We start from the raw sequence: 57671 nt of genomic DNA on the forward strand, positions 1-57671 counted from the left end.
GGCCGCGAGGAACGCGCTCCGCAAGGCCGCGGCCTGGGCCGGATCGGTCAGCGGCCCCTTCTTGGCCAGCTCCAGCACCTCGTTCCCGGCGATCGTCTGCAAGAGGACCTCGGCCACGATCGGGGCGAGCAGGGCCCCGACGTTGATCCCCATGTAGAAGATGTTGTAGGCCGAGTCCTTCAACCGGCTCCCCGCCGGGTAGAGGTTGCCGACCATGGTCGAGATGTTCGGCTTGAAGAAGCCGTTGCCCGCGAAGATCAGCGCCAGCGCGGGATAATAGGTCTCGATGGCCCCTCGGCCCAGGAGCGCGTAACCCAGCACGAAGAAGACGCCACCGATCAGGACGCTGCGGCGATATCCGAGGTATCGGTCCGCCAGCCAGCCTCCCACGAGCGGGGTCAGGTAGACGAACATCAGGTAGTACGACCAGAGGTTGGTGGCGTGCTCTCGCGTCCAGCCGAAGCCTCCGCGCTGGAGATAGAGCGTCATGATCGCGGCGGCCGTGTAGAAACCGAAGCGTTCCCACATCTCGGTCGCGAAGAGGGCATAGAGGCCCCAGGGGTGCCGTTCCTTGCCGGAAGCCGTACCAACTTCCCCGTCCGCGACGCTCGCCGGTTGCGACATGTCTAGTCCTCTGGTTGCCGTTCCTCGCTGGGTGGCACCAGATTACTCAATCGTCGACACAAACCCAAGCCCATCGCGAGCCTCGGAGTTCGAGGCTGGACGGCGTCCGGTCCGGTTCAGGGGCGGGGCTTCATGTCCGCCTCAAGCCAGCGGAGGACGTGCGGCATGCACGGCACCGGGCCGTCGTCGGCGAAGAGGACCGGCGCCCGGATCAGCTCCGCGTGGTTGGCCCGGACGACGACGTGGTCGTCCACCCCGTTAAGCCGGGTCCGCTCGATGGCCACGCAACCATCGCCCGTGTCGTCCGAAATCTCATCGAGCACGGCCGACAGGTCGCGCGAGGCCACCCGGCTGACGACGCCGAAGATCCCGGCGTCGCGGGCCATGGCGTCCAGTCGGTCCCTGGCCTGGCCGTGCACCGTCGCGGAGACGAGCCCGGCGCTGCCGGCGACGATGTGGTAGCGGACCGCGGGATTCCGCTCCGCCGCGTTGATCTTCCTCAGGAACGCGCTCCCCGGCAGCATGTCGTCGGCCGCCTGGCCGATGCCGTCGGAGAGCTGGGAAAGCGCCCGGCTCGTCTGCCCGCCGTTGATCGCGAACAGGCTCGAGATCGTCTGGAAGAGCGGCTGCACCCGCGCGACGTGCGCCCCCTGGTTCACCGGCGCGACCAGGATCAACGACGAGACATCCCCCTTGTCGCGCCCCGGACCCTCCACGTAGGACCGCGCCACGAGTGCCCCCATCGAATGGGCCAGCACGGCCCAGGGCTGCTTCTCGCCGGCCTTGTCCCGGAACGCCTGCAAGTCGCGGCTGAACTGGGCGCAGGAGTCGTCGAGCGGCTGGTTGAACGGGTAGTCGTGGACGACAACCCCGTAGCCCTGGCTCTCCAGGTGGGGAATCAGGTGGACATACCCGCCCGATGACGAATTCAGGCCGTGGACGAGGCAGACCGTCGGATGCGCCGGATCGTTGGGACGATAGGACGGGCGGGCGGACATCCCGTAATACTGCTTCCGGCGGCTGGCCTGGATGCTCCGCGAGGAGAGGTCCTCGAGGCGAGTCCTCCACTCGGCCCGATGGGCCTCGCCCAGGGCTTGCTCGTCCACCCTGAGATCGACGGCGCCGGATCGGAACGCGATCGCGACGTCGGCGCCCAGGCATTCGGTAAGGAGGGTTCTCGTGAGCGAGCCGCCGATCCCCTGGGTTGGCAGGGCCAGGTCCACCGCCGGGCGATCGATCTCCACGCCCGCGGCCTCGCCGAGCGCGGAGACGATCTCGGCGATCGGCAACCGACCCTTCGGGTCCAGCGGCACGCGGATCGTCCTCTCGGCGCCGGATGCGGGGGCAAGGCTCATGAGCAGGGTCGCCAGGATCGGCGCCGTCCGGAACAGGGCAGGGGGGTTCATCGTTGTTCAACCGGGGCCGCGGCGAACGCTCGGCGCGGGCACGTCCCGCCCCTCTCGCTACATGGTAGGTGATTCCGACGCCCCGACAAGGGAGCATGCGAAACCCGCTATCGGCAGAACGGGCACGACTCCGCCGCCGTCGTCTCCGGATGATGGAGGAACACCACGCCCCGGGAGACGGAGATGATCCCCGTCAGCAGGACGCAGACGGCCGAGATCCGCAGGAGGTGACGCCGGGACGCGTGCGAGAGGAGCGAGCCCCCCGCCCCCGTCAGGATCATGATCGGCGCCGTGCCGAGCCCGAAGGCGGCCATCGTGAGGAGCCCGTGGAGCACGCTGCCGGTGCTGCTCGAAAGGGCGAGGAACCCATACACAAGCCCGCAGGGGAGGAAGCCGGTCAGGATGCCGGCCAGGAAGACATTCGCCAACCCCGGGGCGCTCAGGAACGGGCCGACGAAGGAGCCGGCCAGACAGGCCGTCCCGCCCCCGCCGATCGATCTCGGCACCAGGGGGAAGAGCCCGAGCACCATCAACCCCTGGCACGCGAGGAAGAGGCCGGCCGCGATCGACAGGCAGGCCTGGACGTTCACGAGGGCCCCGGCCCGGTGCCCGAGCCAGAGCCCCGCGAAGCCGGCGGCCACGCCCAGGAACCCGTAGGTCGCCACCCGGCCGGCCGTGTAGACGAGCTGTCGCCGCAGGTTGCTCCGGACGTCGCGAGCGCCGACCCCGATGCTCAGAGCGAAGCCGCCGCACATGCCGACGCAATGTGCCGAGCCGAGCAGGCCCGCCGCGAAGACCAGAGGCAGCTCCATCATCACGGGACGCCCCCCGCCGCCAACTCCGGCTCGACGTCGGCCGGATGCTCGCGGCGTCCCGCCGGATCGGTGCCCCGGATCTCGGCACCGACTTCGCCTGGTGTCGACTCGACCGCGATCGGACGACGCAACTGGAGCGAGTTCCCGATCACCACCGCGCTGCTGGCGACCATGAGCAGGGCGGCGATCGCCGGGTTGAGCCAGCCGAGGGCGGCCGCGAGCACGCCCAGGATATTGTATCCGAAGGCCCAGAAGAGATTCCGCCTGATGACCACGACCGTCCGTCGGGCCAGCTCCAGGCTCCACGGGATCCGCGCCAGGTCGTTGCCGAGCAGGCAGATCGAGGCCGAGTCGCGCGAGACGTCGGTCCCGCAGCCCAGGGCGATCCCCACGTCGCTGGCCGCCAGCGCCGGGGCGTCGTTCACGCCGTCGCCCACCATGGCCACGGCGCCGTGCTCCCGCCGCGCCAGGCGGACGGCCTCGACCTTCTGCTCGGGGAGGAGCCCGGCCTGGACGTCCACCCCAAGCTCCTTCGCGATCGACCGGCCCCGGGCGACGCTGTCGCCGGTGAGGATCCCGAGGTTCACCCCGGCCCGGCCCAGGCTCGCCAGGACGGTCCGGGCGTCCTGCCGCCATTCCTCGGAGAAGACGAAGAGGCCGCGGACCTGACCGTCCCAGCCCACGAACGTGACGGGCAGCCCGCGCCGGTCAGCGGCGGCGAGGCGATCGGAGAGCACGGGACCGAGGTGAAGGCCGCGCTCCGCCATGAGCGCGGGGTTGCCCAGCGCCACGGCCGCCGGAGAGACCTCCTCGGCCTGGTACAGGCCCACGACGCCGCGGCCGGGGATGACGCGGACCGAGGCGACGGCTCCGCGGCCTGGTAACGGGGACGGCGAGGAGCCCGCGGCCGCGAACGTGACGATGGCCGCGCTCAGGGCGTGCGACGACGACGAGGCCAGGGCGGCAGCCCGTTCGATGGCGGGCCCTCGATCCTCGTCGCGCTCGACCTCGATCGCCTCGAGCCTCGCCGTCCCGGTCGTCAAGGTGCCGGTCTTGTCGAATCGCACCGCGCGGACGTCCGCCAGCCGCTCCAGGGCTTCACCGCTCCGGAAGAGGACCTGACGCGACGCCGCCTGGCCGATCGCACTCCAGACGGCCAGCGGGGTGGCCAGCCCGAGCGCGCACGGGCAGGCGATCAGGCTCACCGCCAGCCCGGCCATGAGCCCCTGCTCGAACGACCCGCGCCAACTGTGAAAGGCGAAGGCGATCACGGCGATCGCCGCGACGGCCGGGAAGAACCAGGCCGAGATCCGATCGACGAGCCGCTGGTACCTGCCCTTCGCCAGCCGGGCCTGCTTCACCAGCTCCACCACCCGGGCGAGCGTCCCGTCCCGGCCCGTCGCCGTCACCTCGATGACGAGGTCGCCGTCGAGGTTAAGGGTGCCGCCCAGGACCATCGAGCCCCGCTCCTTCAGCACCGGGCGGCTCTCTCCGGTCAGGACCTGCTCGTCCACCAGGGCGGCGTTCTCGGCGACCCGGCCGTCGGCCGGGAACCGCTCGCCGGGGAGGATCCGCAGCAGGTCGCCCGCCGCGATCTGATCGAGGGGCGTGGGCTCCTCCACGCCGTCTCGTAGCCGCCGCACCGTCGGCGGCAGCAGCTTCGCGAGCGCATCGAGCGCCGAGCCCGCCTTGAGCCGGCCCGCGGCCTCGAGCCACCGGCCCAGCGCGGTCATGACCAGGATGACGCAGCCCACCTCGAGGTAGATCGGCCCCGCGCCCCGGAGCACGGAGACGAACGACGTGGCGAAGGCCGCGATGACCCCGAGCGAGAGGAGGGCGTCCGTGGAGGCGACACCCCGTCGCAACGATTGCCACGCGTTGGAGATCAGCGGAAGCCCGAGGAGGTAGAGGACCGGCAGCGAGAAGAGCAGGACCACGTAGCGGAAGAGGTCGTGGAAGGCGGGCAGGAGGGGGCTCGCCTGGCCGGGGCCCTCGTAGACGTCGGTCGTCCAGAGGGCCATGGTGAACGCCATGACGTTCATCGAGAAGAAGATGGAGAGGCCCAGCCGCGTCAACAGCGACCGCGCCGCGCCGGCCTCGCCGTGCTCCTGGATGATCTCGGCGGCGAGCTTGCAGCCGAGGCAGCAGAAGACCGATTCCGACTCGGCGGGCGCCGGATCCGAGGCCCTCCACCAGCCTCGGGGGAGGGGTGACTGGCAGTAATCGCAGGGCCTGGGCTCCGCCCGGTCGGGGCTCATGGGGGCGAGAGCAGCTCCGACTGGAGCGCGGGCAGGAGGTAGACGACGAAGTAGGTGATGGCGAAGCACCAGAACGCGATCCAGATCCCCCGGATGATCCAGGGGATCGCGTTGCCGGTGTAGGTGTGGAAGACGTTCTCCTGCTCCGGGCTCGTCTTGTCGAACGGCACGGCGCCGCCGACGGCCAGGAGGTCGTCGGCCATCGCGTTCGGGTTGGCGACCGTGGAGGATCCGCCCTGGGGCGGGACGGCGGCTGAGCTGTGCGACATGCTGGTCCTCTCCTCGAGCTGGCTCACTCGTCTTCGTCGAGCATCTTCTCGTGCTCGAGCATCGCGTACTTGGGGGCCTCGATGTCCCGGAACATGCCGTGGTAGATCGCCCAGAAGAAGAGGCAGAAGAACCCGAGGCTGGCGAGCAGGTAGTTCACGATCGGCGTGATCGCGAAGACGCCGTCGACGTCGCCGCGGTACAGGAGGATGAACTCCCGGAACTTGTTGGCGAAGCCGATCATGCTCGGGACCAGGATCACCAGCGCGAAGGCGACCGTCGTGATCATCTGGGCTCGGGATGTGGACCGGCTGGTCGTCGCGGTGCTCATGGGTTCGCTCCCTTCGCGGGCTCGTCGCCGGGCAGCGGGGCCGCCTTGTAGTCCTCGTAGTAGGGGTAGCTCTCGAGCCACGAGCCCAGCCACTGAACGTAGGTCATCAGGGCCAGGCCCTTGGCGTTCGGCTTGTCCGGGCTGCCGTCGAAGAGCCAGGGATACTCCGGCATCGGCGAGCCGGGCGAGAGCGTCGACGGCTTGAAGAAGTGGACGGCGTGCCAGTCGTTCGACCGCCGCCCCCCCTCGCGGCAGAGGTCCGGGCCGACCCGGCGCGTCCCGAACAGGACCGGGCGCTGGAGCTCGTTCTGGTATTCCTCGGTCTTCGAGACCGGGCCGAACCGGCGGTCCTCGTTGGAGACCGGCCGGACGAACTGGCTGTGGCAGTGCCAGCAGGCCTCGCCGACGTACACCTTGTGGCCGGCCCGGAGGGCCTCCTGGGTCTTCTCGTCGAGCCACTTCTCGCGCTCGCCGACCCCCTCCGGCGGCTTGCCATAGGCCTTCGTGAAGCTGTCGGGGAACCGCCGGGCCAGGTCCTCGAACTGGAACCTCAGGTTGCCGTTGTTCCGGACGAGCTGCTCCACGGTCAGCTCGGGCAGGTCGCGGTACATCAGGGCCGGCACCAGCGCATTGGACAGGAACGCGAGGGCGAAGAAGCCGATGCCCGCGACGAACAGGACTCCCGCTTTCGACTCCAACATGGCTTGCGAATCCTCGTATCTAGGCCTGCCGACGTAGAGCTCGGGGGCGGGGTCAGGCCGCGGCGACCGCGGCTTCCTGGTGCGACGGGCGCGAGGCCAGGTACGTCATGACGATGTTGTACATGAACGCCAGGTAGCCGAAGATCATGAGCACCCCCGCGACCGCCCGGATCGCCCAGAAGGGGATCGAGATGTCGACCGAGTGCTCCCAGGGCATCAGCGACGACCACGAGAGGCCCTGGAAGACCCCCAGGGTGATCAGGTCCGCCGCCATCACGAAGATGCCGATGAACGACGACCAGAAGTGGAACTCCAGCAGCCGCTGGCTGTACCACGGGGTCTTGAGCAGGCGGGGGATGAGGTAGGTCATCATCCCGAGCTGCCACATCGCGAAGACGCCGAACATCACCATGTGGGCGTGGCCCACCACCCAGTCGCTGAAGTGGATGAGCTGCTGGAACGTCAGCGTCGTCTGGAAGGCGCACTGGAGGCACGTCAGGAAGTAGAAGAACATCCCGGTGTAGAACCACCGGATCGGCAGGTTCGTCGTCAGGGCGCCCGTCGTCCCCCGCAGCGTGGCGTGGAAGTTGAAGATCACGGTCGCCACCACCAGCTCGACGGCGATCGTCGAGATCACCGCCCCGTACTGGAGGAACATCGGGATCGGCGTGTAGAGGAAGTGGTGGATTCCCTGCAGCGGATAGAAGAACGCGATCCCCCAGAACCCGACCAGCGAGAGCCCGTGGCTCCAGATCGGCTTCTTGAGCAGGATGGGCACGAAATAGTACATCAGGCCCCAGCCCAGCGGCGTGACGAAGAGCCCGACCAGGTCGTGGATGAAGAGCCCGCCGACGGCCCCGGCCGCCGTGCCGGTCACGAAATACTGGGGCATGAAGTTGCCCATGGCGTACGTCAGGAAGGTCCACACGAACGCGGAGAGGAAGTACCAGAGGCTGACATACAGCGGGCCCTCCACCTTGGCGATCGGCGGGATGTAGTTGATCGCCACCAGGAGCAGGCCGAGCTGGGCCACCGGGTCGATCCAGACCGGGGTCTCGCCCCACTCGAGCGCCTGGGCCTGGCCCAGCAGGATGCCGACCGCCGTCGCGCCCACCACGAGCTGCCAGGCCCAGAAGATGGCCCACGACAGGTTCAGGTTCAGGCCGGGTAACCTGGGGTTGTAGCAGGGCCGGAGCGTCAGCCGGGGGACGACCCACTGGAGGACGCCCAGGAACGCGTTGGCGATGAACCCGTAGGCGATCGCGTTGGTGTGGATCATCCGCCAGCGGCCCGGCGAGAGCAGCTCGATCCCGTTGAGCGGGTTGATCCGCAGGAGCTGGAGGGACATGAGCAGCCCCCCCAGCATCGAGGCCCCCATGAAGATCAGGGCGGCCATGAAATGCCAGTAGACCAGCTTCTCATCCACCAGGTCCGCGTGGCGAGGGTGTTCCTTTTCCAAGGTCGTTTCCTCACTCTTTGCCGTTCAACGGAGTGAATCGATCGGGTCGTCTTGGGCGGTCCGCGCGGGGATCCGCGACGGGGCCATTCCGGGCTATTCCCTCGCCGCCGGCTCCGCGAGCCGATGGTAGGGGTGGTATTCACCGAGCGGATAGAGCAGGGCGATCGTCCAGCCGAACACCAGGTGCGTGGCCGCGGCGACCCACCAGGGGAGGAATTTCTGGTTCGTGATCCAGTTGCCGGGGTCCCCCTCGACCAGGACCGGCTGGACCCACGACAGGAGGCCGTAGAACATGCCCCCCCAGATGATCAGGGAGGCGATCGACGCCACGATCAGGCGCCTGGCCAGCCCCCCCTTGCCGGCGAACTTCGCGATCGCCAGGGTGACGGGGATGCCCAGCAGCATCCCCGTGGCGATGTAGAGGCAGACGCCGAACGCCACGATCACGCGATCGTTGACCGCATAGGCGTTCTGGCCCTGGGTGAGCTCGAGCGCCTTCTGGCCGAGCGGGAATGTCAGGTACACCCGGATCAGCTCGAGCGGGCTCTTGCCCGCGAGCGGAGCCCCGATCACGTTGAAGAGCAGGCTGACGATCGCGGCCAGGCTGCCCAGCAGGAACCCGGCCGTGGCGTAATAGGCCCCGTAGAACGACGTTGCCCGCCAGCTCGGCCCGAGCTGGACGGCCTGGATGTCGTTCTCCAGGCGCTCGACCTGCGCCTTCAGCGCCTCGAGTTCCTTCAGCTTCGCTTCCAGTTCCGAGGTCATCGATCGCCCCCTGATAAGCCGGAGGTGCGTTTCATCGACGGGAGAGTGAACTGCCGGAGCTTGCCTCTATCGGGATGCGACGTCGGGATCGTCGCCGGTCCGAGGTCCGGTCGGCGACGCGGCCGCCGCGGCCGGGGCCGGCGCGGGCGCCGCCGGGGCGCCCCCGGCCTTGACGCCGGGGAGTGGCTTCAGGTATCCGTCCTCGAGGACGCCGGAGTCGGGGATCGCGCCGTCGCGGCGGATCTCGGCGACGTGGAAGACGTAGGAGACCAGGTTCCAGACCGTCTCCGGCTGGGCCTTGAGCGTATCGCGGAACGACGGCATCGGCGTCCCGTTGATGCCCGAGTCGATGTGCCGGTAGACGTCCAGCGGCTCCGTGCCGCCTCGGAGCATGCCCGAGGTCAGGTCGGCGGCCTTGGTCGGGAATCCCCAGGCGTCGGTGCCGACATTGGACGCCAGCATTCCGCGGCCGTCCTCGCCGTGGCACTTGGAGCATCCGACCGACTCGAACGCCTTCTTGCCGGCCTCGACGTTCGCCTTCTTGAAGGTCGGCATCGGCGTCGCGGGATAGACGACGTGGGCCTTCGCGTCTTCCCAGCGGTTGGCGATCTCGGCCATGACCTCCGGCACCTTGGCCTCGTCGATCTGCTCGTCGAACTCGGCCTGCTCCGCGAGCTTGGACTCGAGCTCCCCGCGATGCGTCAGCGCCAGCACGTAGTCGACGACCGCCTCGAGGTCCCTCGGGGCCAGCAGCGGGAAGGCCGGCATCGACGTCCCGCGGATCCCCCTCTTGACGGTGCGGAGGAGGTCGTCGCGGAGCGGCTTCGAGCCGTACGTGGTGGACGTGAACTTGAAGATGCCGAGCTGATAGTTCCTGGGGCGGGGGACCAGGTAGGTCGCGGCCACGCCGTTGCCGTCGCCGTTGACGCCGTGACACTGGACGCAGTAGCGAGCATAGACCTCGGCACCCCGGGCCAGGTACGCGGGTGCCGCATTCGGAGTGCCGATCAGCTTGGGCGCCAGGGGGCGGCCGGCCCGCTCGGACAGGAGCTTGGTGATCGTCTGCTGGAATTCCGGCTTCAGCTTCTGCGACGCGGCGCTCAACGTGAAGCGCGGCTCCGGTTGGCGAGCACAACCGCCGACGACGAGGGGAAACAGCCCGAGTGCCAACCCGATCGCAATTCGTTGCCTCACGGTTGCCCTCACTCGTTGAGATTTTCAAGGCGGCCGGGTCGCCAGCGTCGGCGGGAATCCGGAACCGAGTGCGTCCGGTCGATTGATGGTCGCGTCAGACATTAACGTTCTTTCAGAAGCATTGCAAGAGGCTGGAGACATGCGCCCGAAAAGCCGAAATTTCTCGCCCCAGGAGAACTCGGATGGGGTGCGGTGTATGATCGGTGCCCATGGGAATATCCAATCAATCCGCGCCGGCCGCCAATCGAGCGACGAGTGACCGAGAGCCTCCCAGGAAGAAGAAGCTCTCGATGTCGGTGATCAACTTCTGGCTCGACTTCGCCCTGCTGGTCGTCTTCATGCTGATGGGATGGGAGGCGGCCAGCCTCCAGTTCCTGCTGCCCCCCCCGACGCTCTCCGCGGGCTGGACGCTCTTCGGCCTGACCTACGACCAGTGGCGCGACATCCAGTTCGGGACGCTCTGCCTGTTCGCCTTCGGCGTCGTCTTCCACGTCATGCTGCACTGGAACTGGGTCTGCTCGGTCGTCACCGCCCAGATCCTCCGCACCAAGGAGCGTCCCGACGAGGGCAAGCAGACGATCATCGGCGTGGCCACGCTCATCGTCCTGCTCCACGTCATCGGAGCCGGCGTGATCCTCTCCCTCTTCTTCGTCCACGCCGCGCCGCCGCCGCCCTGAGCCGCGGCATGACGGGCGGGAATTCCCGAGATCGATGTCCTGGCCGAGGGCCGGGTCGCCTCCGAGGCGGCCCTTCGGGCGGTGCCCGATGACGCGCACAGGTTCAGCAACGACCATCTCGGCTCGGCCCCCGGCATCGTCTTGCGGGCCATTACGCAGTACGTGATGATATCTCGAACCCCGGGTCCTTCACGGGCCAAGCTGAGATGGATTCATGAAAAACGAGCAGCCAGGATCGCCACGTTTCGTCGTATCGATCGCCGAGATACTCATGGGAGTTGCGATCCTCTCGAGCTACTTCGCGTTCCTTCTTCCCGCTGTGAACGACGCGCGCGAGGCGCGGCAGCTACCACCGTTCCTACCGCAATTCCAGCCTTTCCGGACGGCCAACCCTTGGCTGTTCCTCATTACCACGCCGATCATCGTCACCGCGATCGTCGCCACGATACTTGGTCTTCTTCGTCTTTGCCTGCCCAAGCCTATTCGCAGACATTTCTCTTGGAGGACGACCCCAGGTAGGGGGCCTCGAAGGAGGACCTCGAAGGGAACATAGATGATGCGCATCGCGATGGGGGCCTGCATCATGCTGACAGCGTTGGGGTGCGGCCATGGCGCCGGCGGCGTCGACCTCTGGCAGGAGGTCCCAGAGACCCGCTCCCCCCCTGGGTGATCCGTATGTACGTTGAATACGCCGCGATTCGGGCCACGTCGGCCTTCGTCGGGATCACCTCCGTGACCTGGGCCGACGCGGCTGGCGCCGGCGTGATCAGACTCCTTCGGAGCGTGAAGAAGCGGAATTCGTCGTGGCGGGCACTCACGGGCCTCCTCGCTGTCGTCGCGGCACTGGGTCTGCTGAAGGTCCTTCACGAGGTCGGGCCGGACGAGCCAACCAATCTATACATGGTCGCGTCGTTCCTCTGTCCCCTTGCCGCGGGTCTCGTGGGCCTGATGGCCACGCCCTCCGCCCGGGTTTGTGCGGTCCTGCTCGGGGTGATCTCGGTCGGAATCTGGACGTTCCTCACTCTGCAGCACTTCGTGCGTTTCCACGCGAGCCTTGTATTCTTCGACTGGTCGTTCATCTTGTACGGCTGGTTGATTTGCGCCCTCTCCATTGCAGCTGCGATCTCCTTGTTGGAGGACGGGTGGCCTCCGGAAGACACGGATGCGTGATTGCATTATGGCGTCAACACTGACTTTGCCAAGGGCGTCTTAACCTAGATCTTCGGAGTTCGATGGCCATGGTGCAGGACGTCGACGACTTGATCCAGCGATTCAAAACGTTGCCTTTTACCGCAGTCAGCGGCGGGCCAAACTCGACGCCCCAGTTCAAGGCCAGGGCAGCAGAAGTCACGACCTTGTTCCTTGACCGGTTTCCATTCCTCGCAGAATACCCGGACTACATGTATTTCTTGGCGCGCTACGGCGGCGCTTCCGGAGGCGAAGCCGTGCCTGTTGACGTCGGAGGTCCAACCGAGACAGACTATTACATCTCGATACATGGATATACTGAGGCGAATTCAGCATATACAGAAATGCCATTCGCTTCTTGCGTGGACTCGAATGGGCTGTTTGGGTTCTGCGAAGTCTGGCATCGATACCGCCCTTGGTCTCAAGGAAATGAGTGGAGGGATGGGCTTGTCTACACATGGATCTCGCTGGAGGCGGCGGGAAAGCGCCGAAGAGGCGTCTACGCCCAATGGATGATCGATGATGAGAAGGGGGAGTACTCGGACAAGCCCGGGGAATTCGTCGCTGGCACGTTCAGCGAATGGCTCGCCCGTTTCATCGACGACGGGGGCAGGATGTGGTTGCCAGCCGAATAACGGAGGAGATCCGAGGCCGCTCCAGACTCTTGAGCCCGTCCCCTGATCCTGAGAATATCGATCGGGTGTAGGCTCGAATGGACCGTGTTCGGGGATGCGTCAGTAACCGTTGAGGGCGCGCTCACGGCACGGTGCGGCGAGGGAGCCGGATCGCTCATGGCGGAGACGTACGGCGGCTTCGAGAAGATCGACCTGGGGGAGGGGAGCCACTTCTTCGTGGGCACTCTTCCGGAGGAACTCCGCCCGGATGCGGCGGGCTTCGAGGGGCTCTGGGCCCTCCACCCGGACGACCATCACACGGTCCAGATGTTCGGACGCCCGGTCCTGACGCCCCGATGGCAGCAGGCCTATGGGGTCGACTACCGATACTCCGGCCGCACCAATTCCGCGCTGGCCGTGCCTCAGATCCTCAAGCCGATCCGGGATTGGGCCCGTCGGACGATCGACGGGCGGCTCAACGGGCTGCTCCTGAACTGGTACGACGGACGGCTCGGCCATTACATCGGGCCCCATCACGACAGCGTCCGCGACATGGTCGCCGGGGCCCCGATCGTCACCATCTCACTCGGCGAGGAACGGGTCTTCCGCCTCAGCCGGCCCAAGGCCGACGGCTCACGGGACTTTCCGGCTCCCGACGGCACCGTGTTCATCATGCCGTACGAGACGAACCTCGCCTGGAAGCATGCCGTCCCCAGGTCCGCCCGATATCGAGGCCGGAGGATTTCCTTCACGCTTCGCGCGTTCGAGTCGCCCGATCCGACGGACGAGCGCGGATCGGCCAGGCCTGGCAACTCGCGTAGAGATGGTCAAGGATGATGCGGGTCGTGCGGGAGCCCTCCTCGCATCGGCCAGAACGGCATCGTCCCTGATGCTTCGGTTGGCACGCAGGGAAAGTCCTCGTCGGCATCGAAGCGGGCCATCTGGGGGATAGCCAAGGCCCACCCGGTCGCCGGACGGAGCCGGCTCCCACGGGGCTCGCTCGTCGCATCGGCCTGGGGTGGCCACGGCTGGCGCGGTCGCTCCTTACTCCTAGGGCAGAGCATCAAAGACATCGAAGGAAAGCCTCGCTGGAATCGGCGCCCCAGCCGGGGACGGGGGAACGAGTCCCTGACCGAGTCCAAGTTCGGGCGTCCGATTCCGATGGGGGGCCGGGATCCCTCCCCCCGGCTGCGTCTGATAATGGGCCTTATGTTCGACTCGGGCCGCCGGAGACGTCCCCGGGGGTCCCGGGCCTCTCCAACCCTCAGGGACGGCCCGGCCGGCTTGGCTCTCCCAGACGTCACTGGCCCTGTCCCGGCCCGGCCGGCGACAATTCCGCTCTCCGATCCCAGAATCCCGAACTCCCGGGGGCCGTCCCATGACCCATGCCGAGACCCTGAAGATCGAATCCCGCGGCCGTGGAACCTACGAGATCACCGCCGCCGTCGAGGCCGTCGTCGGACGCTCCGGCATCTCCCGCGGGCTCTGCAACGTCTTCGTCCTGCACACCAGCGCCTCGCTGATCGTCTGCGAGAACGCCGACTCCACGGTTCGTCGCGATCTCGAGACGTTCGCCGCGAAATTCGTCCGCGACGGCGACCCGTCCTTCATTCACGATCTCGAAGGCCCGGACGACATGCCGGCTCACATCCGATCCATCTTCACCCAGTCCTCGATCACGGTCCCGGTCCAGGATGCCCGATGCCGGCTGGGAACCTGGCAAGGTCTGTTTCTCTGGGAGCACCGGACCAACCCGCATCGTCGGCAGGTCGTCGTCACGGTGATGGGAGATTCCTGAGCGGAGCTGAACTCATCACGCGTGATCGCATGCTTTTAAAGGCTGCGGATTGGGGATCTTGACCGCAAACCGTCGCCTCGCCGAACTCAGCAGGAGCCTCGTGATGGCGCGGTGAAACGTTGGCCTTGACGACCTGGACACCTTGTCCCGGAATTGTTGCGCGAGATCGCAGGCCGTGCGGCGGCCCATGGCCTCAGCCAACTCGGCAGGAGCCTCGTCCTCCCGAGTGATTCCCCATGAGCTCCCCACGAGCCGATGGGTGGCTGTGGAGGAGCGAAGCGACCCCACGGCCCGCAGGCTTTGGGCTCCCCACGTCTCCCCATAAGCTCCCCACGAGCCGATGGGTGGCTGTGGAGGAGCGAAGCGACCCCACGGCCCGCAGGCTTGGAGGAGCCGCAGGCAACACCACGGGATCAGCCTGGCACGAAGCCGGCCTGTGCGGGCAGCGAAGGCCCGCTGGCCGTGGGGTCGCTTCGCTCCACCACAGCCACCCGGATGTTGCGTCCGCCCAGGAGGGTTAACGCTAGACAAGTGCAAGACCGCTAGAGCCATCGCCTTGGATTTCGCCGATCACGGTCCCCGAGCTATTCGTAGCGGATGGCGACATCGAGGAATCGATCCCTCGACGCACCCACTCATCGATCCTCTCTCCAAATTCTTCCGGATTTGTGAAACTGGCCGGCCTCTTTTCTGGACTGTACTGAATAGGCGATTGTGCGCTTCCGCGCGCCAAGCAGTGCACCCAACGCGAAGGCGGCCGGCGATGAAGACCAGGGTCCAGATTTCGGCGAGGAGTCCGAAGGTCGTGGCGCTGCCGAGGGCCCGGGGCCAGGATCGCCGGGGCATCGAGCGGAAGACGGCGGACTACCTCAGGGACGCGGGCCTCGGCGCCAGCGACCACGAACGCGAGTTGCTGGCAAAAGCCGCGGCGCTCTCCTGGAAGATCGAGCAGGCCGAGAAGGCGGAATCCGCCTTCCTGGCAAAGGTTACGGCGAAAACGAAGAGGCCGCGGAAGCCGACGCCCGCGACGAACGAAGCCAATCGCGACCGGGTCGAGGTCCTCACGCAGAAGCTCCTGGCGTGGACCGGCTGGGTCGACGATCCGAGGGAGCAGGCCGCGGCGATCATCGCCGAGCTGGAGAAGTCCGAGGCGGGCCGGCTGACGCTCCGGGGCCACTGGCGGACGCTCCGCGACTGGATCCGGCTGGGGGGCGAGATCGGCCTCCCCGAACGACACCAGTTCGTCCGGCTCCTTGGCGGCGACTCCTGGGATACGACGATCGACCCGCTGATCAACGCCGTCTTCCGGGCCTGCAATGCGCTCGATCCCAAAGGCATGGCCGGGTGCGAGGCCTATTTCGCCGCGGCCAGGCAGAACGCCCGGGGCTTCGAGGCGTTCCTCGTCGAGTCGCTGGTCTGGCGCGAGCTGGGGCCGCCGCCGAAATCGGCCGATGCGGCCTGGACGTTCCTGCTGCGGTTCATCGACGACGAGCTCGGGCGGATCGAGGCCCTGGATTCCAGACCGGCGGAAGCCGATCGCGGGGATTGCGAGGCGGTCCTCGCGAGTGCCGCCCTGGACGGACCTCGGCGGGAAATCGCGGCGATGAGCCGGGAGCTGATGGAGGTCCTCGACGAGCTCTGTCGGCTCCGCAAGGGGACGGATACGGACGGCGGATCAGAGGCCATTCAAGAACCCGTCCAGGACCGTTCGCCGGACTCGATTCCGGCCGGTTCCGTGCTCCCGATGGGCCCGCGACGGCGCGAAATCGCGATCCCGGAAGCGCCGTCGGCGACGCATCAAGGTGATGCTAAATCAAGAGTTACGGAAGAGTCCCTGGAATGGCCGAATGACAATCGAAGCCAATTCACGCAGGACGCCAATCCGGGTTCCATCCCACGACCACCGGGGACCGGAAGGCTCGTCGCGGTCGGGACGTCGACTCGCCTGGCCTCGGTCGGCTCTCCGTCATGGGATTCCTTGCCACTTGCCATGGAATCCTGGATGTGCTGGAGTGAAACTCGGGGCCGTGCGCCGCGGCTCGGCCCCACTCCACGACATGCCTCGTGCGATTCTTCTTGCCGATCGAACGTGACGGCGTCCGGGGCATGGTCCGCGGCCTCTCCCATCCTCTCTGAGGTAGCCATGTCTGTGACCCTCTCTCCGGGCCGGACCGCGCCTACGCCCGACCATGCCGTCCCCCTGCCGGGACGGCCCGTGATCAACGACCTGTCGATCCGGGTCGGTACGGTGAACGGCTCGGGCAGCCAGTCGGCCAACCTTGTGATCCTGCGGGCCCTGTACGCGATGGGGATCCCCTGCTCCGGCAAGAACATCTTCCCCTCGAACATCGAGGGCCTGCCGACGTGGTTCCACATCCGGGGCAACGCGAACGGCTACGTGGGCCATCGCGCAGACCCTCAGATCCTTGTCTGCATGAACGAACCCGCCTTCAAGGATGATGTGGCCCAGCTCCTGCCCGGGACCATCTGCGTCTACCGGTCGGATTTCTCGATCGATCCGGCCGGACTGCGGGACGACGTGCTGTTCCTGCCCGTGCCGTTCGGCAAGCTCGCCGAGGCCGCCTATCCGCCGGAGAAGGGGGACCCGAGCTACCGCGACAAGCTCCGCAAGGTCGTGAACATGGTCTACGTCGGAGTCCTCTCGTCCCTCTGTGGGATCCGGATGGACGCCGTCGAGGCGGGGATTCGCCGCGAGTTCCCCGGCCGCAAGGCGAAGGCCGCGGAGATCAACATCGCCGCGGCCAACGCCGGCTTCGACTGGGCGCGCGAGAATCTCCCCGTCGACCTCCCCTACCGTGTGGAACCGATGGCCTCCGCCCGCGAGAAGATCCTCATCGAGGGGAACAAGGCCGCGGCGCTCGGCGTCCTCTTCGGCGGGGCGAACGTCCTGACCTGGTATCCGATCACGCCGTCGAGCAGCCTGGCCGAGTACGCCGAGGGCTTCCTCAAGAAGCACCGGACCGGCGCCGACGGCAAGCGGTCGTTCGCGATCGTCCAGGCGGAGGACGAGCTGGCGGCCGTCGGCATGGCCATCGGCGCGGGGTGGGCCGGGGCACGGTCGCTGACGGCGACCTCGGGCCCGGGGATCTCGCTGATGAGCGAGTTCGTGGGGCTCGCCTACTTCGCGGAGATCCCGGTCGTCATCATCGACGTCCAGCGGATGGGCCCGAGCACGGGGCTCCCCACCCGCACCAGCCAGGGGGACATCCTCAAGATGCACCTCCTGGGTCATGGCGACTGCCGGCACATCGTGCTGATCCCCGGCTCGGTGGAGGAGTGCTACGAGGCGACGATCGAGGCGCTCGACCTGGCCCAGAAGTTCCAGACCCCCGTCTTCGTGGCGACCGACCTGGACCTGGGCATGAACCTCTGGCTCAGCGACCCCTTCCGCTACCCGGACCGGCCCCTCGAGCGCGGCAAGGTGATGACGGCCGAGGACATCGAACGCCTCGGTCATTTCGAGCGGTATCGGGACGTGGATGGCGACGGGATCTGCTATCGGACCATCCCCGGGACGCCCAACCCGCAGGCCGCCTACTTCACCCGGGGGACCGGGCACAACGAGAAGTCCGGCTACAGCGAGCGGCCCGAGGACTGGAAGAAGAACCTGGACCGGTTGGCGCTCAAGCTCGAGACGGCGAGGAAGGCGATCCCGCGGCCGGCGATCGAGGGGGACTTCGGCGCGCGGATCGGCCTGATCGCGTACGGCGGCACCGACTTCGCCATGAAGGAGGCGCGCGACCTTCTCGAGGCCCAGGGGATCGAGACCGAGTACTGCCGGATCCGCGCCCTCCCGCTGGCGGACGAGGTCTCGGCGTTCGTCGAGCGGCATCAGCGGGTGTACGTCGTCGAGCAGAATCGCGACGCCCAGATCACGGCGCTGTTGCGGGCGACGTTGCGCGGATCGCTGGCCGACCGGCTGATGCCGATCACGCATTACAACGGGATGCCGATCGCGGCGGACAACATCGTCCGGCCGATCCTAGGCTGGGAGAAGCACCCGTCCGGTCCGGGCTGGCCCACCGGCGACTTCGAGAAGGACAACCCGGGCGTCGATCATGGCCGCGACGTCTCGTCCGAGTGACGCGGGGCTCCCGGTCGATTCCCAACCCATCCATCAGTACGACGAATCGCGAGGCGACGATCCATGGCCACCGAGACGATGATCCCCGTCCGCTCCAACGGCGCCGGCTTCTCCCTGCCGGTGACGGCCTTCCAGGGCCTGCCGAGCACCCTCTGCAAGGGGTGCGGGCACAACAGCATCACCAGCCACCTGATCGAGGCCTGCAAGTCGACGGGCATCGATCCCTACCAGACCGTGAAGCTCAGCGGCATCGGCTGCTCGAGCAAGACCCCGGCGTACTTCCTCCAGTACAGCCACGGCTTCAACTCGCTCCACGGGCGGATGCCCTCGGTCGCCACCGGGGCCCTGCTGGCCAACCACAAGCTGGTCTGCATCGGGATCAGCGGCGACGGCGACACCGCCAACATCGGCCTCGGCCAGTTCAAGCATGCCTGCCGTCGGAACGTGCCGATGGTTTACATCGTCGAGGACAACGGCTGCTACGGCCTGACGAAAGGGCAATTCTCGGCCACGGCCGACCTCGACGCCCACCTCCGGCGCGCCGGCGGCGAGGCCAATCACGTCCCCCCGTTCGACCTCTGCACCGAGGCGCTGATCGCCGGCGCCACGTTCGTCGCCCGGTCGTTCGCGGGTGACAAGAAGCAGCTCGTCCCGCTCCTGAAGGCCGCGCTCTCGCATCGGGGGATGGCCTTCCTGGACATCATCAGCCCGTGCGTCACCTTCAACGATTTCGACGGCTCCACCAAGAGCTGGGACTGGGCGAAGGAGCACGAGCTCCCGCTCCAGGAGGTGGGGTTCGTCCCCCACCTGCCAGAGATCGAGGTCGAGCAGAAGGCGGGCGAGGCGACCCGCGTCCAGCTCCACGACGGCTCGTGGATCGTCCTGCGGGCGATCCGCCACGAGGAGCATGACGTCACCGACAAGGTCTCGGCCGTTCGCCTGCTCCAGGAATCCGGGCGGAGTCACGAGTTCCTGACGGGCCTGCTCTACCTGGATTCGGCGCGGCCGGACTTCTCGACCGAGTTGAACGTCGTGGAGACACCCCTGGCCCTGCTCGGAGAGGACGTGCTGAGGCCAGGTCCCGAGGTGCTGGAGGCGATCATGGAGACGATCTGAGCCATGCGGACGGCGCGACGGGCAGGAGGGCTGCTTTGTCTCAACGCCGGGCTGCCTGGCAAGTGTGGTAGCCCCCTCTCCCTAACCCTCCCCCACACAGGGGGGAGGGGACCGGAGGCTTCGGACTGTGCGACTTGACTCGTCGATCAGCCTTTCTTCTTCAACCTGTGAAAATATGCAGACGCTTACAGTTCCCAGAGTCGGCGGCCCTTGAGGAACATGGTGATGTATCCATCCTGGCTCACCTTCAGGACCGGCCCGTATTGCGAGGCGGCCAGGGCTGCGAGCGTGCGCGCGCCCTGGACGGATCGGACCAGCTCCAGGGTCTCCGGCGCGATCCGCAAGATGGCTCCGAAGGTGAGGACGCAGCCTTCGGTGTCGACGACGACCGCCCCGTCCAGGCTGGCGATCGACTCGAGCACGGCGGGCTCCATGTCGCAGAGGTCGGTGTCGCGGATGGCGTGGTGGAGGGCTCGCTTGGCCAGCCTGGGCGAGAGGTTCTCCGGATCCTGGGGGTCGTCGACGGCGATCTCCTCGGTCATCCGATCGATGGGCGCGATCAGCTCTCGGAGTGCCCGCTCCCGGTCCCGGACGACGACGAAGAGCGCCCCGGTGCGGGCCTCGCCCAGGTTGAGCGCGGCCTGGAAGAGCCAGAGGGCCAGGTCCGGGGGCGTGGTCGCGCCCACCGCATCACGCCACGCGGCGAACTTGGAGGGGATGTCCAGCAGCCGCCAGCGGGCGTCGCTTAGGCTGAAGAGCATGGCTCCCTCGGAAAAGACCTTGATGTCCTGCCGGGGGGTGAGCACCAGGCAGACGTGGCCGCCGGACTGGGTCGCACGCGCGTGGTTGATGTAGGGGCGGGGACAGGGGGGGATCTCCGACTCCTTGCTCTGGACGTCGGCGGACCACCGCTCGACGTCCGCCATCCGGAGCATCTCCCCTTCCCGGTCCACCAGGAAGAGGGTGTTGACGCCGTCGCAGAGCCGGTGGAATCCCTTGATGGCGGTCAGCCGGGCGTTGAAGCGTGGCGCCCCCTCGGCGTTGGCCCGCTTCGGATCGGAGGGGTCGAAATTCGTGCTCAGCAGGATGGCCCCGGTCGATACCCTCCGGCTTTCATACGTGGACAGGGCGGCGACCCGGAGGGCCTCGAGGGCCGCCGGGATCCGATACGGATTCACCGGGCGGATGAAGTCCGCGATGATCAGGTCCTCGGTGACGTACTGGAACCGCTCCAGCCGGTCGGCGAGATCCTGGTCGAAGAGCCCGCGGAACCGCATGTCGAGTGCCCGGACGATGACGTCCACCATCCGCCGTTCCGTCGGCAGGAGCGGGACAGGGCTCTGCGGCCGGAAGCTGAGGTTGGTCCCCAGCCACTCGATGTCGAGGCCGAGGTGGTCGCCATCATCGCGGATCCGATAGCAGGGATCGTCGCCGCAACCGTCCAGGTCGATGATGCTCCGATCGCCGAGGACCTCGAGCACGGAGTCCGGGAAGAAATGCTCCAGGGTCCGACGCAGCAGGGCCTGGTAGAGACCGACCACGCGGGAGATCGGCCCGTTGGGGCGGTCGTTTCTCGACAGCAAGGCATGCTCCCGTGCATTCACGCCAGGATCGAGCCGCAGGGACTTCGACCAGGAATCGACCAACATTCGTCCAATCCCTCCATGCTCCCACAAGCGGTTCGTCCCTCGCCCCCCGGATCGTGATCGCCCCGGATGAGCCCGCATCCCTCACGATATCAATTCCGTCGCAACCGGCGATTCCAAAATGCAGGACGATTCGATCAAGAGGAAAAGGTGCAGGCATTCTACCGGTCTCGTCGATCCTGGACCCGAGACGCATCGGGCTCCGGCTTGGGGGTCCGGCTTGTTGTCATGGGGCAGTCTTGCTAGGATTCGCCGCCTTCGCCGGGCCCGTCCCGGCGCTCTTGCGGCCTCCGCTCAGGGCGCGGACGCCGGAGGCGATGACACCGCAAGTTCGAGGAGTTCCGCCGGATGGTCATTCGCAGAACCCTGGTCCGCCGGGGGTTGTTGGTCCTCCTCCTCGCCGTGGCCGCACAGCAGCTCTGGAGGCATGGGCACGACTATGTCCTGCCCCGCCAGTTCGCGGTCGTCGAGCCCGGCAAGATCTTCCGGGGGGGCTGGCAGAAGGACTGGCCGATGCGCCGGATCGTCCGCGACTACAAGATCCGGACGGTCCTGGCCCTTGCCCATCCGGACGACCATCCGCTCTCTCAGGGTGAGCTGGCGCTCTCGAAGGAGCTCGGTTTCCGCTGGATCCACATCCCGATCGTGGATCAGCGGATCGGCGAGAACCCGAAGACGATCTCCGACCTCCTCGACGAGGCCGCCGCCGTCCTCGCCGATCCGGCCAATTACCCCGTCTACTTCCATTGCCACCACGGGCTCAATCGTGCTTCCATGGCCCAGATTGCCTATCGGACGAAATACTGCGGATGGTCGCTCGAGCAGGCCATGGCGGAGATCGATGACTCGATCGGGCTGGTCAAGGTGGACCACGGGCCCGATTACCGGCACATGATCGACTACTACAATGAGCGGGTGCTCCCCCTGAGGAATCCCGCCGGAACGGCGGACGCGGCCAGGCCGGCGAGGGATTCGGTCCCGGCCGCGGGGACGCCGGTCCCGACCCTGGCGGTCCAGGTTGGCGTGGCCGGTTCCCGGCCTTCCGTTCGCTGATCCCGGGTGCCGATCGGCCGGGCCCGTTGGCGGCGCGAGATCCGACCCCGGAACGGTCAGATCTTGGGCGGGATTTCTTGATTCCCGGGCCAGTCCACATAGAATTAAGTTCCGGCGATTCGTCAGGTCGTTCGCGTTCGCGCCGGCCTGAACCGGTTCGCGGTGATTTCCAATCCCAGACAGGCGATCCGGCTTTCATGCCGGCCAGGGAGGTTCCTCGATTGAACATCCGCCCCGCTCGCGTCGGTGATGCCCAGGCAATCTACGAGCTGATCAAGACCTTCGCCGATCGAAGGTTGATGATCCGGAGGTCGATCGGAGAGATCTACGAGTCGATCCGCGAGTTCGTGGTGGCGGTGGATGACGCGAAGAGGATCGTCGGATGTGTCGCCCTGCACGTCTTCTGGGAGGACCTGGCGGAGCTGAAATGCCTGGCGGTCTCCGAGGAGCTGCACGGGCAGGGCGTCGGCCGGAAGCTCGTCGAGGCCTGCTGGGACGCGGCGAGGGAGCTCGAGATCGCCTCGGTGTTCGCGCTCACCTACTCCGTCGAATTCTTCGAGCGGTGCGGCTATCATCAGATCGACAAGGCTGAGCTGCCTCACAAGATCTGGAACGAGTGCGTGCGCTGTCCGCTCTTCCCGAGCTGCACGGAGGTCGCCCTGATCCGCACTCACGAGGCCGCGACGGAGGCGACGACTGCCCATGCCTCGCTCGAGCTCGCTGCCGCCGGAGCCTGATCCGGCGGCGGATCTTCGTGATGCCGAGGCCGGGGGCAGCCCCGGCCCGGACCAAGTTCCGGGCCGTCCAGCCCGGCTCTGGGTCGGTAGCGTCGGTGTCGGACTTGCCGGCCTCGCCCTGATGCTCGCCACCGAGCCGCGTCTTGCCATCGTCTGGGACGAGGGGTACTCGCTCGGCCGGGAGGCCCGGATCCGCACCTGGCTTCACGCCCTGAGAGACCCGGTGGCCTTCGCGGCCGAGTGGAAACCGCCGCGCCCGGATGACGAGCTGGTCCAGCAAACGGGCGCACCTCCGCCCCGTCCCGAGCAGGTTGACAGCCGATGGGAGCTCCTGTTCGATCCCCGCGTCCTCGCCTACTTCTGGCCGTTCGCCAGGGAGGAGCCCCACGGGCATCCCGCTTTCTATGCCATCCTCGGACTGCTCGGTGATGTCCTGGCCCCCACCTGGCAGGAGCTGCCACGTGCCCGCCTCGGACCAATCCTCCTGTTCTGTGCGACCGGGTCGATCGTCTTCCATGCGCTCGGCCGTCGCTGGGGAGCCTGGCCCGCCCTGGCCGCCGCCGGTGCCTGGTTCCTCCAGCCCAACCTCTTTGCTCACGGCCATTACGCCGCTTACGATGCCGTCCTCAGCTCGCTCTGGATCCTGGCCCTGCTCGCCTTCGCGCGATCCGCGGCAGAATCGACGCCCGGAGAAGGCCAACGTTCGGCCAATCTCGCGCTGGTCGCCTTCGGCGTCGTGCTCGGTTGTGCGCTGGCGAACAAGCTCACGGGCTGGTTCATCCCCTTCCCCCTGGCCGCCTGGGTCGCCTTCACCCGCTCCCGGCGCGGCTTGCGGACTCTCCTGATCGGAGTGCCCATCGCCCTCGTCGTCGTCTACCTACTCCAACCGGCCTGGTGGGTCGAGCCGATCGCCGGACCGATGCGGTTCTTCAACTCCAACCTGACCCGGGAGGAGACGATCCAGATCCCGATCATGTTCCTGGGCCGGACCTACCTGACCCCGTCGAATTCCCTGCCCCCGTACAACACGATCGTCTGGACGCTGATGGTGACGCCGGTCGTTTTTTTGTCCCTGGCTTTGGTCGGGGTCTACCGTGCCGTCAGCCGAGGGCGAGCGGATGCGTTTACATGGCTCATCCTGGCCAACTGGATCTTCTTGTTATGCCTTCGAGCGATGAGCCACACGCCGGGTCACGATGGAGTCCGGCTTTTCCTGCCGGCCTTCGGGATGGTCGCACTCATGGCCGGCGCGGGGGCGAGCCAGCTTCAGGAGTGGGTGGGGGCTCGATCTCGACTCGTGGTGGTTGCGGCCCTTGTCGAGGGGATCGTCTCGATCGCTCTGTTCATGCCCGTTCCACTCTCCTACTTCAGCCCGATCGTCGGCGGCCTGCCGGGCGCCGCTCGGCTCGGGATGGAGCCCACCTATTACTGGGACGCGCTCGACGCGGAATCGCTCGCCTGGCTGCGCGAGCACACCGGACCCGGCGAGACGATCCGGTTCTCGACGTTCCCCTCGTCCTGGCTTTACCTCAGACGCATCGGGGCCTTGCCGCGGAGCGTCACCCCGGTGGATCCCGGCGCACCCGCCTGGTACGTGACCCAGAATCGACCCGGGATGAACACGGGCGTGACGCGACTGCTCGCGGAGCAGGGAACGCCGGCCCATGAATTCCGGAAGTTCGGCGTCCCCTTGATTCGGATCTATCCGGCCAGCGAGGTTGAACGGCTGGAGAAGTTGCTGCCACGGTAAGGCCTTCCAGCCCGTCCCCTGGCCAACCCGGCAATGAAGCTGTGACGACGAACAAGGGCGCATGAATCGGCCCGGTCGGAAGCGAGAGTCGTGTGGCTCGCGACCAACCGGGCCGGGATGGGCATGCCGTCAGGAGTACGCATGGCCGGAGCATGCGTTGAGTTCAGGACGGACAGAGGGTTGTCGGATTGAGGCTCAGTGCTGGGCCGAGGACTGGCCGGTCGCGGTGATCGGGGCCTGGGTGGTCGCGTAGACCGGGGCGGGAGCCGCGTAGGCAACGGTCTCGACGCAGGCAGGGGCAGGAGCGGGCTCGCAGGCCGCCTTCTTGTGGCAGAGGCCACCGAACTTCGGCAGCTTGACATGCGAGAACAGCCCGCACTTCTTGGGGGCGGGGGCGCAGGTCGGCTCGGGGGCCGGGCACGGGGCCGGGGCCGGAACCGGGGCCGGCTCGACCGTACACACCGGAGCCGGGGCCGGAGCCGCACAGGTGTGCTTCTTCTTGTGGCAGGCTTCGGCGGTGCCGACCACGAACAGTGACCCAAGAACCCCAGTGAGGACGAGGGTCAGAGCGTGACGCTTCATCGATGCATCTCCTTGGATGAGTTTGCCGGTCGGCGAGGTAACGACACCCCGACTTCCGACAATATACCTGGCAAAAATCGGGCATACCCGCAAATTAGGGTAAATGATCGGGTATCCCAATGCAACCCGATAGTCTACCCAGTCGGATAATCTTGCCCATGCACGCGCCATGCCAGCAGAAGTGGCCCATGTTTTCAAGTTCTCCTGAAAAGAGCGACGACGGCTTTGCCGGTCGTATGCGGGTCGGAGTGTGGCGGCTCCTCGGGACGAGGTGACCGGATCGGCCACGGCGGCGGATTCATTTGGTATGAAGCTGCTTATAAGGTAATCTGGCGCCCGGCTCGGACGGCTGTCGCAATCTCGAGCTCCTGGCGGAGACGGCTGGTGGACGGTAATCAGGACCTTTCTCTCCGGTGCAGACAGGTCGCCGCGGTCGCCGCGACGATCGTCGCCATGCTGAGCGTGATCGCCCTCATCGGTTGGGCCATCGGCCGTCCCGTCCTGTTCGGAGGTCGGCTCGGGTCGATGCCGATGGCACCGAACACGGCGCTGGCGTTCGTGAGCCTTGCGGGGGGACTGTTCGCCGCGATCACCTCGAGCCGGATCGGAAACCGGGCGACGATCGTTGCGTCGTTCCTCGTCGTCCTTGTCGCCGTGGCCCGGATGGTGGAGGACCTGGCGGATATGCCGTGGGAGGTGGATCGCTGGTTTCTCTCGGTTCGGGCGGGCCGCGTCGGTGCGGCGCCGACGGGTAAGATGTCCCTCCCCACCGCGACGGCGATGACGATCGCCGCGCTGGCCCTGCCGGCGACCTGCCGGGCGGGGCCGTCAGCACGGATACGATGGCTTGGCGGCGTGGGAGGGCTGGTCGTGGCGACGACGGGCCTGCTCTTCGTCCTGGGATACCTGTTCAGCCCTCAATCCCCCCTGGCCTACGGATCCGAATCGATCCCGATGGCCCTCAACACGGCCGCGGGCTTTGTCTTCGTGGGGATGGGGCTGATCGCGGCGGCCGGAGTGGATGCCTTCCCGCTCAGCCGACTTGCCGGGCCCTCGATCCGGGCTCGCCTGCTGCGGACGTTCCTGCCTCTGGTCGCGACCACGGTCGTGGTCGTGGCGTGGCTGACCCGATTCGTCACCATCGGCGTGGGAGCGACCTCGACCGCGATTGCCTCCGCGGCGATGGCGGCCGCGGCGATCGGGCTCTTCGCCCTGATCTGCGAACGAATCGCCGCCCGCCTGGGCGGCGAGCTCGAGCGGGCCGAGGATCGCCTCCGTGAGGCCCACGACCTCCTCGAACAGAAGGTGATCCAGCGGACCTGCGACCTGCGCCGGGCTAACGAGGAGCTGACTCGGTCGCTCCAGGAGACCCGCGATGCCCACGAATCGCTGCAACTGGCCCATTGCGAGCTCCAGCAGGCCCAGTCGCGGATGCTCCAGCAGGCGCGCATGGCCAGTCTCGGCCAGACCGCCGCCGGCGTGGCCCATGAGATCAACAACCCGCTCGCGTTCGTGACCAACAACCTCGTGGTCCTCAGGCGCGAGGTGAGCTGGATGCACGAGATGCTGCGGCTCTATCAGCAGGCCGAGGAGACCCTGGCCCGCTATCAGGGCGAGCTCTATACGAGGATCTCCCAGCTCTCGGAAGACATCGACCTTCCCTTCGTCCTCGAGAACCTCGACGGACTCCTGGAGCGGTCGAGGTCGGGGCTCCTCCGGATCCAGAAAGTGGTCGCCGACCTTCGCGACTTCGCCCATCTGGGCGAAGCGGAGTACCAGGCCTCGGAGCTGAACGTGGGGATCGGGACGACGATCCGCCTGATGCAGAACCTCGCCGACGAGCACCAGGTGACCCTCGAGACCCGCCTCGCCCCCCTGCCCCGGACCATGTGCTTCCCGGCCAAGATCAACATGGTGGTGCAGAACCTGGTCATCAACGCGATCGACGCCAGCAATCCCGGGGGGAAGATCGTCGTCGAGACCCATTGCTCCGAGGTTGAGATCCTGATCGTCGTCGCCGACGAGGGCTGTGGGATCAATCCCGGGGATCGCGACCGGATCTTCGACCCGTTCTTCACGACCAAGCCCGTCGGCAAGGGGACGGGACTGGGCCTGGCCATCTCGTACGCGATGGTCCGGGATCACGGCGGGACCATCGACTGCGAATCCGAGCCCGGCCATGGCACTCGGTTCCTGGTGCGGATTCCGATCGTCTCCCTCGAAGCCCTCCCCCGTCACCCGGATGGGGTCGTAATTCCGTCGAGCCCGCCGCTGCCGGCCTGATCCGGCCGGGCCGGTCGCCGCGTCAGGTCTCCGCGCCCGCGGCCCGGGGCATTATCATGAGTCCGGTACTGAGCTCGGTTTCCGCGGGAGGTTGGGAGGCGATGACGACTCCGGATGAAGCGACCGAGGCGCCCGTCGACCCGGGGACCGAGATCGCGGGCGACAGCCAGCCGCCTGCCCCGCCCCGTCGGCTCTGGCCGGCGACGCTCGGCGTGCTCGCCCTGGCGCTGGCGATCCTGATACCGACGGTCGGCGATATCGGCCTGACCTGGGATGAGCCGGCCTATCGCTACAGCCAGCTCATGTCGTCCCAGTGGTGGGAGCAGGCGGCCCATGTCCGCTCGTGGGAGGACCTCCGCGCGCTCCTCGATCCCGATGCCCTGCTTTTCTACTGGCCCTATGGCCGCCACGGGATCAACTTCCATCCTCCGCTGGCGGGTCAGCTCAACCTGGCCACTTATACGCTCCTCGGCGGCATCATGAAGGACATCCCGGCGCGTCGCATGGCGCCGGTGATCGAGCTGGCGATGACGGCGGCCATCGGTTTCCATTTCCTCGCCCGCCGCTACGGGATGCTGGTCGGACTGGTCATGGCCGGCTCCCTCGTCCTGATGCCCAGAGTCTACGGGCAGGCCCACCTGATCGACACCGATACGCCGGGCCTCTTCCTCTGGGCCGCGGCCTCGATCGCCCTGTGGAACGGGCTGCACGAGGAAAGGGGCCGGCGATGGCGGGTGCTGCTGGGGATCCTCGTGGGCCTCGCGTTCGTCGAGAAGATGTCGGCCGTAACCATGGTCCTCCCCCTTTTCCTCTGGCTGGCCGCGTCTCGCTCGTCGCGGGCATTCGTCGGGCCGGGAGCCCGGCTCGCCTGGATCGATGGGCTGGTCACCGCCGGGCCGATGCTGATCGCGCTCGGGCTGGCCTTCCTGGAGATCCAGTCCCTCCAGCGGCAGCTACCGCCGCCCGGGTCTACCGACCTCTTCCTCCACCGTCCGGCCTCCGATCTCCCGGGGTGGATCCTCGCGGTCCCGCTCGTCGTCTGGCTGATCCGCCGGCTGCTCGGCTTCGCCTTCCCCCGTCATGCCCTCTGGGGGGCGGAGCGGCCGGGGCTGGAGACCTGGACCGCGGCCCTGGCGTTCGGGCCGGTCGTCGCCTGGCTGGGAAACCCGGCCTGGTGGCGTGAGACGCTCCCCCGGCTTGCCCACTACTACGCCCTCAACACGAATCGCCAGGGGGCCCTCCCGGACATCCAGATCATCTACTTCGGCGAGGTCTTCGAATACTCGCTCCCCTGGCACAACGGCTGGGTCCTGATCGCGATCACCGTCCCGCTCACGATCCTCGTCGTCGCGGCCATCGGCCTGGTCTGGGGGCTGCTCCAGGCCCGTCGCGACCGCCTGCCGCTCTACGTCCTGCTCCACTTCATGACGCTCCCGGCGCTCCGGATGCTCCGGGTCCCCGCCCACGACGGAGTCCGCCTGCTCCTCCCTTCCTTCTTCTTCCTCGCCGCGTTCTCAGGGTGTGGAGCCGAGGCCCTGTCGCGACTGGTCCATCGCCTGGCGAGAGTGCCGCTGCGCCTGGCGGGACCGGCGACGATGGCCGCGGTGCTGATCCCCGCGGGCGTCGCGGTCGCATCGATCCATCCGTATGAGCTTTCCTATTACAACGAGATCCTCGGCGGCCCGCGCGGGGCCTGGCATCGCGGCTTCGAGCTCACCTACTGGCTGGACGCCTTCAACGGGCCCGTGGTCAAGGAGCTGAACGCGCGGCTCCCCACCCGGGCGGAGCTGGACGACCCGAACGAGCTCACCAATCCCATGACCTGGCAGGAGCTCCAGGGGCTCGGCGAGCTTCGAAAGGACCTCATCCTGGGCCGTGACGTCCGCACGCAGGGAGCCGGGGTCTACGGGCGGATCGGCTACGCCTGGCTCCATACCCAGGATTCCAAGGCGACTCCGTTCTCGCGATTCCTGTTCGCGATGAAACCCTGGTATGCCTCCGAACCGAGCTCGCTGGGCGGGCTTCGCGTCGCGACGGTCGCCGACCCGATCGGCGTCTCGCGGGCCTGGGCGCTCGAGCTCCTCGTGGATGCGCCGGACCCTGATCCGATCCCACCGCCCAAGCCCAGGGTCGGCCGCCTGATCGCTAACGAGGCCGTCCTCCGCTGGGCCCGCGAGGATCCGGCCGGCCTGGAAGCCGCCGCGAAGAAGCTCGAGGCCGACGGGATCGGCTCGGCGGATCCCCATGCTTCCAGGCTCATGAACCTGATGACGGTCCACCCCGAGGCCAAGCACGCGAAGATCCGCCGTTTCCTGCTCAATCGCCTCCTCAAGACCAGGCCCGTGGCGCTCGTCGAGGGCGTGCGGATCCTCGCCGCCCATCCCGAGGCCGTCGTCGAGGTCATGACCCGCTATGCCTACACCGATCCCGAGTGGATCGGCGGATATCTCGACCGAGATCTTGCTGCAGGTGAGTAAGCCGCCGGCCCTGGCGGACGCTCAGTCCAGGCCCCCGCCCGTCGCGACCGGAACGTGACCGTCCAGATCGACCTCGTCGGGATGCTCGGCGATCGGCCTCGAGGGGAGCAGGGCGAGAGCCGTGAGCGCCGCGACGGCGTAGATCCCGCAGGCGAACCAGTACGGGGCCGCGGGCGAGACGCGGCCCATCAGGACATTGGCGGCGGAGTAGCTCAACATGCGGGCGAGCGTCTGTGTCGAGGAGAACGTCCCGAAGACGGCCCCTTGCTCGCTCATCGGCGTCGACCGGGAGAGGAGTCCGCTGATCGAAGGCGCCGAGAGTCCCTGGCCGATCCCGACCAGGGCGAACGCGGGGATGAGCATCGGCCAGGTTGTGGCCGTCGCGATCGCCGCGAAGCCCGCCAGGGCGCTGAAGAGACCGACCAGGATCAGCCGCGGCTCGCCGAACCGAGGGACGAGCCGGCGGATCAGGCCCCCCTGCACCACCGCCGTCAACACGCCCAGCCCGGCGAACGCGAAGGCCGCCCCCTGGGCGTCCCACCCGAAGCGGCGACGGACGAAGAGGGCGAGGGTCCCTTCCAGGCATGCGAACGCGAAGACCGCCAGGGAGCCGATGCCGATCAACGATCCGATCGCCGGGATCCGCACCGTATCCAGCACTCCCCGCCAGCTCAGCACGCGAGCGGCCTCGCGGGTCACCGAACCCTCCGGCCGCGACTCCGGCAGCCGGGCCAGGACCAGGATCCAGGCGATCGTCGAGAAGGCCGCGGCGACCAGGAACGGCAACCGCAGCCGCCACTCTCCCGCGGCATGCAGCCCCACGAGCAGGCCGCCGAGGATCGGGCCCAGGACGAAGCCGAGGCCGAACGCCATGCCGATCAATCCCATGCCACGCGCCCGATTCTCGGGCTTCGTGACGTCCGCGACGTACGCCTGGGCAACCAGGATGTTGCCGCCGGAGGCACCGTCGAGCATCCGCGCCAGGAGCATGACCCTGAAATCTCGCGACAGCCCCAGGATCAGGAACGAGATCGCCGTCCCGGCCTGCGAGTAGATCAGCAAGGGCCGCCGTCCGTAGCGATCGCTCAGCCGCCCGAGGACCGGACCGGCGATGAGCTGACAGAGCGGATAGGCGGAGAAGAGCATGCCGATCTGCCAGTCGGCGAACCCGTAGTGCTCCGCGAAGGGCGCCAGCAGGGGCATGACCACGGAGAAGCCCAGCAGGTCGATCAGCACGATCAGGACGATCACGGCGAGCGGCGACATCAGCGGGACCTTGCTCCTCGATCCTCAGTGGGTGGGGACGCCGGAGGGATCGGCCTTGCCGTAGCGGGCCTCGCGGAGCGAATCCGCCTGCGACTTCAGCTCCAGGAGCAATCGAGCATGCGCGACGATGCCGGCGTACTCGACGGCGAACGCCCCCAGGTTGAAGGCGATGGTCATCGCGGCCACGCCGAGATGCCAGGGCGCGTAGGCCAGGCTTCGCGTGTCCGCCGCGGCCCCGAGCCAGGCCGTGACGGCGACGGCGGTCATGGAGCCCATGACGAACCGCATCGCGCGCCGCTTGTTCCGCGTCGCGTGCGCGATGAACCACTCGGGCAGCCCGTAGACGCGGACCACCTCCTTGGCCCACTTCACGGTCGCCATGAAGTACGTGTAGACGATCGAGTGGATCCCCAGCAGGCAGACGACCGTGAGCAGGGAGAAGAGCAGGTGGACCGCGTGCCAGACCGCATGCGGCCCCCTCGGCTCGCCCGACGCGAGCAGGCCGAGCACGAAGTTCGCCGTCAGCAGCGAGGTCCCGGTGACGGCCAGGACCAGGAAATAGCGGATCATCGAGCCTTCCGACAACGACCAACGGAGCGACACGTGCCTCAGGCTCTAGATTATGTCAGGCGGAGGAACTTAGCCACAGACGAAGGGGGAGGAATTTGGCCTCTTCATCGGTGGCGATTTGCCTCAGTACATGGCCCCCATGCTGAAGTTGAAGTAGCGGAGGCGGTCGCCGTCGGCGTAGGAGACGGGGAACGCGAGGTCGAAGCCGAGCGGGATCGGGCCCATCTGGGGGATGACCATCCGCAGGCCGGTGCCGATCGAGGCACGCACCTTGTGGAAGTTGTAGTCCCCTTCGACGGTGCCGAAGTCGCAGAAGACGACCTGATGGAAGGTGTCGCTGGCGGTGAGCGGGAACTGGTACTCGATCGAGCCGAGTGCCATCATCACGCCGCCGACGGGGACGCCCAGGGCGTGCGGGCTGATCGTGCGATACTGGAAGCCGCGGAGGCTGCCGAAGTTGCCGGCGAAATAGCTCTCGTAGACCGGGATGCCCTGGGTCGCGACCCCGAAATGGCCGCGGAGGGTGAAGAACCGCTTGCCGCTGCCGTCGGGCCGGCTGCCGGTCGGGATGTAGGTGCGTCCCTCGAGGTCGACCTTGGACCAGGTGAACGTCCCCCAGCCCTGCTCGAAGGCGAGCTCGGCGTACTGCCCCTTGTTGGGCATGAACGGGTTGTTGCGATTGTCGAACCGCAGGCTCGGCCGGAGCGAGGCGAGGAACGACTCGCCGGCCACCGCCAGGTACTCCGCCGGCGCCGGGCTGCGATAGCCGAAGAAGTTGATGTCCTCCACGCGGACCGCGACGTCGGCGTACGTGCTGGAGCCGAACTGGCGGCCCAGGGAGAACCGGCCGCCGCCCCGGCGCTCGTCCCAGTCGGGGTAGAAGCGGCTGAACCAGTAGCCCGCGACGCCCGCCCCGATGGGGAGGTCGAAGAGGTACGGCTCGCGGAGGCTCGCCTCGAACTTGTTGATCAACGTCCCGGGCTGGATGTTCAGACGGAACTCCTGGCCGCCGCCCCGGAAGGCCGTGCCGTTGAAGATGTCGTTGAACGACCGCGGGACGTTGAAGATGTCGAAGTTCTTCTCGTAGACCGTGACGTTGCCGAAGAGGCCCTGGAAGCTGCTGGCCGCCACGCCGACCATGAACCGGCCGGTGGGGGCCTCGTCCACGCTCGTGATGATGTCGGCGAACGAACGGTTGCGGAACGGGTCGTTCAGGTCCGGGCCGACGCTTGTCATGTTCGTGCCCGGGAGGCTCGGGAACGTGCCCGCGGGCTCGCCGCTGCCGAACGGCGGCGGCGAGCCCGCCGGCGGGGCACCGTTGGCCGCGTTCACGGCCGACCTTCGTCCGGCTCGGGCCGGAGGCACGGTCAGGCCGGGCGTCGTGTCGGCGGGGGGGGCGAACAGGTTGCCCGCGCCGAAGCCCCCGGCCGCCGGGGCGCCCGCGCCCGGCGCGGCCCCCGAGACGTCCACGGCCTCCGGGGCCGGCACCAGCTCGATCCCGTCGCCCGGATCTTGCATGCGGGCCTGGGTCACACCATCGCCCAGGAGCGGCATCATCAGGTCGCCATAGGGCTTGTCCCCGGGCCGCTTGTTGATGACGCGGACCTCCAGCGGTTTGCCGCCCAGGTCCGGCCCGCCCTGCTGCGGTCCTCCCGGGCCGTGGAAGTAGCCGAGCGCGCTGAGCCGGTTCTTGTAGACCTCCACCCGATTCATGTCGAGGATCTCGCCCGGCAGCAGGCCAGCCATCACGGCCTCGCGGCGGATGACCTTGTCCTTGGTCCGGTTGTTGCCGTAGTTCGGCATCTCGCCGATGAGGTAGGCCTCGCCTTCCTCGATCTTGTAGAGCAGGTCCACGACCCCGAGCTTGTTGGTGAACCGGGGCTCGAAGGCGATCTGGGCGTCGGCGCAGCCGAGGGCGTAATACCGGGATCGCATCAGCTTCAGGTCGGCCTCCTTCACGGCCTCCAGGAACGGCTTGCCGGAATGGAGCTGGAGCCCCTCGCGGAGCTCCTCGGTCTTGATCTTGGAGTTCCCCTCGAAGAGCAGGTTGCGGACGCTGTACCTCGTCCCCTCGGAGATCACGAAGGTGAGGTTGATGTCGCCCAGGTCCTTCCCGGAACGGGTGACCGGGGTGACCTTCACCTCGTAGAAGCCCTGCGACTGGTAGTATTCCTTGAGCTTCCTAGTGTCCTCGTCCAGGAGGTCGCGGTGATACTTGCCGCCGACCAGGCCGAGGATCGGCTTGCGGGTGCCGATCTTGGTCCGGAGCTGGCCGTCGGAGGCGAAGACGTTCCCCTTGAAATCGACGCTGTTGATCCGGAACTTGGAGCCTTCGAAGATCTGGATGACGACCTTCGTGTCGCCCATGCTGCCCCCTTCCAGGAGGCGGACCTCGGCGAGGTCATACCCCTTCTCCTGGTAGAGGCGCTGAATCTGGCCGAGGGCGAGCCGCGTCTTCGTCGCGTCGGCCCGGTTGCCGACCTTGAGGTCGGTCGCCTCCTCGATCTCCTTCAGGGAGACCGACTTTCGCCCCCGGAATTCGACGATCTTGAGGACGGGCATCTCGCGCACGCGGTAGATCAGGATGAACTTGCCGCTCTTGGGCGGCGATTCCTCGTAATACGGCGCGACATCCGAGAGTCCCCCCTTGGCGATGAGGCTCTTGATGTCGGCCTCGACGTGCTGCTGCGAGAGGGGCTGCCCGGCGCGGCTCGAGAGATAGGCGCGGAGCTTCTCGGCGGGGATCGTCGTGTTCCCCTCGATGCGGACCTCGGACACGATCCCTTCCGGGAGCTGGTCTCCCCGCCAGGCGAAGGCACCGGGGACGATCCAGCCGGAAGGATCTCCGGCGATCATCGCCAGCAAGGCCAGCGGGGCGAGCACGCGCCACCGCCGCGCACCGCTCATCCGTGCACCCGCGGTGGCCGTCCCTGGCGCCGCGATGTGTCGAGTTCCGGATCGTCCCATGAGCGATCTTTCCTGGACCGTGCCGATCCGCGGGGATTCGCCCGCGGCCGCGATCCTGACGATCGCGGGCCGGCCGACTCGCCCCCCGGACTGGTCGATCTTCCGAGTCCGTTCCCCGGAGAGCGACGATCGCTCCCCCGCATTGCCATCGCGACGAGCCCGGGCCCGATATGGGCCTTCCGGCGCCTCGGATCGTGCCCAATCCGTGGTCACGATCGCGCTTCAGCCCGGTCGCCGCCGAACAAAGATATGACAGGCTCGGGCCTTTTACCCCAGATCCCCCCGCGATGCAAGGCGGACCGTGGATGAATCGCGAGGCCGCTCAGCGCGGCTCCTCGACGACCCGATGCCCGCTCCGGTTCTCGACCGTGGTCGTCCAGCCGGTGGGAACCTCGGCACGATACCGGATTGCCCCATCCTCCTTCCGCCAGCGGAGCGTGACCGTGCCGCCGGGCACCGGCCGGGTGCCCTCGCAATGCTCGAGCGGCAAGTTGGTGAACCGGATCCGGGCCGACCGCGCGACCGGGTCAACATCCACGATCCCCAGCACGTCGCGGAAGAGGACATGGACACCGCCATGCGAGGCAAAGCCGTGATCACAGCTCGCCGTCGGGCTGTCGTTCTCCCAGAGCGTCCCCGTCAGATGGGCCATCTTGAGCTGGTATTCCAGCGACTCATCCAGGAGCTGGCGGCAAAGGCCGGCCCTCGAGAGCAGCTCCAGCCGCAGGGTGTCGCCGACGAAGGCATTCGCCGGATGAACGTCCGAATGAACCTTCGTCCCCTTCCGCCGTGGGCCGAACTCGGCGACGAGCGTCTGCCAGAGCTGCGGGTGCGACTCCGGCGTGGCCACGTCGAAGGCGAAGGCGAAATACTGGCAAACCTCGGTCCGGTTCCGGGTCGCGGCCAACTTGCCGTCCTTATCGCGGATGGCGTTGTCCACGAAAAAGGCGCCGTCGAACGCCTGCTTGCGGATCGTGGCTCGGATGGACTCGGCCTGGCTCGTCAGGTCGGGGCGGCCGTACATCCGCCCCATGGACGCGAGGGCCGAGGCGTAGAGCATGTTCGACGGATAGTTCACGTCCTGGACGAAGTTGTTGGCCGCGGACCATTCGACGAACACCCAGCTCTCCAGCTTCTCGAGCAGGCCGTCGGAATTTCGGAACCGGCGGAAGTAGTCCATGAGAGCCTCGAGCCGGGGCCGGAGCGACTCGACGGTCTTGCGGTCGCCGGAGCGGTGCAGGTATTCCTCGAGCTGAAGGACGAACCAGAGCGACCAGTTGGGGATGAAGATGCCGTCGTCGTGGTCGGCCGGGTAGCACATCGGCAGCATCCCGCCGGGGAGATGGGCGAAGGACTTCGGCCGGAGGAAGTTCTCGAAGACGTTCGCCTCCACCCGCGTATCCCCCTGGAGGTCGAACGCGGTCCGGGCGGTGAAGAAGCTGTCGCAGAGCCAGCCCGCCCGCTCTCGAGAGGGGCAATCCATGAACAGATCAACGGCATTCTGACGAAAGGTCTCGACGCCCGCCCGGAAGAGCCGGTTGAGATTCGGGTCGCTCGCCTCGAATCGGACCTGGGAGGAAGTCGGCGCGGCGTACTCGCGGACCGCGACCCGGTCCACGACACAGTCTCCCTCCAGGGCCATCAGCTTCAGGTAACGGAACGTGTACGGCTCGAACGCCTCGAAATCGTAGGTCCCCGGCTCCAGCTCGCAGGCCACGATATTGACGCACCCCAGCCGCTTGAAATCGACGTCACCCTCCTTCGTGAGGAGCTCATCGAAGGTGAGGAACAACCGGGCGCGGCGTTCGCAGTGAATCTTGGCCTTCAGGAATCCAGTGGTGTTCACGCCGAAATCGAGGAGCCGGAACGTACCGGCCTTCAGATGCTCCGGCAAGACGCCCGGAGGACGGAGGCAATAACCAAGGCGATGTGTCTGGATGACACGCTGGAGCTCGAGCGACGGGATGGTGGCCAGCTCGGATTCGGGATAGCCCCGCAGCTTGGGACCGATGGCCGTCAGCGACCGGTCCTTCCATGGGTTGGCCGGGGCGTCGCCGATCCGGAAGCTCCCCAGCGCGAGCACTTGCGAGGCGGGTCGGACGGAGAAGTCGCAGAGCGCCACCCCACGTGCCAGGTGCTCGCGCGGGGTCTGAACCTCGCAGGTCACATCTCCGGCCGGCGCGTCCGCGTCACGCCGCCAGCGGTCGAAGCCTGGGGTGAGGTGATAGACCTCGGAGAATGGCCGCTGGAAGCTGTACCGCTGGACCTTCTGGACGCGCTCGGGGAGGATGCGGGCGTCGAACGGCCTCGCCGGATCTCCGGTCGCGGCCAGGACGGCGGGGCCGGCGACGACCTCCGCCTCCAGGAACGAGGGCTGATCGAGGACGTCGTAGCTGTTGACGTTGTAGCCGGCCACCTCGACGGCCAGCAGGTTTCGGCCCGGTCGGACCCGCCGCGTCAGGTCGATCTCGTCGACGCGGAAGAACCCGTGCGGCCCGCGTGCCGGGCCGTAGCCCACGTGCTCGCCGTTGAGCCAGACGCGATACCGGGTGGAGCCGGCCAGGCGGACGATGACCGGCGTCTGGGCGGGTGGCTCGAAGGTCGCGCGGAAGCCGACGGTGAGGTTCTTCTCCGTCTCCCGGCCCCGCGGCCAGACGGGACGCGCCGCGCGGAATTCCCCCGCGGCGACCTGCCCCGCCAGGATCGTCCCCAGCGTGATCCATCCCACAATCCACACGCCCCGCCGTGCTCGCCGCGACATCGCTGGCTCTCCAATCAGGCCATGACATGCCTTTGTTTTGAATCTTTGAAATGTCGCCGGAGCGACGGGTTCAGCCCGTACGCCAGGCTCAGCAGCTTGATCGGGTGGAGCGTCCGCTTGGTCTGGCCCTGCTCCATCTGGATGCGGCAGGCGCCGCACTCGGTCGAGCCGATCTCGATGTCGTCGTCGCGGAGCCGTCGCAGCAGCGGCCGGCCGGCGCGGAGCGAGGTCCGGAACTGGTCGCGGGCCAGGCCGTACGTCCCCCCCATCCCGGAGCAACCGCGGTTGATGAACTCCACGTCCAGGTCCGGTATCTTGCGAATCAGGTCCAGGCCGGGGATGCCGACCTCGAGCGCCCGCAGATGGCAGGGCTGATGGTAGCCCACCCGCGCATGGAGCGGTTCGGTCGGCGCCGGCAACTGGCCCCGGGCGTCGAGCCCGTTCAGGTACTGGCCCAGGTCCATGGTGTTCTGGGCGACGAGATCCGCATCCAGGTCGCCGATCAGACGGATATACTCCTGACGCAGCATGAGCGCCGCGGTCGGCTCGGAGCAGACGATCGTGTAGCCGTCGCGGACGGCGTTGCCCAGGACGCGAAGGTTGCTGACGGCGATGTCACGGGCATAGTCGATGTCGCCCACGATCAAGGGCGCCATGCCGGAGCTTCGCTGGCCGGGCGGGACGAAGACGTTGACCTCGGCGCGGCGAAGGACCTGGACGACTGCCTCGGCCAGCTCATGGTCGTAGTAGTTCGCGTAGAGGTCCACGAAGTAGGCCACGCGCGGGCCCGGCTCGTGGGGGCGTGCCTTGCCCAGCCCCATCCGCGCGGCCCGTCGGGTGAACGGCGTCCGCTGCACGGGCGGGAGCACGCGATGCCGCGAGACGCCCAGGACCCGCTCGATGACGCGGCGGGCGTTGCGGCGGGAGAGCAGGAAATTGGACAGGATCGGGAACCGGCTGGCCAGCCCGGCCCACATCTCCAGCCGGGAGAAGACCCAGTCCCACGGCGGCAGGCCGTGATTCTCGACGTAGGCGGCCTTGGCCTCGAGCATCAGGCCGGAGACATCCACCTCGGCGGGGCATTCGGACTTGCAGAGCTTGCAATGGATGCAGAGAGACGCGTGAGCCAGGGCCTCCTCGCTCCCCCAGAGCCTCGGGTCCACGGCCCCGGAGGCGATCTGGCGGATCATGTTCGCCTGGGACCTCGGGCTCGCCTCCTCGCGTCGGTGGGCCCGGAAGCTCGGGCACATGCGCATCGACGGATCCAGGCTTCGACAGGCGCCGCAACCGTGGCACGCCGAGGCAATCCCGACCGCCCCGGGTTCCGGCCAGCGGAGCACCGGCAGGATGACGTCCCCCGGCGAAATCGAGGGTTCTCCGGGACCCTCGGCCGCGGCGGGCGACGCCACCGGGCCGCCCGGGGGATCGGCGGCCGTCATGGTCCGATAGACGGCAGAGCCCCCCTTGCTGTTGCCCGATCCCGAGCCGACGGCCACGAGCACGGAGTCGGGGATCGAGGCCATGCCCCCCGGGGGGAATCGCTTCAGGTCGCGGGCCATCTGGTGGGGGTCGTCGCCGATCACCTTGCCGGGGTTGAGGAGCCCGGCGGGATCGAACACGTCCTTGATCTCCCGGAACGTCTGGGCGTACTCGCCGAATTGCCGGGCCAGGAATTGCGTCCGCGAGAGACCGCAGCCCGACGAGGCCGAGATCGTGCCCCGGGCCTCGAGGACGATCTCATACAGCTCGGCGGCCATCGGCTCGATCCGGGCCCGATCCTCGGGGTTGGCCAGGTCCAGGAACGGTCGCAATCGGATCCGGCCGTCTGCCGCCCCGGCGCTCAGGGTCCACATGATATCCAGACGCTTCATGACCTCCTGGAACCGGAGCATGACCGGGCCGAGCAAATCCGGCGGCACGGCGACGTCGTCGACCGCCGAGATCGGCCGGGCCGCCCCGGCCGATTTCAGGAGCAGCGGCTCGGCCAGGCGTCGAAGCCCGACCAGCCGATCGCAATCCGCCCGACGGGTCATCGCCGCGGGCTCCCCCTGGAATCGCCCGCCTCGCCCCAGGCGCGTCTCCAGGCGGCGGAGCACGTCGGCGACCTCGTCCGCGGAGTCGGCCTCGAATTCGACCACGATCGCGGATCGGGCCGACTCCGGGATCCAGTCGCGGAGCGAGTCGTCCGCATCCCTCGCCAGGCTGAGCAGCCGCCAGTCGTAGAGGTCGCAGGCCGCCGGCATGAGGCCCATCTCCAGGCACTCTCGGGCCGCCTCGGCGGCGTCCGCCAGCCGGCCGAAGGGGAAGAGCGCCGCGCCCTGCGCACCCGGCAGCGGGATCGTCCGGAGCGCCGCCTGCAACACCAGCGCGAGGGTCCCCTCGGAGCCGCAGATGAGACGGGCCAGGTTGATCCCCTCGGCCGAGCAGGCCCTGTCCAGGGCATAGCCCGCTCGGTTCCTCGGCAGGGAGGCCGAGGCCGGTCGGGGCCGCCGTTGGGCCTGCCGGTGGATGTTCAACAGCTTGCGGACGTGCAGGTCGGTGAGCGTCCGCGGGTCGTCCTCCGGGGACGGCCAGGGGACGAATCCCACATCGGCCGTGTCGCCCTGGGGGAACGCGACTCGGAGCTGATCCACGCGGTCGGACATCGAGCCGAATCGGGGCGAGCGTTCGCCGGCGGCGTCGACCGCGATCATCCCACCGACGGTGCCGATCGCCGCGTTCACCGGCACGGGCTCCACGCGACGCCCCAGCGGGGCGAGGTGGGCATTGAGCGTATCGAGGCTGACGCCCGGCTCGACCACGACCCGGTCCCCCGAGACCTGGAGGATCTTGCGGAGGTGCCGGCTGAAGTCGATCACGATCCCCGGGCCGAGGGCGCCCCCGCCGGAATCCGTCGCGGCCCCGCGGGCATGGATCGGGATCTGATGCTCGGCCGCGTAGCCGACCACGGCCAGGACGTCGTTCTCCGTCCTGGGCGCGATCACGCCCAGGGGGTCAATCTCGTAGAGGCTCGCGCCGTAGGCGTACGAGCCACGCGCCAGCGGCTCGAACTCGAGCTCGCCGTCGATCACCCCGCGCAGGTCATCGTAGATCCTCGCACGACGCTCATCCACGGGTCGGACTTCACCTCAGGAAGAAGGCCATTCGATGGGGTGGAGACGGCAACGGGCAGGGCGGATCACCCATGCGGCACGGCCTGGTCCGGCGAGGGGATTCGCTCCCCGACGGACCGCCCCGCGAGCCTCAGCTCCTCGGCGCGGATCCGCTCCTGGCGATAGCGCTCGCCGATGGCCAGGTCGAACGGGCGGAGATGCATCCCCGGATTGGAGCCTTCTCCCCTCACCTGGCTCAGGCACCGATAGCAGATCGCGACGTCCGGCACGCGATAGTAGAGGACCAGGTCGAGGAGCGCGGATCCGAGCAGGATGAGGTAGGTGTAGATCGGCCGCTCCAGATACCAGAAGACCGTGCTGATCGCGAAGCCGACGATCACGATGAACAGGCCGAGGCCCTGGGGGAAATCCTTCTGGATGTACAGATCCGTCGTCGCGCAGATCGGGCAGCACCTCAGCTCTCCGGACGCGATGGCCTCCGGGTGGAGATCTCGCTCCGCGCCGCAGGACTTGCAGGCAAATGACCGGGCCTGCTCCGCCCGGGGGACGTGATTGACCACCTGGCACCGGTGGCACGAGAAGGTCAATTCCATGAGAGGGGCCCGGTCTTCTCGATCGCGATGGCGGAAGGCGAAACGGCCGTTGAGTCGACGGCCGTACGAGGAACCCGATTCTAACGAGCCCTGGACCGGTGGGATAGCGTCACGAGGATCAGGCCACGGTCCGGCGGCGGCGGAACCGTCAACCCGGGCACCGCGATGCGGGCCGGCGAACGCGATCATCCGGCCAGGAATCCGGCCCGGGCGACGACCATCGCCGTCAGCTCCCCCACCAGGAGGAGCGTCATCGCGATGTAGAGGATCCCGGTGGCCGATTGCGTCGAGCGAATCCGCACCGTCTTCCAGGCGAGGACCGTCGCCACGACCGGCGCGGCGAAGCCCATGCCCCACCGCATCAGGAAGACCAGCGGCGACGTCAGGTCGCCGGCCCCGGCATCCGACGGCAGCCAGCCGCGGAGCAACGCGAAGCCGGCCGCGACGGGGACCAGCCCCCTCATCAGGAACCCCCAGCCCATGGACTTCACGTAGCCCTTCAACGGCTCGATGGACATCGTCGGCGCCGTGAGGTAATGGTGGCCCAGCAGCATCGCGGTCAGGGTCGCTCCGAGCAAGAACCCGGAGGTGTAGCGCCCGAGCGCCGCAATCACCCAGCCCGAGGCCGCGCCGTCGGACACCATCGCCAGCCACGCGGCCGTCGATCCCGCCAGCAGCCAGGTGACCGGGATTGCGACCCGGGGCAGCCCGAGCCCCCAGGCGGTCGCCCCGATGTAGGCCAGGATCGCCCCCGCGGCGAGAGTACCGACGGACTCCCGGCTCCCCTCCATCCTCGAATCGTCGAGCGCCGCCAGGACCAGCAGCCCGAGGATCACGACGAAATGCGTCCGGAGGAATCGCAGCGGGACGTCGCGCCAGTCGGTCATCAGCAGCATCACCGCCATCCCGAACGCCAGTCGAGTCACCGCGTCGGCGATCATCGATACGTCGTGTGGCATCGCCGGACCTTCGAATCGGAGAAGGCGAGAGAAAGCGCCGCACCGCGCCGGGAATCCACCCAGTATCCCGCGGCTGGAGGGCCGTGTAAACCGCGCGACCTCAGGTCTTGGCCCCGAAGATCAAGGACATGACCTCCGTCCGCGTCGCCAGGCGATCCTTGAAGGCGCCTCGCACCGCGCTGGTGACGAACGAGCTGTCGGGCTTGTTCACGCCTCGGATCGTCATGCAGCTATGACTGGCCTCGATCACCACCGCCACGCCGCGGGCGTCCAGCTCCCTCATCAGGAGATCCGCCACCTCTTCCGTCAGCCGCTCCTGCAACTGCGGCCGCTTGGCCAGGACGTCGATCACGCGGGGGATCTTGGACAGGCCGACCACCCTGCCGTTGGGGATGTAGGCCACGTGGGCCTTGCCGATCACCGGCAGCAGGTGATGCTCGCAGAAGCTCACCATCCGGATGTCCCGGATCAGGACCATCTCATCATACTTTTGAGTGAACAGTTTCTTGAGATGAACGACCGGATCCTGATGGAGCCCCTGGAAGACCTCGGCATACATCCGGGCCACGCGGTCGGGCGTCTCGCGCAGTCCCTCGCGATCCGGGTCCTCGCCGACGGCAAGGAGGATCTCGCGGATCGCCCGGCGGATCCGATCGAGGTCCATCACCCCCTTCTCCCTCGGCTCCTCTCGCCTCGGGCCGGAGGTGCCGCCGCTCGATGTCTTTTCCATGATGTCCCGACCGATCAATCCCGCGAGGGGCCATGCTTTATCTTAAGTGGATACCAGAACACGACTTCCGGCAACAGAACTGTATTGTATGGTCCCCGTTCGGGGAAATCAAGTCTGCGACCGGGCTGGAGACCGTCGCCCCATCGCCTCAGTTCACGCTGAAGGGAGGCGGGAAGGTCCGTCCCGGTCGGACATCGCCGACGAGCTTGCGGAGGGCACTCCTGAGGACGTCCGAGCGGCGGCCGACGAAGGGTTCCTCCAGCAGCCCCTGCTTGATCAGGGGCGTCAGCGGCAGCGAGTGAGCGATGATGTCGGTGAGCGCGCCGAGCGGTATCGGCTTCTGGAGCAGCTCCGCAAGCTCGTCCCCGAGCTCGGAACGGGTCTCGTGATATTGCCGGAAGAGGGCGATCAGCTCCTCCCGGAGGGCGTCATCGTGGGCGTGGGCCTCCTCGTCCTCGAGGATGTCGACCTCCGCGAGTCGGTAGAGGGCCTTGCTCTCGACCTCGGCCCGGATCGTCACTCGCCTGAGCCCGAGCAGGAGCATGTTGAAGCGACCATCGGAGAGGCGGACGTGCTGGAGGATCTGCCCCAGGCAACCGGTGCCTTCGAGGGGAACCGGTCCCTCGCGTCGGGGGGCGGCAGAGGACGAGCGTGTCTGGATGATCGTGATCAGGCGATCCCCACTGAGCGCGTCCTCGGTCATCTGGCGATATCGGGGCTCGAAGATGTGCAACGGGATCACGGAATGGGGGAAGATCACGACGCCCGCCAGCGGGAAGAGCCGCGTCAGCCCCGAGAAGTCGCGAGGGTCGAAGCCGGGCAGGATCATCTTCGCTCCCCCCGGCCGTCGCGGGTCGAGAATTGAATTGGCCGACCCGGGTGCCGACCGAGGCTTGACACGCGACCCGGTCCGACGAAACTGGGTTCGAGTTGAGTCCGTCCGCATTGTAGTTTTCCCCCGAGTACCGGCAAGGTGTTTCGAGCGGCCGCGATCGGGGGCGATCAATCACCCGGGGTCCCGCTTCCATGTCGCCTCCTCCAGGCCGAAGGCCGAAATCCGCGGTCGACGCACCAGAAAAACTTGCGGCCGGGGATAGGAAGGATGCCATCACGCACGCCCGGAAGGTCGTCCGCGGCCTCAAGGCGCTCTACCCCGAGGCGTTCTGCGCGCTCCATCACGAGAGCCCGTTCCAGCTTCTGGTCGCGACGATCCTTTCGGCCCAGTGCACCGACGCGCGGGTGAACCTCGTCACCCCGGAGCTCTTTCGACGCTTCCCGGACGCTCGCAGCATGGCGGCCGCCGACCAGGAGGGCCTCGAGGAGCTGGTCCGCTCGACGGGTTTCTTCCGGTCCAAGGCGAGGAATCTGAAGTCCATGGCCGCCAGCCTGGCCGGCCAGCACGCGGGAGAAATCCCTCGCGACGTCGACATCCTCACCCGCCTGGCCGGCGTCGGTCGCAAGACGGCGAACGTGGTCCTGGGCACGGCGTACGGGATCGCCTCCGGCGTCGTCGTGGACACCCACGTCAAGCGACTGGCGTATCGACTGGGCCTGACCAGCCACACGGTTCCGGAGAAGATCGAGAAGGACCTGATGGCGAGTGTCCCCCGCGGGGAGTGGGTGGACCTGAGCCATCGTCTCATCCAGCACGGCCGCCGCACCTGCCTCGCCCGCAACCCCCGCTGCTCCGAGTGTGCTCTCGCCAAACTCTGCCCGAAGCTCGGCGTGACCTCGTCCCGCTAGCAGACCGACCGCCGCATACCCGCGGGGATGCGCGACATCGGATTCGGGGAGGGCCGTGAAGACGACCGCTTCCTGATCGGTCCTCCGGGGCCTGAGTGCCGCGAGCGTGTTCCTGGATGGAGAGGTAAGAGGCCGGCATCTGTCTTCTTCGACCTCGTGGACTCGGATGTCGGACGCGGCTCTCTTCGGCTTTTAGCGTCCACCCGTGAGTCAACTGCATTTCGCAAGGCCATGATCCGCTGATGGTCTGCTCCCCTCCCACCAAATTATCGCTCGGGGTCGCGGTTTCCGGCGCCGGCGTCGAGCCTCATCAGGTGTTCGGTCGCGTTGCTGTTCTTCGGATTCAGCTCCAGAGAGCGCTTGAAGTTCTTGACGGCCGACGCCTTGTCGCCGGCCGTCTCGTAGGCTTCGGCGAGGCTGCTGTAGGCGTTCCAACTATCGGGATGGCGGCCGGCGTTTAGCCTGAAGATCTCGAGCGCGTCGTGTGCGCGCTTCAGCCCCAGCAGGTCGTTACCGAGGCTGTTCATCTGCTTCTCGTCCAGCGTCTCGCCGGTGGACCGTCCTTCGCCCTTTCCCCGATACTCGCGGAGAGCGGCCGTTGCGCCCTGGGCGAGAATCCGACTGAGCAGGGCCCGGCGAGGCGAATCGTAGCTCTCGTAACCGAGCCAGTCGAGCGCCGGCTGAGTGCCGCCAACGGCCTCGGCGACGATTTCCCTCGCGATGGAAAGGCCGTTGGCGCTGTTGGCGAAGAACACGACACCCAGCTTCGGCTGATCGGCGGCCAGAACAAAAGCCTTGGTGTCCCCATTGTCCCCCCAATGCCAGAATGCGAGGCCGTCTTTCGTCGTCTGCAATCCCCAACCGAGTCCCCAGGCGACGTTGGGCAGGGGCGTCGCTTGGAGGCGATCGACCGAAACCCAACCCCCCTCCCGGACCTGAATCTGCGGAGTCAACATTAGCTTGCGCGTTTCGGGCTTCAAAGCTGTGCCCTGTAGGATCGCTGCCACGAAAAGGCCGTAATCCCGCGCCGTCGTGTGCAGGCTAGATGCGGCGTTGCCGATCCTGGCTTCCGCCGCGGGCGGCTTGTCTTGCCCACCAGGTTCGCCGATCAAATTATGGCTGAATGTCTTCAACTTGTCGTAGTCGTCACGCCAGACGTAACTGCTGCTCGTCATGCCGAGCGGGTCGAAAACCGATCGCTTCATGAAGTCGTCGAGCTTCTCGCCCGTGACGTGCTCGATCACCTTGGCGAGGTACACGAACCCTTCGCCGGAGTAGCTGAAGCGTTCTCCGGGCGTGAAATGGATCGTGAGCTTGTCGTCCCACCGCCAGTTGCGGAACCCGGTTGTGTGGCTCAGTACGCGGCGCGCGGTGATCAGGCTCAGGCGAGCGTCGTCACCCACGTCGTAATTGCCGGGCAGGTACTTGTTGAGCGGCTTGTCCAGGTCGAACTTGCCCTCGTCCACCAGCTTCAGCACGGAGTAGGCGAAGACCGGCTTGCTCAGAGAAGCCGCCTCGAAGACGGTCGTGTCGTCCACGGGCTCCTTCGTCTTGCTGTTCTTCACGCCGAAGCCGTGATGCCAGATCAGGTCGCCGTCTCGGATCAACGCGACGGCCAGGCCCGGCACCGCGGCCTCGTTCATCAACTGCGGAAGGCGCGCTTCGAGCCGCGCGGTGACCTGCGCCGGCTTGGCGCTCGTCTGCAAGGGCTTTGGCGGTGACGAGGCCGCCTTCGTCCTGTCCTGGCCGAAGGCCGAAGGTGCGGGAATGAGCAGGCTGATTAGTGCTGCGAGGATCAGAGCGAATCTCACGGCAAGCTTCCTTTAGTGTCTCCGATCAGGGAGCCACGGTGGATAGTTCCGGTTGGGCATGTTCACGGCCGGCCTGTGAATTACTGTAAAGCGGGCACCCTGCCCGATCTTGTTCAAGAGCAACGTTCCGTTGACTTCGCTTAACAGCGGGGAGAGTTCCGCCTGAATTCGCCGGGAGTCTGTCGCATGTGCCGCCGAAACGTTCTCGTAAAGTGGCTCTGATCAGCAAACCCGGCTGCGAGCGCGATCTCGATAAGGGGCGTATCGGTGTGGGCCAGTTGATGGCAGGCGAATTCGACGCGAATGCGCCGCAGGTAATCACCGGGGGTGCATCCGAAATGACGACGGAAGGACCGGGCGAGATGGACCGGATGAATTCCGACCGAGGTGGCGACCTCGTTGAGTGCTAGGGGTTCATTGAAGCGGTCGTGCAGGAGCTCCCGGGCTTGACACAACCATCGCGGTGGCGTGTGTCCCGGTTCGGCGGTGCCGGGCCGCGAGATCTCGGCGAGGATTTCGAGGGCGAGTCCCTCCATGACCAAGGGGGATAGGTCGTCCCGCTTCTGGTATTCTCGGTAGAGCCGCGTGGCCAGCCACTCGGCCGGCCCTCGACGGACCTCTGTCGGGCTAGTCCGGATCGGCACGTACTCGCCGATCGCCGCGATGCGGGACCGCGAGAATTCGATGTGAAACACCCGCCCACCCGCGTCATCCCAGCGGTTGCTGTGCGGTTCCCCGGCCGGATGGAAGACGAGTGAGGACGACTCGACGATCCTCGCCTTTCGCCCGAGACGCTCCTCGCAAACCCCTGAGACGACGAGGTAGAGGTACGCATTCTCGTGCATATGCCACGGCAGACAAACGCGCGATTGGGGCGTGTAGACGCATTCCACGAGGGTTACGTCGGCCGCCTCGCAGTGGCCCTCCGTCCGACCGTAGAACCTTCCAGCGGTTAATTTCACAGTCATCGGATACCCCCAGGAGGATGAGCGCGTACCTCACCCGTTTCCTACATTCCACAACCCCAACGGAAAAGTGGGCCGGGCGCCGTTTGCCCTGGAAGGATAGCCGCTTGTGCGGATGACTTGCCGCCCCTATTTCTTCCGCCGAATCCGTGTCTTTCGGCCGGGTCGGTAGCCCGCCGGGCTCGCCGGAGCCGCTCCACGCTCGCCGGCCGGCTCGCCCCTGGCCGGGTTGGCGACCGCATGGTAATGGTCCCCTTCCGCGACCTCATTGGCCCGCGACCTTCGGGCCTCGATGGCGACCTTGGGCGGATTCGACGGGATCAGGCAGTCACAACCCGAGCCGATCAGATCCCTACGCCCCGCCTTGAGCAGCGCCTCCCGGACCATGAAGTAGTTCTCGGGCTTGAAGAACTGCATGAGCGCCCGCTGCATCTTCCGGTCCCGAAGGCCCCGGGCGACGTGGACTTCCTCGCCCGTGAACGGGTCGAGGCCCGTGTAGTACATGCAGGTGGCGATGTCGAACGGCGCGGGGATGAAGTCCTGGACCTGGTCGGGCCTGTGGCCGTTCCGCTTGAGGAAGAGCGCCAGGTCGATCATCGCCGCCAGGTCGCTGCCGGGGTGCGAGGCGATGTAATACGGCACCAGGAACTGCGTCTTCCCCGCCTTCCGGCTGGCCCGACCGAAGGCTTCGGCGAAGCCGGCGAAGTCATTGGCGTCCGGCTTCTTCATCAGGTTGAGGACGTTCCTGTCGGTATGCTCGGGCGCGACCTTGAGCGTGCCCCCCACGTGATGGCGGGCCAGTTCCTCGAGGTACTCGGGGGACTGCTGGGCGAGGTCCATGCGGATGCCGGAGGCGACGAAGACCTTGTTGACTCCGGGGACCTCGCGGCTCTCCTTCATCAGCTCCACGAGCGGGCCGTGGTCGGTGCCCAGCAGCTTGCAGACGCTCGGGTGGACGCACGAGAGCCGCTTGCACTTCGCCTCCACCTCCGGCCGCGTGCAGCGCATCTGATACATGTTGGCGGTCGGACCGCCGATGTCCGAGACGACGCCGCTGAACTTCGGGTCCTTGCCCATCTGGCGGAGCTCCGCCAGGACCGACTCCTGCGATCGAGACTGGATGATCCGCCCCTGATGCGCCGTGATCGAGCAGAAGGTGCAGCCGCCGAAGCAGCCGCGCATGATCGTGACCGAGTCCTTCACGACCTCATGAGCCGGGATTCGCTGGCCCCCGTACATCGGGTGCGGCCTGCGCGTGTAGGGGAGCCCGTAGACGCGATCCATGTCCTCCTGGCTGATCGGCAGGGCGGGCGGCCGACAGACGACGGCCTGGCGGTCGTGGTACTGGACCAGGGTCTTCGCGTTGAGCGGGTTCGTCTCCTGGTGGATGTGCTTCGTCGCCTTCGCGAACTTCAGCTTGTCGGCCTTCACGTCCTCGAAGCTCGGCAGGACCAGGGCCTCGGTCGGAGGTGTCTCGCTGGCCCCCATCGCGAAGGCCACCCCGCGCATGTCCCGGAGGTCCTTCACGGTCTCGCCGGCCTGCAGCCTGCGGGCGATCTCGACGATCTGATGCTCGCCCATCCCGAAGACGACGAGATCCGCCTTCGAGTCGAGCAGGATCGATCGCCGGACCGTGTCGCTCCAGTAGTCGTAGTGGGCGAGCCGCCGGAGCGACGCCTCGACTCCCCCCGCGATCACGGGCACGCCGGGAAACGCCTCGCGAGCACGCTGGCAGTACGGGATGGTAGCCCGGTCGGGCCTCAGGCCAATCCGCCCGCCCGGCGAGTAGGCGTCGTCGTTGCGGACCTTCTTGTTGGCCGTGTAGTGGTTGATCATGCTGTCCATGTTCCCGGCGCTGATGCCGAAGAACAGGCGGGGACGACCAAACTGGCGCCAGGCCTGGACGCTCCGCCAGTCCGGCTGACTCAGGATCGCGACCCGGAATCCGGCCGCCTCCAGCACTCGACCGAGGATCCCCATGGCGAACGCCGGGTGATCGACGTAGGCGTCTCCCGTCACGAAGACCACGTCCACCGCGTCCCAACCTCGAGCCGCCACCTCCTCCGGAGTTGCCGGCAGCAGCGGCAACGCGAGCGGAACGACCGGCAAGACCGGCAGTTGCGTCGCGGCCGTGTTGGGGTCGAGCCGGCCCGCGGAGCAGGGCTTAGAATCGGAGGATGCTGGTCTCATTGGCTCGCGTTCATCTTGGTGGCCGGGATCATCGGACATTCAACTGGGCTAGGTGTTATTATCGTCGGTCCGTCAATCCGTGGACAGGGCGAGCTTGAAACCGCCGTCGGGCAAGTCCCGGCGAGACGGCCATGAGGGCCATCTGAACCGCAAGTCGGGGATCGCCCAGGATCGTGCCGAGAATGCCCGGAGAGAGTCGTATGGACTCGAACAGGCACTCCTTCCCGATCTCGATTCGGCCGTCGCGAAGCGCGTCATGCGCGCGATTGAGGAAGGCCCGGGACAGCCGCGACCGGCATCGTCGACGAATCGTCTTCGATGCGGGCAACGACCCGAGCACCTGGTCCATCAACCTCCGGGTCTCATCCAGGTCGGCCCGGCCGGGCCTGAAACGATGGGTCTCGCTGGCGAGATGCCAGCGGACCTGGACAGTCGGCTCGGCCAGCCAGGCGAGCTTCCACGAGCGGGCGACCCGAAGCCAGAAGTCCCAATCCAGGACGTAGCGCAGGATCGGATCGAAGCCGCCCACGTCGCGGAAGGCATCGACGCGGATCGACACGGCCGAGCACCGCAGCTGATTGCCGCAGGCCATCAGGGGGATCGCCTCGCCGGGCTCGAAGACCCGATCGGCCGGTCCAAGTCCGCCTCGCTCGACGACGTCCGGCGGCACGACCACGTCCCGTTCGTCGATGACCGTCGCTGCACTCGCCACGAGCCCGATGCGGTCATCTTGACCGAATGCGGTCAGGTGCGCCGCCAGGTGCCCCGCCTCGAGTACGTCATCCTGGTGGACGATCGCGATGAAAGGCGTCCGGCAGAGCTCGACGCAGCGGTTCCAGTTGCCCGCCAGGCCGAGGCGTTCGCCGTTGACGGAGATCCGCACCCGGCTTCCCGCCAGAGCCCGAACCCGCTCGACCGTATCGTCGTCTGAATGATCGTCGGATAGGATCAGGTCGAACGGCACGCCTCGTTGATCGAGGATCGAACGGACGGTCGCCTCGACGTGCTTCGCGCCGTTGCAGGTGGGGATGGCGATGGTCACGGAGGCGGGCGCGGCCGCCGTCATTCGGGTCCCCTGCCGCCGATCTCGCGGAGGCTCTCCCAGGTGAACAGCCCGCTGGAGTGGCCGTCATTCCAGGCGAGCTGGACGGCATAATTGCCGACGGGACTCATCGCTTCGAGCGCGAGGTCGGGGCGAATCGACGCGGGATCGATCAGCCGTTCGCCGGTCCATTCGTGTCGACAGGACGCGCAGGGGCATTCGGAACGCAGGAAGACATAGGGCAATCGATCCACCCGGCCGTCGTGCCAATGGATCTCCAGGATCTGCTCTCCCTGAAGGGCCCGGATGTTGCTGGGGGGATCGATCATCGTGGAGCTCGACGGCGGTGGAGAGTGGGGGAGCAATTCCGATGCAGTCTGAGTCTAACAGAGCGGGCGGAGGGGAAGATAGCGATCGAAGCCCACTGCCCACGGGCCGATTCTACGTCCGCGCCGGGAGCGTCAACTCGGTCCGACGTGCGCTCCATCGCGCTCCGGGGGGAGCGCGAGTGATCGGCAGGCATGACCGCGAGACGATCGAGTGCGGCCACAGCATGAACGACCGAAGCCTCGCCCGGCACTGGCCGGTGATCGCGGGCCGGCTGGAGTGCTCCGGGCTGGTCGTCGTCGCCCGGCCGGAAGCGGCCGCCTCCGCCGGAACGGAGGCGGATGAATAAGCGTCCCTCAGCGCTTCCGGATGAGTCCGATGCCGAAGACGCGGCCCGGGCCGGTCAGCTCCTCCGCGTCCTGCCCAACCTTGACCTCGTTCCAGAACCTGGTCACGTCGCCGATGTAGACGGTGTCGTGGAAGGCGATCAGCCCGCCGGGACGGACGAGCGGCCCGTACATCTCGTAGTCCGCCTTCACCCCCTCGTAGGAATGATCCCCGTCGATGAAGAGCACGTCGATCGATCGACCGCCGAGCAGCTCCTCGATCTTGCGGTGGACCGCGGGAGAGTGGGAGTCATCGCGAACCAGGTCGATCTTCTGGCCCGGCAGGGCGAACTTCTGATAGAGGGGGATACGCCCCTCGGTGTAGCCGCCACCGCCGGGGCCCATCGGCAGGTCCAGGCTGATGATGTGGGCATCCGGCGCGGCGACGCGGGTATGGGCGAAGAGCGAGCCCCCCTGGGCGGTGCCGATCTCCAGCAGGCATCGGGGTTGGAGCTGCTTGACCCGGCGGAGATACTCGGCGAATTCGACCTGATTCTGGATCGGCGAGAGGGCACCCCAGAAGCCGCGGCAGGCCAGCCGGACGACCTCATCGATCCGCTCGACGGGGCCGGTCCGTTCGACCATACGAAAGACCTGGGGGAAGAACAGGGTGCGCAGGACCTTGCGGCCGAACCGAGCCGTGGCCGCGATCGGCTCCAGCCAGGCGGGCCTGGCTCCGGCGGGCTTCAGGTCGATTCCGGTGCTCGTGGAATTCACGGGGTGCTCCGATAGAGGAAAGGCGGCTCGTCGTGTCGGGATGCTCGCGATCCGTCCGGCGTGGCCGCGGCGCCGCGGCCGACTGGTGATCAATGCGTGCCGACCATCGTCCCGGGGACCGAGGAGAGTCGATCCTCCACCGAGAGCCAGGACGGGTCGACCGGGATGTCGGTGCTCTCGAAGATCCAGGCCTCGCCAACCCAGGTGAAGCCGTGGTCGGGATAGGTCGACTTGCAGGGGGCGTTGTGAGCCGTCTCGCGATAGTCTCCCCGGATCGGCAAGGGGCCGCCGCCGGGCTGGAGGGCGAGTCGCTTCACCGCGTTCAGCAGCACCGTCTCGATGCCGTATCCGAAGACGCGGCAGCTCAGGACGAAGATCGGGATCGCGACTCCTGCCGGGCCGCGGCGGATGACGGCGACCGAAACGATCCCCATCTGGCCGAACTTGTCTGCGGCCTCGATGACCGCGATCCGGTAGTTCGGATCCTCATGCCACTCGCTGATCTCGCCGAAGGTTGTCCGGCTCCCGGCGCAATTGAACTGATTCGTGCGGTTGATCAGCTCCACCACGCGCTGGAGGTCGGACCGAGCGGCCTCGCGGAGCGTCACGCGGATTCCGAGGGACGCAAACATCTCGGAGGGATCCTCGTCCGCAACCTCCGCGACGAAGTCCTCGCGCGCCCTCCGCTCGTGATACTGCTGGGTCCGATCCCCATCGCGCGGATCCGGGAGGATCGACGCCCAGGTCTCCAGGAGCCGCCAGGACCGTTCCGCGGTGGCGTCCAGCAACTGGATCTCCGGGAAGCTGGTGCCGACCATCTCGAGCTGGTCGCCCCGGTCGTCGATGAAGACGTAATCCTTGTATTTGAGGTTGAGCGACTCCCGGAGCCGCTTCATGTTGGTGACCTTGGAGTCCCAGTTGATCTGGAGGGCGACGAAGTCCGACTCGTCGAGCAGGCCCCCGGTCCAGTGGACCATGGCGGGGTCGTTCTTGGAGTTCACGGCCAGGACGATCCCCTTGGCCTTCAGCTTCTGGAGGATCCGCTGGCGGTCGTGGTAATGGGAAACGGCCCCTTCGCCGATGACGCCGTCCCAGAGCGTGTTATCCAGGTCGCAGACCACGAGCTTTCGGCCCGCGAGGCGGACATGGGCGGCGATGATGTCCGCGTAGACTTCCGCCAGGGCCCGCCCAAGCGCGGCCGGATGCTGCAGGTCCGAATTGTAGAATTTCCGCGAGAGCTCCGCCTCGGTGTGGTGCTCGAGCGTCCGCGTCTCATCGAGCAGGAAGAGGTGCTCGTACGAGGCGGCGTTCTGCCGGGCTATGGCCTCGTTGACGCGGACGTTGATCAGGTCGCGGGCGATGCGCCTGCTCCGGCCGGTTGCGATCCCCTTCAGCCGACTGATGGGGCTCCCGTCGAGTCGATAGATGTTGAGCGTGTTGTGCACCAGGACCGGGCATTCGAAGCGGGTCGCGATCACCCCGAGGGTCGCCTCGACATCCTTCATGGACTCGTCGACCGAGGCGCGGATCTGGGACGCAGGGGCTAGCGCCCCCCTGAGCCGCTGGTACGGCAGGATCGGCAACGAGAAGTCGTAGGTGAAAGGACTGTAGAAGACCAGGTCGAATCGATCCGCCGGGTACTTCCTGAGCTCATTGCGGAGGAGCCCGCCGTTCTTCGACGTGGCGAAGGTGAGGTTCAGGGAGATGTCGTCCTCGAGGCATCGGGCCTGGAGGAAGGCCTGCAGGTCGAGGAACAGGCAATCCCCGACCATCAGGACCTCGAGCGTTCGGGCCCCTTCGGCGAGGACCAGGTGCCGGACCTCGGCGAGTACGCCGGCGAGGCGCTCCCTCTGGGGCGGCGTGAGCTCGGCCTCGAGTCCTCCCAGGAGCGTCTCCTCGTCGTGGGAGAGCAGGTCGTCGGACCTCCTCCGCCTGGACTCGGGGTCGTCCCCCTGGTGATGGAGCATCTTGAGCTTCTCGCCCAGGTAGAGATGCTTGTAGGACTCGTCCCCGGTCCGGAAATGGAGGGAAAGATAGTCAATGAAGGAATGGAGCTCGCGGCGGATGAACTGCTCTCGGGCCGCTCCTTCCCCGATCCGATCGGCGTATTTGGGCCAGCCGGAGATCGAAGGCAAGAGATTCGATGCCAGCTCGCTGCGCCTGCGGCCGAGGATCGAGGCGAGCGCGGGATCCCTCCCCCCGCGGGCTTCAAGGCGAGGCTCGGTGTCTGCGGGCAACATGGATGGAATCGCGCTCCGGGATGATGAAGGTATGGCGACGTCCCCGGTCGGACTCGACCGGCCGACGAAGCCAGCCGGGAAGGCCACGTTCTGGAGGAATCGACGATCCAGCGAGATTGGGGAGGTTTACGTTCCGCCGTCCGATCCGTGTTCAACCACGATTCTAGTTCGATGGCGGCGCGGATGGAAAGTCCGCCTCAGGCCGGAGCCGGTCCGACGGCGGCCGGGCCCCGGTTCGTGTCGCCTTCGCTCAACGCCCGGGCCTGCACTGGCGTACCGCGACGACCCGACGTCGAGTAGGATGGGCAGGCCGATCTCCGACTCCCCATGGCAAACCGGGCAGGTTCGATGGGTCAGCTCTCGCTCTTCGATTCCCACGATCAGCCGCAATCGGACACGGCCCGCCGGCTCTCGGAGAAGCTCTCCCGACTGGCCGACCGCGGGATCTTCCTCGGGACCTCGTCGTGGAAGTATGAGGGCTGGATCGGGAGCATCTATTCGCGCGAGCGGTACGTGGAGCGTGGTCGGTTCTCGAAGAAGCGGTTCGAAGCCGGCTGCCTGCAGGAGTATGGACGCATCTTCCCCGTCGCCGGCGGCGACTTCAGCTTCTACCAGTTCCCCACGCCCGAATACTGGAAGAACCTGTTCGACTCCGCGCCCGCCGGGCTGAGGTTCGGCCTCAAGGTGCCGGAGGAGATCACCGTGGCCCGGTGGCCGGGCCATTCCCGGTACGGGGAACGGGCCGGCGCGCCGAATCACGGGTTCCTGGACAACAGCCTCTTCCAGGAGATGTTCGCCGACCCGCTGAGGCCGCATGCCGATCGGATCGCGGTCCTGATGCTGGAGTTCGGCACCTTCGCGAAGTCCACGTTCGCCCTGCCGGCGGACTTCTTCGACCGGCTCGAGACGTTCCTCGAGTCGGCCTCGACCTCGTTCCGACTGGCCGTCGAGATCCGCAATGCGGATTACCTGTGCCCCGATTACTTCGCCATGCTTCGTCGGCACAACGTGGCCCATGTCTTCAACGCCTGGACCCGGATGCCGGAGCTCATCGACCAGGTGGAGATGCCCGGCGCATTCACGGCCGACTTCTCGGTGGCCCGCGCCCTCCTGAACAAAGGGAGAGCCTACGAGGACGCCGTGAAGGCACTCCAGCCCTACGAGCGGATCCAGGAGGTCAACGCCGGGGCCCGCGAGGGCCTTCGCCGGATCGCGGCCCGCGCGTGGAGGACGAAACAGCCGGCTTACGAATTCATCAACAACCGCCTCGAGGGATTCGCCCCGGGGACGATCGAGGCCGTGGCCGACTCGCTCGAGGACTGAGAGGAAAGGGCCGAGCCGTGGCCGGAGTCAGGCACTCGGCCACTCCCCCTCGAAAACCTCGGTGGCCGGCCCCGTCATGAAGACCGAGGCGTCATCCGCAGGCCATTCCAGCTCCAGGTCGCCGCCCGGCAGATGGGCGAGGATCCGCCGGTCCGTCCGCCCCGTGAGCACGCCCGCGACGCAGACGGCACACGCGCCGGTGCCGCAGGCCAGGGTGATGCCCGATCCGCGCTCCCAGGTCCGCATGCGGACCTCGCCGCGGCCCACGACATCCACCACATGGGCATTCACCCGCCGGGGAAAGGCCGGGTGGTTCTCCATCCGGGGACCGAGGAGTTCCAGGGGGAAGGTCGTCACGTCATCCACGAACGCCACCGCGTGCGGATTGCCCATCGAGACGGCCGTGACCGGGATCGACTGCCCGCCCAGGTCGATGGGGACGTCGATCGGAGGATCCCCAGCAAGGGTCGTCGGGATCTGGGCGGAAATCAGCACGGGCGGGGCCATGTCCACCCGGACCCGCCTGGCCTTTCCGCCCGAGATTTCCAGGTCGAGCACGAGCACGCCACGCCCGGTCTCGACGGTGACCTGGTCCTTCCGAGCAAGTCCGTGATCGTAGAGGAACTTGGCGACGCATCGGACGCCGTTGCCGCACATCTCTCCCTCGGAGCCGTCGGCATTGAACATCCGCATCCGCGCGTCGGCGAGCTCGGACGGCATGATCAGGATCAGGCCATCCGCCCCGACGCCGAAGTGGCGATCGCTGACCGCAACGGCCAGGGCGCCGGGGTCCGAGGGGGCCGACTGACGGAAGGTCTCGACGTAGACATAGTCGTTGCCGAGCCCGTGCATCTTCGTGAATTTCATGATCGAGCCGCTACCGATATGATCCGCAAGAGTAGTATGCCGTTCCGGCGAGGTACTTGCATCAATCTAGCATCCTCCCACCCCCAGGGAAAGCTGCCGGGATGGTTGGCGAATCCTCAAGGGACCCAAGACGCTCCGAAGGGCTTGTGAGGCGCATCCCATCCGTCTACCGTAAGAGGGACGACGGGCCATGTTCCTCGCGATCCCAAGGTATGTCATGCTCGGCACGACCGCCACTCCGTACGACGTCCGATTCCGCTTCCTGGACATACCAGTCCGGATCCACCCCCTCTTCTGGGGGGTCACCATCATCATGGGTTGGAGGAACGACGACCTACCCATCGTGGCGCTCTGGGTCGCCTGCGTCCTGATCTCGATCCTGGTCCACGAGTACGGACACGGCCTGATGGCCCGCTGGTTCGGCGAATCGCCGTCGATCCTGCTTTATGGACTTGGCGGGCTCTGCATGTCGCGGCAGGAGCGCACGCCGGCCCAGCGGATTGCCGTCCTGCTCGCGGGCCCAGGGGCGGGATTCCTCCTCCTCGGGGTGGTGATGGCGGCCATGTCGCTCGTCTACGGGATCACACCCGTCGAGCACCTGGCGATGGTCCGCGAGACTCTCGGCCTCGGTATCGATTTGCCCAGCCTCAGGGAACTCGGCGGCAAACTCCCCACTCGCTCGGTCGAGTGGTTCTACCTGTACATGGTCCACATCAACCTGCTCTGGGGCCTCGTGAACCTGCTGCCGATCTACCCGCTGGACGGAGGCCAGATCACTCAGGTCGTCATGAGCCGTCTGGACCGCCGCAACGGGGCTCGGCGAAGCCACATCGTCTCCCTGGTCACCGCCGGCTTCCTCGCCGTCGCCTCGTTCGCAGTCGATCGATCGGCCGACAGCAAGCCCGACTTCTTCCTCCTGGTGTTCTTCGGCGGCCTGGCCATGCTGAACTATCAAATGCTCCAGTCGTACCATGTTGCCCAATCTTACGGCGTGGACTCGAATGACGATTACTGGCGGAACTGACCATAGCGACCCTGTGCCGAGCTCCCGGTCAGGGGCATCCCCTCTCTCTGTTTCCCGAATCCCACGGTTGTCGCGAATAATCGCAACGGCGGCCTGATTCCCCCTCGATCACATGGACGAGCGGATCCCAGGGGCCCGTCGAGGTCGAAGTGGGCCCGATCGAGGGAGGGGTCCGGGTCACCCCCTTTCTTTTCGACGCTCCATCTACCACAATTCGGTTGCGATGATCCG

The 57671-nt window shown here is 67.1% G+C and carries 45 protein-coding genes (1 of these 45 only partly in view); 16 read left to right on the forward strand and 29 right to left on the reverse strand.

All coding sequences use genetic code 11. From position 1 onward, the window contains the following. The 10 genes from G6O54_RS04820 to G6O54_RS04865 form a co-directional block, all read right to left on the reverse strand. Positions 1-624: the 5' portion of a peptide MFS transporter gene (locus G6O54_RS04820; RefSeq protein ID WP_165220873.1), read on the reverse strand. The gene continues 858 nt to the left of window position 1, outside the view; 624 of the gene's 1482 nt are visible here — the first part of the coding sequence; the start codon lies at positions 622-624; its stop codon lies beyond the left edge, outside the window. 116 nt (positions 625-740) lie between these two features. Next, complete coding sequence (locus tag G6O54_RS04825) at positions 741-2030, reverse strand: alpha/beta hydrolase (RefSeq protein ID WP_165220876.1); 1290 nt, start codon at positions 2028-2030, stop codon at positions 741-743. A gap of 107 nt (positions 2031-2137) precedes the next feature. Beyond that, on the reverse strand, positions 2138-2845 hold the full coding sequence (locus G6O54_RS04830; RefSeq protein ID WP_165220879.1) for a sulfite exporter TauE/SafE family protein: 708 nt from the start codon (positions 2843-2845) through the stop codon (positions 2138-2140). Continuing rightward, positions 2845-5103, reverse strand: coding sequence for a heavy metal translocating P-type ATPase (locus tag G6O54_RS04835; protein ID WP_165220882.1), 2259 nt, complete (start codon positions 5101-5103; stop codon positions 2845-2847). The genes G6O54_RS04830 and G6O54_RS04835 overlap by 1 nt, the downstream gene beginning before the upstream one ends. Continuing rightward, positions 5100-5372 carry a hypothetical protein gene (locus G6O54_RS04840; protein WP_165220691.1) on the reverse strand — a complete coding sequence of 91 codons (273 nt, stop codon included), beginning with the start codon at positions 5370-5372 and terminating at the stop codon, positions 5100-5102. The genes G6O54_RS04835 and G6O54_RS04840 overlap by 4 nt, the downstream gene beginning before the upstream one ends. 23 nt (positions 5373-5395) lie before the next feature. Beyond that, positions 5396-5701 carry a hypothetical protein gene (locus G6O54_RS04845; RefSeq protein WP_165220885.1) on the reverse strand — a complete coding sequence of 102 codons (306 nt, stop codon included), beginning with the start codon at positions 5699-5701 and terminating at the stop codon, positions 5396-5398. Continuing rightward, the gene (locus G6O54_RS04850) at positions 5698-6402 is read right to left on the reverse strand and encodes a cbb3-type cytochrome c oxidase subunit II (RefSeq protein ID WP_165220888.1); all 705 of its coding nucleotides are present in this window, start codon (positions 6400-6402) and stop codon (positions 5698-5700) included. Before G6O54_RS04850 ends, G6O54_RS04845 begins: the two co-directional genes overlap by 4 nt. A 52-nt stretch (positions 6403-6454) precedes the next feature. Next, positions 6455-7861 carry a cbb3-type cytochrome c oxidase subunit I gene (locus tag G6O54_RS04855; RefSeq protein ID WP_250846721.1) on the reverse strand — a complete coding sequence of 469 codons (1407 nt, stop codon included), beginning with the start codon at positions 7859-7861 and terminating at the stop codon, positions 6455-6457. Between the two features lie 93 nt (positions 7862-7954). After that, positions 7955-8626: a hypothetical protein gene (locus G6O54_RS04860; RefSeq protein WP_165220891.1), complete on the reverse strand. Its 672-nt coding sequence runs from the start codon at positions 8624-8626 to the stop codon at positions 7955-7957. Positions 8627-8692: 66 nt separating this feature from the next. Then, the gene (locus G6O54_RS04865) at positions 8693-9730 is read right to left on the reverse strand and encodes a c-type cytochrome (protein ID WP_165220894.1); all 1038 of its coding nucleotides are present in this window, start codon (positions 9728-9730) and stop codon (positions 8693-8695) included. Between the two features lie 380 nt (positions 9731-10110). Here G6O54_RS04865 and G6O54_RS04870 point away from each other — a divergent pair, with 380 nt between their 5' ends. From G6O54_RS04870 to G6O54_RS04900, 7 genes are all read left to right on the forward strand, one after another. Then, complete coding sequence (locus G6O54_RS04870) at positions 10111-10497, forward strand: DUF4405 domain-containing protein (protein ID WP_165220897.1); 387 nt, start codon at positions 10111-10113, stop codon at positions 10495-10497. 675 nt (positions 10498-11172) lie between these two features. After that, a complete protein-coding gene (locus G6O54_RS04875) occupies positions 11173-11667 on the forward strand; it encodes a hypothetical protein (RefSeq protein WP_165220900.1) in 495 nt (164 codons plus the stop codon). A gap of 68 nt (positions 11668-11735) precedes the next feature. Continuing rightward, the gene (locus tag G6O54_RS04880; protein WP_165220903.1) at positions 11736-12320 is read left to right on the forward strand and encodes a hypothetical protein; all 585 of its coding nucleotides are present in this window, start codon (positions 11736-11738) and stop codon (positions 12318-12320) included. A gap of 156 nt (positions 12321-12476) precedes the next feature. Continuing rightward, positions 12477-13136 (forward strand): alpha-ketoglutarate-dependent dioxygenase AlkB, encoded by a 660-nt coding sequence (locus G6O54_RS04885; RefSeq protein ID WP_165220906.1) that lies wholly within the window; start codon positions 12477-12479, stop codon positions 13134-13136. 541 nt (positions 13137-13677) lie between these two features. Continuing rightward, positions 13678-14097, forward strand: a complete 420-nt coding sequence (locus G6O54_RS04890) for a secondary thiamine-phosphate synthase enzyme YjbQ (RefSeq protein WP_165220909.1) — start codon at positions 13678-13680, stop codon at positions 14095-14097. A gap of 763 nt (positions 14098-14860) precedes the next feature. Then, positions 14861-18202, forward strand: coding sequence for a 2-oxoacid:acceptor oxidoreductase subunit alpha (locus G6O54_RS37745; protein WP_250846722.1), 3342 nt, complete (start codon positions 14861-14863; stop codon positions 18200-18202). Between the two features lie 63 nt (positions 18203-18265). Continuing rightward, positions 18266-19318, forward strand: a complete 1053-nt coding sequence (locus tag G6O54_RS04900; RefSeq protein ID WP_165220912.1) for a 2-oxoacid:ferredoxin oxidoreductase subunit beta — start codon at positions 18266-18268, stop codon at positions 19316-19318. Positions 19319-19503: 185 nt separating this feature from the next. On the opposite strand, the gene G6O54_RS04905 is transcribed toward G6O54_RS04900, so the two are convergent. Next, the gene (locus G6O54_RS04905) at positions 19504-20967 is read right to left on the reverse strand and encodes a diadenylate cyclase (protein ID WP_165220914.1); all 1464 of its coding nucleotides are present in this window, start codon (positions 20965-20967) and stop codon (positions 19504-19506) included. Between the two features lie 345 nt (positions 20968-21312). On the opposite strand from G6O54_RS04905, the gene G6O54_RS04910 reads away from it, so the two are divergent. The 3 genes from G6O54_RS04910 to G6O54_RS04920 all read left to right on the forward strand — a co-directional run bounded on the left by G6O54_RS04910 (position 21313) and on the right by G6O54_RS04920 (position 24504). After that, a complete protein-coding gene (locus G6O54_RS04910; protein ID WP_165220916.1) occupies positions 21313-22017 on the forward strand; it encodes a protein-tyrosine phosphatase family protein in 705 nt (234 codons plus the stop codon). A 221-nt stretch (positions 22018-22238) separates the two neighbouring features. Then, a complete protein-coding gene (locus G6O54_RS04915) occupies positions 22239-22754 on the forward strand; it encodes an N-acetyltransferase (RefSeq protein ID WP_165220918.1) in 516 nt (171 codons plus the stop codon). After that, the gene (locus G6O54_RS04920; protein ID WP_165220931.1) at positions 22720-24504 is read left to right on the forward strand and encodes a glycosyltransferase family 39 protein; all 1785 of its coding nucleotides are present in this window, start codon (positions 22720-22722) and stop codon (positions 24502-24504) included. The genes G6O54_RS04915 and G6O54_RS04920 overlap by 35 nt, the downstream gene beginning before the upstream one ends. A gap of 195 nt (positions 24505-24699) precedes the next feature. Here the strand turns inward: G6O54_RS04920 and G6O54_RS38505 are convergent, their stop codons facing one another. After that, complete coding sequence (locus tag G6O54_RS38505; RefSeq protein WP_205678676.1) at positions 24700-25086, reverse strand: hypothetical protein; 387 nt, start codon at positions 25084-25086, stop codon at positions 24700-24702. A 384-nt stretch (positions 25087-25470) separates the two neighbouring features. Between G6O54_RS38505 and G6O54_RS04930 the strand changes: the two genes are divergently transcribed. Together G6O54_RS04930 and G6O54_RS04935 are read left to right on the forward strand one after the other, a co-directional pair. Further along, on the forward strand, positions 25471-27369 hold the full coding sequence (locus G6O54_RS04930) for a sensor histidine kinase (protein WP_165220935.1): 1899 nt from the start codon (positions 25471-25473) through the stop codon (positions 27367-27369). Between the two features lie 101 nt (positions 27370-27470). Then, positions 27471-29846, forward strand: coding sequence for a glycosyltransferase family 39 protein (locus tag G6O54_RS04935; RefSeq protein WP_165220938.1), 2376 nt, complete (start codon positions 27471-27473; stop codon positions 29844-29846). Between the two features lie 21 nt (positions 29847-29867). On the opposite strand, the gene G6O54_RS04940 is transcribed toward G6O54_RS04935, so the two are convergent. The 9 genes from G6O54_RS04940 to G6O54_RS04980 all read right to left on the reverse strand — a co-directional run bounded on the left by G6O54_RS04940 (position 29868) and on the right by G6O54_RS04980 (position 43634). Beyond that, entirely contained in the window at positions 29868-31112 is a 1245-nt protein-coding gene (locus G6O54_RS04940) for an MFS transporter (RefSeq protein WP_165220941.1), read from the reverse strand. 24 nt (positions 31113-31136) lie between these two features. Further along, a complete protein-coding gene (locus G6O54_RS04945; protein WP_165220944.1) occupies positions 31137-31682 on the reverse strand; it encodes a hypothetical protein in 546 nt (181 codons plus the stop codon). Positions 31683-31805: 123 nt separating this feature from the next. Continuing rightward, positions 31806-34589: a BamA/OMP85 family outer membrane protein gene (locus G6O54_RS04950; RefSeq protein WP_165220947.1), complete on the reverse strand. Its 2784-nt coding sequence runs from the start codon at positions 34587-34589 to the stop codon at positions 31806-31808. Between the two features lie 382 nt (positions 34590-34971). Further along, complete coding sequence (locus G6O54_RS04955) at positions 34972-37410, reverse strand: alpha-L-rhamnosidase-related protein (RefSeq protein ID WP_165220950.1); 2439 nt, start codon at positions 37408-37410, stop codon at positions 34972-34974. A 14-nt stretch (positions 37411-37424) separates the two neighbouring features. After that, positions 37425-40523, reverse strand: coding sequence for an FAD-binding and (Fe-S)-binding domain-containing protein (locus tag G6O54_RS04960; RefSeq protein WP_165220953.1), 3099 nt, complete (start codon positions 40521-40523; stop codon positions 37425-37427). Positions 40524-40588: 65 nt separating this feature from the next. After that, the gene (locus G6O54_RS04965; RefSeq protein WP_205678677.1) at positions 40589-41116 is read right to left on the reverse strand and encodes a hypothetical protein; all 528 of its coding nucleotides are present in this window, start codon (positions 41114-41116) and stop codon (positions 40589-40591) included. A gap of 185 nt (positions 41117-41301) precedes the next feature. Beyond that, positions 41302-42075: a hypothetical protein gene (locus G6O54_RS04970; protein ID WP_165220956.1), complete on the reverse strand. Its 774-nt coding sequence runs from the start codon at positions 42073-42075 to the stop codon at positions 41302-41304. Between the two features lie 100 nt (positions 42076-42175). Next, the gene (gene folE / locus G6O54_RS04975) at positions 42176-42739 is read right to left on the reverse strand and encodes a GTP cyclohydrolase I FolE (RefSeq protein WP_205678680.1); all 564 of its coding nucleotides are present in this window, start codon (positions 42737-42739) and stop codon (positions 42176-42178) included. A 214-nt stretch (positions 42740-42953) separates the two neighbouring features. Then, a complete protein-coding gene (locus tag G6O54_RS04980; protein ID WP_165220962.1) occupies positions 42954-43634 on the reverse strand; it encodes an LON peptidase substrate-binding domain-containing protein in 681 nt (226 codons plus the stop codon). 197 nt (positions 43635-43831) lie between these two features. Between G6O54_RS04980 and nth the strand changes: the two genes are divergently transcribed. Further along, positions 43832-44548 (forward strand): endonuclease III, encoded by a 717-nt coding sequence (gene nth, locus G6O54_RS04985; protein WP_165220965.1) that lies wholly within the window; start codon positions 43832-43834, stop codon positions 44546-44548. A gap of 266 nt (positions 44549-44814) precedes the next feature. Here nth and G6O54_RS04990 read toward each other — a convergent pair whose 3' ends face one another. The 5 genes from G6O54_RS04990 to G6O54_RS05010 form a co-directional block, all read right to left on the reverse strand. Then, complete coding sequence (locus G6O54_RS04990; protein WP_165220968.1) at positions 44815-46359, reverse strand: serine hydrolase; 1545 nt, start codon at positions 46357-46359, stop codon at positions 44815-44817. Positions 46360-46499: 140 nt separating this feature from the next. After that, positions 46500-47252 (reverse strand): helix-turn-helix transcriptional regulator, encoded by a 753-nt coding sequence (locus G6O54_RS04995; RefSeq protein ID WP_250846723.1) that lies wholly within the window; start codon positions 47250-47252, stop codon positions 46500-46502. Between the two features lie 201 nt (positions 47253-47453). Next, entirely contained in the window at positions 47454-49514 is a 2061-nt protein-coding gene (locus tag G6O54_RS05000) for a YgiQ family radical SAM protein (RefSeq protein ID WP_165220974.1), read from the reverse strand. A gap of 58 nt (positions 49515-49572) precedes the next feature. Then, positions 49573-50580 (reverse strand): glycosyltransferase family 2 protein, encoded by a 1008-nt coding sequence (locus tag G6O54_RS05005; protein ID WP_165220977.1) that lies wholly within the window; start codon positions 50578-50580, stop codon positions 49573-49575. Beyond that, positions 50577-50885 (reverse strand): DUF971 domain-containing protein, encoded by a 309-nt coding sequence (locus G6O54_RS05010; protein WP_165220980.1) that lies wholly within the window; start codon positions 50883-50885, stop codon positions 50577-50579. Before G6O54_RS05010 ends, G6O54_RS05005 begins: the two co-directional genes overlap by 4 nt. A gap of 179 nt (positions 50886-51064) precedes the next feature. Between G6O54_RS05010 and G6O54_RS05015 the strand changes: the two genes are divergently transcribed. After that, positions 51065-51232: a hypothetical protein gene (locus G6O54_RS05015; RefSeq protein WP_250846724.1), complete on the forward strand. Its 168-nt coding sequence runs from the start codon at positions 51065-51067 to the stop codon at positions 51230-51232. Positions 51233-51239: 7 nt separating this feature from the next. On the opposite strand, the gene G6O54_RS05020 is transcribed toward G6O54_RS05015, so the two are convergent. Beyond that, positions 51240-51986, reverse strand: a complete 747-nt coding sequence (locus tag G6O54_RS05020) for a class I SAM-dependent methyltransferase (RefSeq protein ID WP_165220983.1) — start codon at positions 51984-51986, stop codon at positions 51240-51242. An 89-nt stretch (positions 51987-52075) separates the two neighbouring features. Beyond that, positions 52076-54226, reverse strand: a complete 2151-nt coding sequence (locus G6O54_RS05025; protein ID WP_165220986.1) for an HAD-IIIC family phosphatase — start codon at positions 54224-54226, stop codon at positions 52076-52078. Between the two features lie 348 nt (positions 54227-54574). On the opposite strand from G6O54_RS05025, the gene G6O54_RS05030 reads away from it, so the two are divergent. Then, the gene (locus G6O54_RS05030) at positions 54575-55549 is read left to right on the forward strand and encodes a DUF72 domain-containing protein (protein ID WP_165220988.1); all 975 of its coding nucleotides are present in this window, start codon (positions 54575-54577) and stop codon (positions 55547-55549) included. A 27-nt stretch (positions 55550-55576) separates the two neighbouring features. On the opposite strand, the gene dapF is transcribed toward G6O54_RS05030, so the two are convergent. Then, the gene (gene dapF, locus G6O54_RS05035) at positions 55577-56416 is read right to left on the reverse strand and encodes a diaminopimelate epimerase (RefSeq protein ID WP_165220991.1); all 840 of its coding nucleotides are present in this window, start codon (positions 56414-56416) and stop codon (positions 55577-55579) included. 190 nt (positions 56417-56606) lie between these two features. Between dapF and G6O54_RS05040 the strand changes: the two genes are divergently transcribed. Further along, entirely contained in the window at positions 56607-57440 is an 834-nt protein-coding gene (locus G6O54_RS05040) for a site-2 protease family protein (protein ID WP_165220994.1), read from the forward strand. Positions 57441-57671: the final 231 nt, after the last annotated feature.

Origin of the sequence: Aquisphaera insulae (assembly GCF_011064615.1) — a bacterium.
In the GTDB taxonomy this organism is placed as follows: Bacteria; Planctomycetota; Planctomycetia; order Isosphaerales; family Isosphaeraceae; genus Aquisphaera; species Aquisphaera insulae.

Excerpts from the sequence above, each read along its gene's own strand:
- G6O54_RS04825 (WP_165220876.1), bottom strand. The coding sequence starts at position 2,030 with ATGAACCCCCCTGCCCTGTTCCGGACGGCGCCGATCCTGGCGACCCTG.
- G6O54_RS04970 (WP_165220956.1), bottom strand. The coding sequence starts at position 42,075 with ATGCCACACGACGTATCGATGATCGCCGACGCGGTGACTCGACTGGCG.
- G6O54_RS04830 (WP_165220879.1), bottom strand. The coding sequence starts at position 2,845 with ATGATGGAGCTGCCTCTGGTCTTCGCGGCGGGCCTGCTCGGCTCGGCA.
- G6O54_RS04870 (WP_165220897.1), top strand. The coding sequence starts at position 10,111 with ATGTCGGTGATCAACTTCTGGCTCGACTTCGCCCTGCTGGTCGTCTTC.
- G6O54_RS37745 (WP_250846722.1), top strand. The coding sequence starts at position 14,861 with ATGAAGACCAGGGTCCAGATTTCGGCGAGGAGTCCGAAGGTCGTGGCG.
- G6O54_RS04935 (WP_165220938.1), top strand. The coding sequence starts at position 27,471 with ATGACGACTCCGGATGAAGCGACCGAGGCGCCCGTCGACCCGGGGACC.
- G6O54_RS04940 (WP_165220941.1), bottom strand. The coding sequence starts at position 31,112 with ATGTCGCCGCTCGCCGTGATCGTCCTGATCGTGCTGATCGACCTGCTG.
- G6O54_RS05025 (WP_165220986.1), bottom strand. The coding sequence starts at position 54,226 with ATGTTGCCCGCAGACACCGAGCCTCGCCTTGAAGCCCGCGGGGGGAGG.
- G6O54_RS04950 (WP_165220947.1), bottom strand. The coding sequence starts at position 34,589 with ATGAGCGGTGCGCGGCGGTGGCGCGTGCTCGCCCCGCTGGCCTTGCTG.
- G6O54_RS04840 (WP_165220691.1), bottom strand. The coding sequence starts at position 5,372 with ATGTCGCACAGCTCAGCCGCCGTCCCGCCCCAGGGCGGATCCTCCACG.
- G6O54_RS04835 (WP_165220882.1), bottom strand. The coding sequence starts at position 5,103 with ATGAGCCCCGACCGGGCGGAGCCCAGGCCCTGCGATTACTGCCAGTCA.
- G6O54_RS05005 (WP_165220977.1), bottom strand. The coding sequence starts at position 50,580 with ATGACGGCGGCCGCGCCCGCCTCCGTGACCATCGCCATCCCCACCTGC.
- G6O54_RS05030 (WP_165220988.1), top strand. The coding sequence starts at position 54,575 with ATGGGTCAGCTCTCGCTCTTCGATTCCCACGATCAGCCGCAATCGGAC.
- G6O54_RS04910 (WP_165220916.1), top strand. The coding sequence starts at position 21,313 with ATGGTCATTCGCAGAACCCTGGTCCGCCGGGGGTTGTTGGTCCTCCTC.
- G6O54_RS04965 (WP_205678677.1), bottom strand. The coding sequence starts at position 41,116 with ATGGAATTGACCTTCTCGTGCCACCGGTGCCAGGTGGTCAATCACGTC.
- G6O54_RS04955 (WP_165220950.1), bottom strand. The coding sequence starts at position 37,410 with ATGTCGCGGCGAGCACGGCGGGGCGTGTGGATTGTGGGATGGATCACG.
- G6O54_RS04900 (WP_165220912.1), top strand. The coding sequence starts at position 18,266 with ATGGCCACCGAGACGATGATCCCCGTCCGCTCCAACGGCGCCGGCTTC.
- G6O54_RS04860 (WP_165220891.1), bottom strand. The coding sequence starts at position 8,626 with ATGACCTCGGAACTGGAAGCGAAGCTGAAGGAACTCGAGGCGCTGAAG.
- G6O54_RS05040 (WP_165220994.1), top strand. The coding sequence starts at position 56,607 with ATGTTCCTCGCGATCCCAAGGTATGTCATGCTCGGCACGACCGCCACT.
- G6O54_RS04850 (WP_165220888.1), bottom strand. The coding sequence starts at position 6,402 with ATGTTGGAGTCGAAAGCGGGAGTCCTGTTCGTCGCGGGCATCGGCTTC.
- G6O54_RS04980 (WP_165220962.1), bottom strand. The coding sequence starts at position 43,634 with ATGATCCTGCCCGGCTTCGACCCTCGCGACTTCTCGGGGCTGACGCGG.
- G6O54_RS04905 (WP_165220914.1), bottom strand. The coding sequence starts at position 20,967 with ATGTTGGTCGATTCCTGGTCGAAGTCCCTGCGGCTCGATCCTGGCGTG.
- G6O54_RS04845 (WP_165220885.1), bottom strand. The coding sequence starts at position 5,701 with ATGAGCACCGCGACGACCAGCCGGTCCACATCCCGAGCCCAGATGATC.
- G6O54_RS04885 (WP_165220906.1), top strand. The coding sequence starts at position 12,477 with ATGGCGGAGACGTACGGCGGCTTCGAGAAGATCGACCTGGGGGAGGGG.
- G6O54_RS38505 (WP_205678676.1), bottom strand. The coding sequence starts at position 25,086 with ATGAAGCGTCACGCTCTGACCCTCGTCCTCACTGGGGTTCTTGGGTCA.
- G6O54_RS04890 (WP_165220909.1), top strand. The coding sequence starts at position 13,678 with ATGACCCATGCCGAGACCCTGAAGATCGAATCCCGCGGCCGTGGAACC.
- dapF (WP_165220991.1), bottom strand. The coding sequence starts at position 56,416 with ATGAAATTCACGAAGATGCACGGGCTCGGCAACGACTATGTCTACGTC.
- G6O54_RS05010 (WP_165220980.1), bottom strand. The coding sequence starts at position 50,885 with ATGATCGATCCCCCCAGCAACATCCGGGCCCTTCAGGGAGAGCAGATC.
- folE (WP_205678680.1), bottom strand. The coding sequence starts at position 42,739 with ATGGACCTCGATCGGATCCGCCGGGCGATCCGCGAGATCCTCCTTGCC.
- G6O54_RS04945 (WP_165220944.1), bottom strand. The coding sequence starts at position 31,682 with ATGATCCGCTATTTCCTGGTCCTGGCCGTCACCGGGACCTCGCTGCTG.
- G6O54_RS04875 (WP_165220900.1), top strand. The coding sequence starts at position 11,173 with ATGTACGTTGAATACGCCGCGATTCGGGCCACGTCGGCCTTCGTCGGG.
- G6O54_RS04880 (WP_165220903.1), top strand. The coding sequence starts at position 11,736 with ATGGTGCAGGACGTCGACGACTTGATCCAGCGATTCAAAACGTTGCCT.
- nth (WP_165220965.1), top strand. The coding sequence starts at position 43,832 with ATGTCGCCTCCTCCAGGCCGAAGGCCGAAATCCGCGGTCGACGCACCA.
- G6O54_RS04920 (WP_165220931.1), top strand. The coding sequence starts at position 22,720 with ATGCCTCGCTCGAGCTCGCTGCCGCCGGAGCCTGATCCGGCGGCGGAT.
- G6O54_RS05000 (WP_165220974.1), bottom strand. The coding sequence starts at position 49,514 with ATGAGACCAGCATCCTCCGATTCTAAGCCCTGCTCCGCGGGCCGGCTC.